The sequence below is a fragment of the Nocardiopsis algeriensis genome (assembly GCF_014203695.1).
Lineage (GTDB): Bacteria > Actinomycetota > Actinomycetes > Streptosporangiales > Streptosporangiaceae > Nocardiopsis > Nocardiopsis algeriensis.
In genome coordinates this window covers 228,479-283,944 of record NZ_JACHJO010000009.1, presented here as the reverse complement: position 1 = coordinate 283,944, position 55,466 = coordinate 228,479, and the positions used below count along the sequence as shown (strand labels likewise).

Here is a 55,466-nt window from a genome sequence, read left to right as displayed (position 1 = left end):
AGGGGCACTCTCAACCGAGGGCAGGCGGGGCTTCTGTCCCCTTGTTGACAGGAGAACGGTGTTCCTACGGCAAGGATCTGATTCATGCCTCAGCGATCGAGCTGGCTGCCCTTGCGCTGAAACGTGCAGTTCAGAGGGCCTACAAGCTGGGAGGCTCAGGCAGACTCACGGAGAACCAGGGTTAAGGGGGATGGAAGTTCGGGAGCTTCAGTGGGGTCGGGGCGCAGGGCCAGAGCAGCCAGGTGACGGCCCAGGGTGTCGCCGTCCAGGTACACCGTGGACAGGGACGGCACGAACAGCGAGGCGATGGGGCTGTCGTCGTGGCCGACGACGGCCAGGTCCTCGGGGACGCGCAGGCCGGTGCGCAGGGCCGTACCAACGGCGAGGGCGGCCGTGTCGTCGTTGTAGGCCACCACGCCGGTGACCCCCGCGCGGTGCCAGGCGCGCACGGTGTCGGCCGCATCCTCGATGCGAAGCGTGTGGACCTGGGGCGGTTCCAGGCCCAGGCGGGCGGCGTGCTCGCGGGTGGTGCGGGCGCGCTCCTCGGCGAGGGAGCGCACGCGCTCTTCTTCCGGGGTGGCGAAGGCCAGGCGCCGGTGGCCGCGGGCGGCCAGGTGTTCCACCTGGAGGCGGGGCCCTTCTGCCAGGCCCGTCAGGAAATCGGGCAGAGGCTCGCCGGGATCGGGCAGAACGCGGCGCACGCCGCTCGCGCGCAGGGAGCGCGCCTGCTCGTCGGTGAAGGGTACGAAGCCCAGCACGGCCTCCGGGTCGAGCACCTCCCACAGCGGCCGGGCCGCGGCGCGGTGGGGCGGGGTGTGGGTGATGAGGGTGCGGCCCTGCTCCTGCAGAGCGAGGGAAGCGGCTTCCAGGGTGGTGCGCATGCTGAAGCCCATGGGCCAGTCCGGCAGCACGGCCAGCACGATGCGGCTGCTGCCGCTGGCCAGGGCGCGTGCCGCGCTGTGGGGGCGGTAGCCCTGGCGTTCGGCCTCGGCCAGGACGCGGCGGCGGGTGTCCTGGGAGATGGTCTGGCCGGGGGTGTCGTTGAGGACGAAGCCCACTGTGGCGCGCGAGACCCCGGCGGCACGGGCGATGTCGGCCGCCGTCACGCGGCGTCCCGCACCTCCGGTCTGTTTCTCCACATTCCCCGCCATGTCGCTGCTTCCAGGACCTTGCCTGTCCGAACGTGGAGAACTTAGCATCGCACCCAGAACTAGCGCGCGCTAGTGGTCGGTGACACAGTCTCTGCACCAGGCGCGCGACCTCGGTGAAGGAGAGAGCATGCCCGAGTCCGTCGACCCCTGTTCCCTGCCCCTGGAGAGAAAAGCCGCCCTGCTGTCGGGCCGCGACTTCTGGTCCACCGAGGAGATCGAGGAAGCGGGGATCCCCTCGGTCGTCCTCACCGACGGCCCCCACGGTGTGCGCATGCAGACCGGTGGCTCCGACCACCTGGGGATCAACGACAGCGAGCCCGCCACCTGCTTCCCGCCCGCCGTCGCGGTCGGCTCCAGCTGGAACCCCGACGTCGCCGCCCGCATCGGCGCGGCCGTCGGCCGGGAGGGCCGCGCCCTCGGGGTCTCGGTCGTCCTGGGCCCCGGCGTGAACATCAAGCGTTCACCCCTGTGCGGCCGCAACTTCGAGTACTACTCCGAGGACCCGCTGCTGAGCGGGGTCCTGGGCGCCGCGCACGTGCGCGCCATGCAGGAGGAGGGCCCGGGTGCCTCGATCAAGCACTTCGCGGCCAACAACCAGGAGACCGACCGGATGCGCGTGAGCGCCGACGTCGACGAGCGCACCCTGCGGGAGATCTACCTGCCGGCCTTCGAGCGTGTGGTCAAGGAGGCGAACCCCGCCACGGTCATGTGCGCCTACAACAAGGTGAACGGCGTCTACGCCTCGCAGAACCGCTGGCTGCTCACCGAGGTGCTGCGCGAGGAGTGGGGTTTCGGGGGCCTGGTCGTCTCCGACTGGGGTGCGGTGTCCGACCGGGTGGCCGCGCTGGCGGCGGGTCTGGACCTGGAGATGCCGGGCAGCGGCGGTGTCAATGACCGCAAGGTGGTGGAGGCGGTCCGTTCCGGGGAGCTCGACGAGGAGTTCGTCGACCGGAGTGTGCGCCGGATCGCCGCGTTGGCGGGGCTGCCCGCCGGGGGAGAGGGCTTCGATGCCGACGCCCACCACCGGTTGGCGCGGGAGGTGGCCGCGGAGTGCGCGGTGCTGCTGCGCAACGAGAACGGAACCCTGCCCTTGGGCGGCGCGGGTTCGGTCGCTGTCGTCGGTGCGTTCGCCGCTGAACCCCGTTTCCAGGGCGGCGGCAGCTCCCACATCGCTCCGACCCGGGTGGACACCGCTCTGGAAGCCGTCCGCGAGGCCGCGGCCGAGCAGGGGCAGGAGGTGGTGTACGAGCCCGGGTTCACCCTCGACGGGTCCGGGGACGCGGCCGAGCTGCGCCGTGCCGCCGTGGATGCGGCTGCGGGTGCCGGGGTCGCCGTGGTCTTCGCGGGGCTCGCCGACAAGCAGGAGTCGGAGGGCTTCGACCGCCAGAGCCTGGCGCTGCCCGCCGAGCAGGTCGAGCTGATCCAGGCCGTGGCCGCTGCGGCCTCGCGCACGGTGGTGGTGCTCTCCAATGGCGGTGTGGTGTCGCTGGAGGGCTGGCACGACGACGTCGACGCGATCCTGGAGGGCTGGCTGCTGGGACAGGCCGGCGGCTCGGCGCTGGCCGACCTGCTCTACGGCAGGGCGAACCCGTCGGGGCGCCTGGCCGAGAGCATTCCGCTGCGCCTGGAGGACAACCCCAGCTACATCAACTTCCCGGGTGAGGCGGGGCATGTCCGCTACGGTGAGGGCGTCATGGTGGGCTATCGCTACTACGAGACGGTGGACAGGGCCGTGCGTTACCCGTTCGGGCACGGGCTGAGCTACACGACTTTCGCCACCCAGGACCTGGAGGTGGAGGCCACCGGCCCCGACACGGCACGCGTGCGCGTCACCGTGGCCAACACCGGGCAGCGGGCCGGCGCGCACGTGGTGCAGGTGTACGTCTCCACGGAGGCCGGGCCGGTGCGCCGCCCGCTGCGGGAGCTGCGCGCCTTCGCCAAGGTCCACCTCGAACCGGGGGAGTCCCGGCGGGTGGAGCTGGAGCTCGACCGCCGTGCCTTCGCCTACTACGACGTCGAGGCCGCCCGCTGGGTGGTCGCCCCCGGCGAGTACCTGGTGCAGGTGGGGGAGGACGCCTCCACGGTCGTCGCCGAGCAGGCCCTGGCCCTGGAGGGCGAGCGCCGGAACCTTCCGCTCACGCTCGACTCCACCCTCGGCGAGTGGTTCGCCCACCCGGAGGCGGGTCCGGTGCTGGTCGAGGCGATGGGCAGCGCGATGGGCGGGCAGGCCGCTGCTTTCGAGATGAACGAGGAGATGCTGATGATGGTCTCCTCGATGCCGCTGCGGCAGCTCCTGGCCTTCGCCGGCCCTGGTGTTCCGCAGGAGGACCTGGACCGCGTTCTGGCGCTGGGTAGCGGCGCCGCCGCCGTGTGAGTCGGGGGGCGCGTGGGGCGGAAGAAGCCCCGGTGCCCCTCCGTGGCGACCTTGTCGGCCGCCGCTTTCCGATCGCGTCGCGGCCGGGCCTCCCCGGGTGTTCCTGTCCGGGGAGGCCGTCTTGTTGTGCTGTCCCTGCCGTCCCTGTCGGCTCGCGGGGGACCGTCCGGCCTGCTCCGGGATGCCTTGCCCGTCTCGATGCTCATCACAGTCGGTGACGGCTTCGTGCTCATTCATGCCGGCCTGAGAAATAACGGCAATGTCACGAGTTTATTGAGCAATATTGCCAATTTGTGACTTTTGTGACGTTTAAAACGCTATGGGGCTACCTCCCGTTTAGAGTCTTTTGACCGTTTTGCTATGGTTCCTTCTGCCGGCGTTCCCCCCGCCGTGCCTGCCCCCAAGAAGGGCGACACGCTGTTCGACAGGGAATCCGGCCATGGCCCGTCCGGTCCGAACCGGGGGCCGCACGCGTCTGTGAAACCGCAGCCGGAGGCCCTGCGCACCTGGTGTGCCGGGGTGGTGCCTCGAAGGCCGACGCGTGCCGAGAAGCTGCACAGGCCGTCCGGCGCCTGTCCGAGGGAAGGAATTCAATGGGTACGGAGAGCATGGCCAGTCAACAGCTCAGCGCTCCCGTCATCATTTTTCTGCTCGTGCTGTTCTTCGGCGGCACCCTCTTCATGTCGGTCATGATCGGCAAGAAGAAGGAAAATGCCGACGGATACATGAACGCCGGGCAGAATATCGGCTTCGGTATCGCAGCCACCTCCATGACCGCGACGTGGATCTGGGCGTCCTCGATGTACGCCTCGGCCACAGCCGGTTACACCTACGGGATCTCGGGCCCCATCCACTACGGGCTCTGGGGCGCCCTGATGATCCTGTTCATCTACCCCTTCGGCCGCCGCATCCGCGCGGTCGCCCCGCGGGCGCACACGCTCGCCGAGGTCATGCACGCCCGGCACGGGCGCTCCAGCCAGCTCATGCTGGCCGGCTCCAACGTGCTCGGCAGCCTCATCTCGCTGACCTCCAACTTCATCGCCGGCGGCGCGCTGGTGGCGATGCTCTCGCCCTTCAACTTCACCCAGGGCATTCTCGTGATGGCCGCCGGTGTGCTGCTCTACACGCTCTGGTCGGGCTTCCGCGCCTCGGTGCTCACCGACTTCGCCCAGGCCGTGGCGATGCTCGGCGCCGTGGCCGTCATCATCCCCGTCGTCTTCTTCGCCGCGGGCGGCCCCGGCATGTTCGAGGCCGGCGCCCAGAACCTCACCCCGCAGCAGTCGAGCTTCTTCTCCTCCGACGCCTTCCTCAACCAGGGCGCGCCCTACATCGCCGCGGTACTGGCCTACGCGATCGGCAACCAGACCATCGCCCAGCGCCTCTTCGCCGTGCGTGAGGACCTGATCAAGCCCACGTTCATCACGGCCACCATCGGCTACGGCGCCACCGTCATCGGTATCGGCATGCTCGGCGTCATGGCGCTCTACCTGGGCATGGAGCCCATGGGCGGAGACGTCAACAACCTCATCCCGCAGATCGCCACCACCTTCCTGGGGCCGATCCTGCTGTGCGTCTTCTTCATCATGATCATCGGCGCACTGGCCTCGACGGCCGACTCCGACCTGTCCGCGCTGTCGTCGATCATGATGGCCGACGTCTACGGCCAGAACGTCGCCGGACGCAAGAAGGCCAACCCCAAGACGATGCTCTTCGTCGGACGCGTCACGATGGTCGTCGCCACCGGCGCCGCGCTGTACTTCGCCAGCGGCCAGATGAACATCCTCGACCTGCTCGTGTTCGTCGGTGCGATGTGGGGTGCGCTGGTCTTCCCGGTCATCGCCTCCTTCTACTGGGGCAAGGTCACCAACGCCGCCTTCACCGTGGCCACGCTGGCGGCCCTGGCGCTGTTCATCCCGGTGCGCTTCGAGATGCTGCCCGACAACATCGCCATCGACCTCGGTGTCGACGTGCTGTCGGTCCTCGGCATCGGCGTCGTCCTCGGCCTCATGGCCTTCGGCTTCTTCGGACTGAAGCCCGCCCTGTGGATCGGCTCGATCGCCGCGGTCGTCTCGGCGCCGTTCGCGATCGGCTTCCTGCACGACTACCACGTGCTCAGCGGCTCGCTCGTCGCCTACTCGGTGAGCACCGTGGTCTGCTACCTGATGTCCTTCCGCAACAAGAAGGACTTCGACTTCGCGCTCATCGACCAGCGCATCGGCGAGTTCGACCGCGAGGAGAGCTCCGACGAGGACCCCACCCCGGCTCACTGACATCCCTCTGCCCACTGAAAGGAGACGACCATGGGAACCCTGGCTCTGACCGCCTACGTGCTGGTCTGGCCCGCCATCGTGGCCGCCGTGCTGTTCTTCCTGGTGCGCGGCTTCGTCAAGGACTGGCGTGAGGCCCGCGAGGAAGGCCGCTCGATCATCTGACGGCTGCCACCGCCTGACCTGAATCCACCGAGCGCTGGGCGCCGGTCCCCCGGGACCGGCGCCCAGCGCTCTGCGGGTGCCCGCCGTCCTCTCACGCCGCAGGGGACGCGGTGCGTCGGCGATCGGCCGGAGACGTCGACGGGCCTTCCCGGCCATCGCGCCGACGTGGCCGGACCGGACCCGGCAGCGGAGGGTGTACGCCGCTGCGGCGCGGGTAGCGCACCCCACAAGACGAAACGGCAGGTCGTCCGCCGCACAGGGGAGGCACACGGAGCCGAGCGGAGGGGGCGGCCTGCGGCGAAGGCGGGACACGTGACCGCCGGAGCGGGGGAGGCGAGATGTTCCGAGACCGAGCCGAGGCAGGAGAGCGCCTGGCCCGGGCCGTGGACGACCTGGACCTGCCGAACCCGTTCGTGCTGGCGCTGCCGCGCGGCGGTGTTCCGGTGGCCGTACGGGTGGCCGAGGGGATCGGTGCTCCGCTGGACGTGCTGGTCGTGCGCAAGGTGGGCGTCCCCGGGAGCCCGGAGACGGCGATCGGCGCGGTCACCGCGGAGGGGCCGCCCCTGTTCGACCAGGAGGCGCTGCGTGTGCTGAGGCTGTCGGAGGCGGATCTGGCCGAGGCGGTCGAGGCCGAGAGGGCGGAGGCCCGGCGGCGCCTGGAGTCCTACCGGCGCGGGGCGTCCGATCCGGAGGTGGCCGGACACGACGCGGTGGTGGTGGACGACGGCCTGGCGACCGGGATGAGCGCGAGGGCCGCCCTGGGACTGGTACGCGAGCTGGGACCGGCCTCGATCACGCTGGCGGTCCCGGTGGGCGCGCCGTCGGCCGTGCGCTCGATGGCCGGGCTCTGCGACGGGATCGTCTGCCTGGAGCAGCCGGAGGTCTTCCGGGCGGTCAGCCTCTGGTACGAGAGCTTCCCGCAGGTCGGCGACCAGGAGGTGCACGACCTGCTCGGAGCCGGTCGGGGAGAGGGGGGAAGGGCATGATCACCCGCGAGGTGAAGGTGGAGACGCCGGACGCACGGCTCGAGGGGGAGCTGACCACGTTCCCCGGCGCGACCGGGGTGGTGGCGTTCGCACACGGGAGCGGGAGCTCCCGGCACAGCCCGCGCAACCGGGCGGTGGCCAGGGAACTGCACGGCTCGGGCATCGCGACGCTGCTCTTCGACCTGCTGACACCCGAGGAGGAGCGGATCGACGCGGACACCGCGCAGCAGCGCTTCGACATCGACCTGCTCACCGCGCGGCTCACGGGGGCGGTGGACTGGCTGGCCACGGACGAGGAGGCCGCGGGGCTGCCGGTGGGGCTGTTCGGAGCCAGTACGGGGGCGGCCGCGGCCCTGCGCACCGCTGCGGAGCGGCCCCGGCGCGTGCTGGCGGTGGTCTCGCGCGGAGGCCGGCCCGACCTGGCGGGCACGGAGGCACTGCAGACGGTGCGGGCGCCGGTGCTGCTCGTCGTGGGCGGCGCCGACCCCGAGGTCCTGCGCCTCAACGAGGACGCGGCCGACCGGCTGGGGGCACCGCACCGGATCCATGTCGTTCCGCGCGCCACGCACCTGTTCGAGGAGCCGGGAGCGCTGGAGGAGGTGGCCGATGCCGCTTCGGACTGGTTCGTCGACCGCATGGGCAAACCGGAGTAGGGCCCGGACGGGGAGGCCCCGATGACGGCAGGCCCCGAGGCGGGCCTGCTGCGGCCGCTGACCGGGCCGCAGTCCCTGGACCCGCTGCTGGAACGCATCGGCGACGCCCGCTACGTGCTGCTGGGGGAGGCCTCGCACGGCACGGCGGAGTTCTACCGGTGGCGTGCGGAGTTGACCCGGCGCCTGGTGGAGGAAGCAGGGTTCTCCTTCGTGGCGGTGGAGGGCGACTGGCCGGACTGCCAGGACCTGCACTGCTGCGTGGTCGGTGCGCCGGAGGCGCCGGAGGACCCGCGGGAGGTGCTGGAGGGTTTCCGGCGGTGGCCGCGGTGGATGTGGGCCAACACGGAGGTGCTGGAGTTCGCGCGGTGGCTGCGCCGGTACAACCTGGGTTCGCGGAGGCGGCCCGTGGGGTTCTTCGGGCTGGACGTCTACAGCCTCTGGGAGTCACTGGACTCCGTGCTCGACTGGCTACGCGAGCACGAGCCCGGGCACGTGGAGGCCGCGCTGCGTGCCTGCGAGTGCTTCGAGCCCTACGCGCAGGACCCGCAGGCCTACGCGCGTGCGACACGGATGGTCCCCCGGAGCTGTGAGGCGGAGGTCGTCGACCTGCTCGCGCAGGTGCGCCGGAGGATGCGGGAATCGGGCGGTGCCGACGGAGGGCTCGCGGAGTTGGCCGCGCACCAGAATGCCGAGGTGCTCGCCGGCGCCGAGCGGTACTACCGGGCGATGGTGCGCGGGGGGGCCGGAGTCGTGGAACATCCGCGACATCCACATGGCCGACACGCTCGACCGCCTGACGGAGCACCACGGGCCCGGCGCGAAGGCGGTCGTGTGGGCGCACAACACCCATGTGGGCGACGCCCGCGCCACGGACATGGCCGACGCCGGGATGGTCAACCTGGGGCAGCTGGTGCGCGAGCGCCACGGGGACGAGGGCGTGGTCGTCGTCGGCTTCGCCACCTACGAGGGACGGGTGACCGCCTCCCGCGCCTGGGGAGAGGCACCGGAGGTGATGGCGGTCCCGCCGGCCCGGGAGGGAAGCGTCGAGGACCTGCTGCACCGGAGGGTGGGGAACACTGCTGCGTTGGCCGTCCTCACCGGCGGAGAGGGAAGAGGGGTGCTGGGCGGGGGCGCCCCGCTCGCGCACCGCGCGATCGGTGTGGTCTACCGTCCGGCCCGGGACCGGTCGGGCAACTACGTGCCGACGGTCATGGAGCAGCGCTACGACGCCTTCGTCCACATCGGACGCACGGAGGCGCTCACGCCGCTCCACCCCGTCGAGGAGGACGCGGGGGAGAAGGAGACCTGGCCCAGTGGGCTGTGAGGGCATGTGCTGTGCGAGCACCGCAAAAAGTGCGATACAGTTTCACCTGTTGGCGGCGCGGGGCGCCGCGCAGCACACGGGACGTAGCGCAGTTTGGCAGCGCACTTGACTGGGGGTCAAGGGGTCGTGGGTTCAAATCCCGCCGTCCCGACAGAGAAGTAGCAGGTTGGTGAAGGGTTCGCCGTCAGGCGGGCCCTTTTCTGCGTCTCCGGTGGAGATCGGTCGGGGTGGGGCGGAGCCGGCGGCCCATGCCCGCATGCACTGGATGGCGGAGAACCGGGTGCACTACGCGCGGGGTGTGACCTTTTGCGAGGGCGCGTGCCGCACCCTCACCGGGGCGGCTCCGCGCGTGCCGGGGTGTGTGACCGGCATCGTTCGCCAGGCGCCGGCTGCCGCGGGGTGGAAGAGTCTCGAGTCAGGGCCCAGAACCCACACCGACCCGGGTAAAACTTTCAAGCTCCACGGCATCACCGGGGACCGTGCTGTAGAGAGCCAAGCACGAGAACTCCAGGGTCCGGCCCCCGGCTACGTTTCATTCCCCGTGATATTGCACCTGGAACCAAATCCACCCCACCTTCCTGCCGTCCCTTAGCCGGCCAAAGTGACCGCAGGTACAAGATCACGCGAAGAAATGCCGTTGGCCGGGGTGGGAGCGACGGGAAACCTTCGGCCACGCCTGCGCCTGCACTCACTCCTGCGTCCACATCATGACTGCATTCCAGGCAGTATGAGCACCACTGCGGTTCGGATCGAACATTGTCGTGGGCCCGGGGTGTTGCGGGGTTTTTGTTTGGGCTGGGTGCGAAGAGGCTTCTGTTTGTCACGGGGATGGTGCTGCAGACGTGCCCAGTGTGGTTGTTTTGCAGCACGGTCGAGGTGTGAGGCGTGTGCGGGCTTCCTCGTGGATTTTCGGTTCTCAGAGCAGGGTGATCGATCCGCCTCCTTGCTCCTCCGGGGTCGGGTTTCCCGGGAGGATGTCGTTTTATTGGAAGGCCGCTAAGCATATTTTTGGAGTACTTTCGCCTTGCGGCAAGGAAATATCCGCCGCATACTTGCCGCTGCGGTGTGCAAATCTCCTCGGCTTCTGATGGGAACATCTTGGCGCCATTGGCAGATGTGTTGAACGGTCTCGTCCAGACGACGAATGTGTCGGTCCGATCGAATTCGGAGCTGGTCGGAGAGGTGGAGTCGGCGGCAGCGAAGGACGACAGGAGACGAGAGGAGAAGCTGGGGAAGGCAGGACCGCTGCGGCGGAAGCCGAAGCTGTCCCCGATCCTCGAAGGGGCCGATGATCTGCAGCTGACCCCATGGGACATCCTGCACACGCTGGCCAGAGCACTCACGCTCACACGGCGCGGGTCGGCACGCGGCCTGGCCGAGCACTGGGGAAGCCTCAAGTACAGTCATGCCCTGACCGACGAGGGCAAGGGACTGCGAGGCCACATGAGGCTCTCGGCGGAGGCGCGGGGCATAGCTGCCGCGTCGTACAAGAGGATCCAGTCCGAAGAGCTGGGCATCGGATTCGGGCTCGCCCTGGCCGAGCACATCATGCGCCGGCGCAAGCCGGATCACATGGTGTCGATCGTCCATGCAGATACCGCGCTACGGGCGGGGTGGGCATTGACCAGTGGGGACAAGGGGCCCAGGTCGGGATACCAGCACCGCCCCCTGTACTTCGTCGAGGCCTGGAAGCCCGGGGAACCGTCTCTGGTCCTTCCGGTCGACTGCCGTGGCAACCACGGCAACGCCGCCCGGTCGCACCAGCAGCTGGCTGCCGGAACCGCTCGAGTGGAGTCGGTGCATATCGGACCGTGGAACCTGACGCCGTGTCTGATGTTCAGTACAGAGCTGAACACGAAGCGGCCGCTCACCGTCCACGCCGTGCAGGCTCCCGGCACGGGAGGCCGACTGGGCCCTCTGAGTGGGAACCTGGACCAGAGGGTCGAACAGCGCAACAACATTCCGTTCATCCACCCGCCGACCGCAGACGGCGAACCTGCGGAGAGTCTGCCCGGCTTCCACATCAGGCCGAAGGACACGGAATGGTTCCAGCGCGTGCTGGCGCACACGGCCGCAGCCGAGGCGGCGGCCTTCTCGGGCGACGGCAAGGCGGCCTCCCAGTATCTGACCGAGCGGCAGGGGAGCAGGTACTTCTCCGCCTTCGTCCACGCGGCCACGGGCAGCGTTCGAGATGTCGAGTGGAAGTTCCTCGGCACCAAGTTCGTCGGTACGGAGCACATCTTCCGCTCGAACAGAGAGCGGGTGGAAGTCTTCTCCGGAGTGGCAGAGAGCTTTTTCAACCTTGTGGGACAGGGCGAAGTCGAGCAGTACCGCAGAGAGGTCTACGCCCGAAGGTCGGAGTGGCCCGACAGGGTCTGGTGGGACGAGAAGTGGGGAGGTCCTGTCTCCCTGCGACGGGACGGCTCTGTACTGGCGATACGCCCGCTGGCCCTGTGCTCGTCCGACTGCCGGGACAGCTGATCTGCTGGAGCGCTGCGCGCGTGGTACAGGGGCGCCGGTGAGCGCAACCTTCTGCGCCTTTGCCGCTGACGGGGATGACCGCCCCGGCGGCGAGCAAGGTGGAGGCGCTGCTGGTGGTCAAGGGCATCGGTGCTGTCATGGCCCTGGCGCTTCCCGGGTACACCTCGGGCCCGCTCGGAACGTGGGCACTGATGTCCGGAGGGTTGCTGGTGACCGCCGTCGCGGTGGCCGCACTCCTGCGGCGCACCGCCGGCAGGATCGACAGGGGATGAGCCAGCCCGGTGCGGTCACCGGGCCGGTGGGAGGTCAGGGCTTGCGGGCGACCGCGCCGAACTCGTCCATCACCTGCGGCTCACCGACATCGACCGGGTCGGGCCGCCACAGCGGGATCGACACCAGGCCGGGGTCGACCAGCTCCAGTCCCTCGAAGAAGCGCTCGATCTGCTCGGGGGTACGCAGGTTGATGGGGACGGACGAGGCCGCGTTCCACTGGCGCACCGCTTCCTCCATGGCCTCGCCGGTGGCGGCGTTGGTGGAGTGCGTGATGACCACGTAGCTGCCGGAGGGGAGGGCGTCCACCAGGTTGCGGACGATGGTGTACACCTCGTCGTCGGGGAGGTGGAAGAGCACCCCGAGCAGGGTGAGGCCGACCGGCCGGGTGAGGTCGAGGGTTTCTCCGGCCTTGCGCAGGATGGTGTCGGGGTCGCGCAGGTCCGCGTCCACGTAGGCGGTCCTGCCCTCGGGGGTGCTGGTCAGCAGGGCCCGCGCGTGGGCCAGGACCAGCGGGTCGTGGTCGACGTAGACGATCCGGGAGTCGGGGGCCGTGGCCTGGGCCACCTCGTGGGTGTTGTCCGCGGTGGGCAGCCCGGTGCCGATGTCCAGGAACTGGCGGATGCCCCGCTCGCCGGCCAGGAAGCGCACCGTGCGCTTGAGGAAGGCGCGGTTCTGGACGGCCATCTCGCCGATCATCGGCAGTACGGACAGGATCTGGTCGCCCATCGCCCGGTCGGCGGGATAGTTGTCCTTGCCGCCGAGCCAGTAGTTGTAGATGCGCGCGGAGTGGGGTTCGGAGGTGTTGAGAGTGCCATGAGGGGGGTGCGACATGTGTGCCTTCCGTTGGTCGTGTGCACAGGATAGGGCGCACAATCCCTTACGGCGTAGGGCTTTCGGGCCTTCCTCCGAGGCCCGGGCGGGGCCGCCTCGGTGGCGGCCCCGCTGGGCTCAGTTGCTCAGTTCGGGTTTGCCGAACAGGGTGGCATAACCCGAGGGCAGCTGGCTCAGGACGTTGTTGAGCTCGCCGCCCGAGATGCGGTGGGCCACGGCGGTGAGCACCGAGCTGGCGTCCAGCTCCGCGGTGGTCGGCCGGCTCTCGGTGGCGGCGGCCACCCGTCGCAGGTACTCCTCGACCCCGAACGACTCGGGCTCCTCGATCTCGCTCTCCCGCACCGCGTCGGACAGCGGTTCGGGCAGCTGCGCGGCCAGGTGCTCGGCGTTCTCGGGTGTCATCCGCGGGGTCAGCGTCGCCAGGACCGCACGGCTCACCTGGTCGGCCGTGTCCCGGTCGGCGTACTGCCCCAGTTCCTGGACGTCCTTCAGGAACTCGTCGTACTTCATGCCGTCCTCCTTCCGGAGAGAAACCCGTCCACCGGTCCCTGCCCGCCCGGACGGAAGGCGATTCCCACGGCACGGGAAAACCGGGCTCCTTCCTGCGGCCGGGCGGGGGTCAGCCGCCGAGGAGTGCGCGCATGGTGCTCAGGCGGGGGCCGAAGGCGATCCGGATCGCGGTGGCCGCGGCGAGGTCGCCCGCGGGCCCCAGCCCCGTGGAGAACTCCAGGTGGTCGCTGTAGCGGGTGCCTCCGCTCTCGGGCTCGCACAGGTGGGTGTGCCTGAAGTAGCGGAACGGCCCGCGTGTCTGCAGATCCGTGAAGGAGCGCCCCTCCTCGTAGGCGTCGATGAGCGCCTCCCAGGGCAGCCCCGCCAGGCTGAAGGACATGGCGGCCCCCTCCCGGAAGGGAGCCGGCCAGGAGTGGACGCGCACCCCCGGCGGCATGGCCGCCTCGAACCCCGAGCGGCTGACGCACAGGGCGAAGACCTCTTCCGGCGGTGCCGCGAAGCGGGTCGTGTACCGCAGCTTGGTGGTGCGCCGGGGACGCACTGTTCGGCTGCGTTGGGGTCCTTGTGGTGAAAAGAGGCTTATGAGTGGATTGTTTTTCTGTGTGCTTGTCTGTTCATTTCTCAAGGCACTTATCCTTCCCCCTCGACATGGGATGTATGCGCTCCCTCTTTGCATCCTCTGCAACTCTTGCATAACGCACTTCGGAGTGCCCGGTGCGCGGGGCCATGAGGCCGCGAACATGAATCCATGGTGATGAATGCACCCGTCAACGGGAAAAAGGGTGTCCGCGGAGGTGCGGAAGCGGTGCGACTGGGCTTCGGCGGTCTCCTGAGCGACGAGCAGTGGCAGCGGCTGCTCCAGGCCGGTACCCGCCGGGGCTTCCGGGGATCGGAGCGGATCATCCGGCAGGGCGACGAGGACGACACGGTCTACCTCCTCGCCCACGGGACGGTCAAGGTGTCCCTGCTGCGCAGCGACGGCATCGAGTCGCTCGTGGCCGTCCGGGGGCCGGGCGAGGCGCTGGGGGAGATGGCCGCCCTGTCGGGCCTGCCGCGCACGGTCACGGTCAGTGTGCTGACGGGGCCCTGCCACACCCGCGCGCTGTCGGGGGAGCGGTTCCGCCGGATCGTGCACGACATGGGGCTGGACCGCGTCCTGTGGGAGCACGTCGTGCGCCGGCAGCAGGAGAGCGAGGCGGTGCGCACCGAGACGGCCTCGCTGACCTCGCGCGAGCGCCTGGGGGAGGCCATGATCCGGCTCTCCTTCCCGCTGCACGGTGTCTCCGCCGGGGCCCCCGACGCACGGGAGCTGCTGGTGACGCAGCGCGAGCTGGGGGTGGCCGTGGGCCGTTCGCTCTCGTGGGTTCAGGGGGAGATCAGGAAGCTGCGTGACGAAGGTGTCATCGCGACGAAGCGTGGGTCCATAGTGATCCACAGTGAAGAGAGGTTGCGGAAAGCGGTGGAGTCGAGCACGAACAGTGACAATCGGCGGATAGTCGAATAAAAAGAATTCTCCAAGCCACAGTTCTGGGCAAAGGGCCGGGCCGAAACGGATGAAGGTGGTGCTGTGCGGCGGAGAGAGCCGCACATCCCTCATCTGCTTCAGGAGCCTGAACAGAACAATGTCGGACATTTCACGCCATGCGCGGCGCGCCAGCATCCTCATGGCGCCCTTTCGCGCTCTGATGGCGCTCGACGTGGAGGGGTTCTCCCGCACCTCCTCCCGTCACCAGAAGTTTCTCAACACCCTCGTCAAGGACGTGCTCGCCGAGGCCTTCGCCCGCAGCGGCCTCGCACGGGTGTGGGAGGGCGCCTCGTTCCCCCAGCACACCGGCGACGGCTACGTGGTCGGGGTCCCCTCCGAGTACCTGCCCCTGCTCGTCCACCCCCTGCTGGACCGGCTCCAGGAGGCGGTCGCCGACGTGCAGCCGGAGGTCGCCTACCGGGACCGCTCCCTGCACCTGCGCGTACGCGCGGCGATCGGGGTGGGGCCCCTGCCCGACACCGGCGGCGCCGAGTTCGGTGACGGGGTCGGTACGGCCATGACCGAGACCCACCGCCTGCTGGACGCACCCTCCCTCAAGAAGGCACTGGCCGCGAGCGACCCCGAGATCACGTTCGTGGTGGCCGGACTGACCGCCCGGGCCTACGAGGACGCGGTGCTCGGCGGCTACACCCCCCTCACCCCCCGCCACTTCCGCGAGATCGAGGTCAGCCACCCGGCGAAGGGCTACCGGGCCTCCGCCCGCCTGTACGTCCCCCGCCCCTCGGCCGGGCCCGTGCCGCCGACCGCTCCCGCCGCCCGTCGCGGGGCCGTCGTCTTCGAGGCGGTGCGGGATGTCTGACGCCCCGACCACGGGCGCGGCCTTCGCCGCGGCCCCGGCCCGGGGCACCTCTCCGGAGGTGACCCGGCAGATGTGCGTCAGCGCCTACCTCGATTCGGCCTTCCGCGCCTTGGTGATCGCCCTCCTGGTCGACGGACGCGAGCGGTTCGTCGCGCCCTCGCTGGGTTTCGACGCCGTCCCGGTGGTCGCCCACTGCCTGCGCGCCCGGAAGCTCGAACGCAAGTACGCGGCCCGGGCCCTGCTCGCCTGGGTGCTCGGCGCTCTCACGGGCGTGCTGATCCTGTTCCTCCTCGTCTCGGCCGTGTCCTCCTTCGCGAACGGCGAGAGCGCCGGGCTTCAGACCGTCCTGCTGTGCCTGGCCGCCGCGGCGGCGCTGGGTGCCTGCGCCGCTCCCCATGTCGTGGGGCAGGACCGGCGGGAGAACACCGTGCTGTTCCTCCAGAACGCCATGTCGTTCCTGTGGCCGCCGATGAGCGCGGTGGCCCACCGGGAGGAGGTCAAGCGCATCCTGGCCGACGAGCTCAGCGAGACGAGCTTCACCGGGATCGTCCCGGACGGCGTTCCCGAGGCCTGGTCCCCGCTCCTGTACAGGATCGGGCGGGAGCAGTACTCGCAGGTCGTCGTCTACGACCCGGACGTCCCCTTCGCCGGCGCGGGAACGGCGCTGAGGACCCAGGTCATCGCCCAGGAGCTCGTCCCCGACAAGAAGAGGGGCAAGGAGCCCGAGCCCCTCACCGAGCGCCGGATCCTCGAACTCGTACGGCCGCGCCTGGAGGCGCTGGCCGAGCCGCCCGAGGCACACAGCCTCGACCGGCTGCGGAAGCTGGAGCTCTGCGAGTGCGTCTTCCTGCCGGGGCCCCTGCCCTTCGGCTTCGACCGCGACGACGCCCCGCTGGGCAACGCCGGCGACCGCGGTGTGGCCGAGCACCTCCGGCGGTCCACCGGCGAAGGGGGCGAACTGCGGCGCCACTTCCTGCGCATCCGGGTGGGCGGCTGGGAGGAGCAGGTGGTGCTCACCTTCTTCGTCCGCGTCCACACCCAGGGAGGGGTGTTCCTCCTGGAGATCTCCCCCTACCTGCTGTCCCCGCTGCACGAGGGCTTCCGCCGCGACAGCCGGACCGTGGAGAAGCTGGTCGCGGGCAAGGACGTGGACCGGGAGATCTCCTCCCGGCTGGCCACCTACAGCAGGTTCGGTGCGCTCCTGAGGCCCGTGCCGGAGGAGGCGGAGGAGGGCTTCGACCCGGACAGCTGGGCCTTTCCGCCGTGGACCGGCATCCGCGAGCTCTCCGCGTCGGGCACCCTGTCCGACTTCCAGACCACGGACGTCGTCCGCTACGTCAGGACGATCCTCTCCCGCGTCAACAGGGGCGTGGAGGAGGCCCTGCGGGAGGCGGGCTACGCGACCGAGGACTTCAAGCAGCAGACCATCAACATGGGCGCCGGAGCGGTCTTCGTGGACGGTTCGATGTCCGGAGGGGCCCTCGCCACCGCGCCAGGAGCCAGCGCCCGGGACAACTCTGTCAACAGCGATCCGGGAGGGAAGCGATGAACGACGACAGCAGGGACGGGACGGAGACCGAGGACACCCCCCAGGGCCTCTACATCGCGAATTCGATGACCGGCGGGGCCGTCGCGCTCGGCGAGGGGAGCAGGGCCGAGGACCGGAGCCGGAGGGTGGGGTCCCCCGACCCGGCGGAGGCCGCGCCTCCCGCCTCCCGGGTCGCCTCGGCCCCGCCCGGCCAGATCGTCATCGGGGGGGACCTGGGCGGCGGGGCCATCGCCGCGGCCCGGAAGGCGGTGGCGGTGGACTCCTCGGTGCGCATCAGCGGGTCGGGGATCCGCGTCCTCGACGATCTCGGCCGGGTGCGGGAGCTGCTGGCCGAGCTCGACCGGACCTTCGAGGTCGAGGCAGTCGACCGGGAGCTGGAGGCCGCCGAGGAGGAGATCACCCGCGAGGGCGGGCTGCGGCCAGGGATGCTCCGCCGGCTGCTGTCCCTGCTCCGGGGCGGGAGCACCGTGCTGAGCGGGCTCTCCGACTCGGCCGGCGTGCTGGATTCCCTGCGCGCCGGGCTGGGGCTGCTGGAGGCACGGCAGGACGACAGTTGAGAGGGGAACCAGGAGTGACAGGCACGAGCACCGCGCAGTGGGACGAGAGCGGTCAGCGCTGGAAGGGATATCCCGAGAAGCCGCTGCCCGAGCCCAAGAAGTGGCGGGCCCCGTGGACCCCGGCGACGTTCCTGGCCCTGGCGGCGGTCTTCCTGGGGGCCGGCCCCACGGTCGCGGGCAGCTTCGAGCCGGACCAGGGGATCTCCGTGACCAGCGGCCCGGGGGCGGAATCCGGGGGCGGAGGGGGCGGCGCCTCCGAGGCCGGGGACGGACAGGAGGACGGTGACCCCGGGACGGTCCGGGCGGAAGACGGCCCCGAGCCGAACAGCGGCGGCTCCGGAGGCGGAGACGGCAGCGGCTCCGACCCCGGAGGACAGGGCGGGGGCACCGGGAGCCGAGCCGGGGAGGAATCCGGGCCGGAGCGCACCCCGCGCGGACCGGAGGAGGGCGACACCCCCGAGGGCGATGCTCCCGAGGGCGAGGAGCCCGACGGGCCCTCCTCCCCCCAGGAGTCGCCCTCGGAGGAGCCGGGACCCGACCCGCTCGGCTTCACCCTCTTCGCCGACGGGGACCCCGGCTGGGAACAGGTCGTGGACAGCAGCGAGCAGGCGGAGGTCCGCTACACCTCCACCGAGGACGAGACCCTCCTGCTGCGCGTCATGTGGGCCGAGGCGGACGGCACGTCCCCCGAGGACGCGGTCGAGGACCTCGTGGCGGTTCCCGCCCGGGAGCTGGAGGGCTACGAGGAGGTCGTCCCCGAGGACGGGGAGGAGGAAGGCCGGGAGGAGGTCCTCCTGGAGTACCTGTCCGGAACCGGGGAGGAGGACGCGCGCCGGACCATGGCCGGTGCGTTGGCCCCCGGGAACGGCCTGGTGTACGTCCTCGTCTTCTCCGGCCCCGCGCCGGAGGAGGACCGCCAGGTGGTGGAGGACCACCTGGTCGAGGCGGTGGAGACCTTCGAGCTGTCGCCCGGCGGGGCGCAGGCCGACTGACCGCCGCGAGGACACTGCCGGGTGGGCGAGGACGGCGCCTGCCCGGCAGTACCTCTTCCGGGGAAGATTCCGGCCCCGGCGCTGTTGCCCTGGGGGAGAGGCGTCGAGGAAGGGACGGTCGATGGCGGAGTCGCGGGAGAGGGCGCGGGGCGGCGCCCCGAAGCTGTCGGAACTGCCGGAACTGCCGGAGCGGACCGACGTGGTCGTGGTGGGCGCCGGGCAGGCAGGGCTGTCGGTGGCCTGGCACCTCAAGCGCCTGGGCCTGGAGCCGGGCACCGGCTTCGCGGTGCTCGACCGGGGCCCCGAGGCGGGAGGCGCCTGGCAGTTCCGCTGGGAGTCGCTGCGCCTGGGCACCGCACACAAGGTGGACGACCTGCCCGGGATGAACAGGATCGGGCTCAGCTTCGCCACCGCCGACCGGACCCGGCCCGCCCGCGACGTGGTGCGCGAGTACTACGAGCGCTACGAGCAGGCCTTCGGCCTGCGGGTGCTGCGCCCGGTGGAGGTCGAACGGGTCACCGAGGACGGGCACGGGTTCACCGTGGCCACCGACCGGGGCGACATCGCGACCCGCGTCCTGGTCAGCGCCGGCGGCACCTGGACCCGGCCGTTCGTCCCCCACTACGCCGGTGCCGCGGACTTTCGCGGCGTGCAGATCGCCACACCTCAGTACCGCTCCGCGGACGACTTCGCCGGAATGCGCGTCCTCGTCGTGGGCGGGGGCACCTCCGCGGTCGGATTCCTCAAGGAACTGGAGGGCGTGGCCGCGAGCACGCTCTGGACGACCCGCCGCCCCGTGGAGTTCGTCGAGGAGGTCCGGGGCACCGAGGCGGTGCGCCGGGCGGACGAGGCCGCCCGCGCCGGGCGGCCGCTGCCCAGCATCGTCAGCGGCACCGGGTTGCCCGCCACCCCCGAGAACCTGGCCGCGGCCGAACGCGGCCTGCTGGTGGCCCGGCCGATGTTCGCCTCGATGGAACCCGACGGGGTGCGCTGGGCCGACGGCTCCTTCGCGCCGGTGGACGCCGTCATCTGGGCCACGGGCTTCCGCGCCGAGCTCACCCACCTGGCGCCGCTGGGCCTGCGCGAACCCGGCGGCGGAGTCCGGGTCGAGGGCGGCCGCTCCCTGCGCCACCCGCGTCTCTTCCTCGCCGGGTACGGGCCCCAGGCCAGCACCATCGGGGCCAACCGCGCCGGGCGCACCGTCGCCCGCCAGGTCGTGGCCGAACTCGGGCAGCCGGTGCGGTGACCGGGCGGGGCCGGCGCGCGCCCGCCGCGACACCGGTGCCTTTCGTGGGACCGCCGGTGAGGCCTCCCCGCCCCCGAGGACGGGGCCGGTAGCATGCCGAGCGTCGACGGAACGCCGGAGAAGGGATGCGCATGCGGGCCAACAAGCTCCCCACCGAAGAGATCAAGCGGGACCCGGCGGCCTTCACCGACAGGGTGACCGCCGACGGGCGCTTCGGGCGCACCGCCGAGGCCGGGCGGTACCGGCTGGTGATCAGCCGGGCCTGCCCCTGGGCGCACCGGGTGGTCATGACGCGCAGGCTCATGGGCCTGGAGCGGGCCGTGTCCCTGGCGGTCACCGACCCGCGCCAGGAGATCATCGAGGGCGACCCCCACTGGGTGTTCACCGAGGAGACCGGCAGCCCCGGCGGTGTGGACCCGGTGCTGGGCATCCACGCGCTGCGCGAGGCCTACCTGGCGCGCGACCCCGGCTACGACGGGGGTGTGAGCGTGCCCGGTCTGGTCGACACGCAGAGCGGGCACCTGGTCACCAACGACTTCGACCGCCTGTCCCTGGACCTGGCGACCGAGTGGGAGGGCCTGGTGCGCGAGGGCGCCCCCGACCTGTACCCCGAGGCGCTGCGCGAGGAGATCGAGGAGATCGGGGCGCGCGTCTACCGGGACCTCAACAACGGCGTCTACCGGGCCGGGTTCGCCCCCGACCAGAGGCGCTACGACGACGCCGTCGCCGCGGTGTTCGCGTGCCTGGACGACCTGGAGGAGCGCCTGACCGACCGCCGCTACCTGGTGGGCGACTCCGTGACCATGGCCGACATCCGGCTGTTCGCCACGCTGGTGCGCTTCGACGCCGCCTACCACGGCCACTTCAAGTGCAACATCCGCAAGCTGACCGAGTACCCGGCGCTGTGGGCCTACGCCCGCGACCTCTTCCAGACGCCCGGGTTCGGCGACACCACCGACCTCGACCACGTCCGGATCCACTACTACTGGGTCCACGAGGGGATCAACCCCACGCGGATCGTCGCCGCCGGACCCGATCCGCGGGGCTGGCTCACCCCCCACCACCGCGAGGAGCTGGGCGGTTCGCCGTTTGGTGAGGGCACCGCCCCCGGCCCGGTCCCCGAGGAGGAGCGGGTTCCCGCCATCGGCTGAGCGCCCGGGGCACAGGGCACTCAGATCGCGGAGGCGGGACGGCGGGCGAAGGGCGGGGCGTGCTCGGGGCGCAGCCCCACCCCGAGGAGGCGTGCGGGGACGCGGGCCAGCGCGGGGACGCGTTCGGCCAGGAACAGCACGGGCCGGGGCGGACCGCCGCGCCTGCCCTGCAGGATGGGCAGGGCCACCGCCCGCTCCATCGCCCGCTGCAGGAGCTGGACCGCGACGGTCGGCAGGATCCGGCGCCGCCGTACCCGGGCCAGGGCGCGCGGCCCCGCCGTTCCCTCCAGCAGGGGCCGGGCCAGCAGGGCGGCGGCGGCCACGGCGTCCTGCACGGCCAGGTTGATGCCCACCCCGCCGATGGGCGACATCGCGTGGGCGGCGTCGCCGATGCACAGCAGCCCGTCGGTGTGCCAGCGGCGCAGCCGGTCGATCCGCACGTCCAGGTGTTTGACCTCCTCCATCGACGACAGCGCGCCGACCTGGTCGGCGACCTCCGGCACGAGTGCGGCGACGTCGGCGCGGAAGGCCTCGATCCCGCGGGCGCGCAGCTGCGCGTCGGTTCCCTTGCGGCCGACGTAGGCCATCTGGAGGTAGCCCTCGCGAGGGATCGCCACCACGAACCGCCCCTGGCCGGCGCGGGGGGTCAGGGCCATGTCCACCCGGGAGCGGCCCGGGAGGCGGAACCACCACACGTCGATCCCGACCGGGAAACGGCGCGGCACCAGGCCCGCCTCGCGGCGTACGAGGGACCGGCGCCCGTCGCAGCCCACGGTGAGGTCGGCGCGGATCTCGCCCTCCCCGTCGGGGCCGCGGTAGCGCACCCCCGCGACGCGGCCGGAGTCGCGGACCAGGCCGGTCACCTCGGTCCCCATCCGCAGGGTGAAGGACTCCTCCTCGCGGCCGGCCTCGGCGAGCAGGTTCAGCAGGTCCCACTGCGGAACCATCGCGATGTAGGGGTGGGGGACCCGCAGCTTCCGGAAGTCCGCCAGGGTCACCGAGCTGCCGTCCCCGGTCGGGAAGACGGCCCTGTCGAGGCGGCTCTGGGGCAGGGCGGCGAACCGCTCGCCCAGGCCGAGCTCGTCCAGCAGGGTAAGGGTGGAGGGGTGGACGGTGTCCCCGCGGAAGTCGCGCAGGAAGTCGGTGTGCTTCTCCAGCACGGTCACCGCCACACCGGCGCGGGCCAGGAGCAGGCCCAGCACCATTCCAGCGGGCCCGCCGCCGGCGATCACACAGGTCGTACGTTCACTCATGGGGACTCCCGTGGGTCCGGCCGTCTCCCGCTTCCGGTCGCGCGCGGACGGCCACGGCGCGCAGGAAGTTGTCGGCGAGCACCGCGCAGCTGTCCTCGGTGGAGGGGAGGTCCACCTCGGGGACGCTCTCCAGCACGGGGCGCATGAGGACGTGGAGGGCGACCGGACCGAGTAGCTGCTGGACGACCAGGGGCAGCGGCAGGTCGCGGATCCGCCCGGCGGCGATCTGCTTCCTCAGCCAGTCGCCCAGCCCGGCCAGGACGCGCGGGACGACCAGGCGGCGCAGGGTGTGCGCCGTCGGCCCCTGGGGGCGGGCGAAGACGTCGGCGAGGAGTGCGGGCAGGATTCTCGGCTCCCGGCCCAGGGCCTGGAGGGAGGCCCGGTACAGGGCGTGGACGGTGGTCTCCAGGTCGTCGCCCCTCTCCAGGATCCGGTCCAGGTCGGGGAAGGGGCTGTGCCGCTCGAAGACGGCGCCCAGGAGCCCGTCGCGGCCGCCGAAGGCGGCGTAGAGGCTGTGCACCGAGCAGCCGGCGGCGGCCGCCACGGACTCCAGGGTGGCGGCGGCCAGGCCGTGCTCGCCGATCAGCCGTGCCGCGGCGACGACCGCGCGCTCCCTCACCGGGGGGCGCCCGCCCGGGTCCACGCCCCGGGCGCGGACCGCATCGTCGAGCGGGCCGCGCGTGCCGCCCAGGCGCCGCAGCAGGGTGCTGCGGGAGATGCCCGCCTCCTGCGCGATCGCCACCAGGGGCACATCGGCCACGTCCTTGCCCAGGCGCTCGGCGGTCCGCAGTGCCGCCTGCGCGATCTCGTCGGGAACGCCGACCTCGTCTGGTTCTGACATCATCTTCAAGGTAACCCGTATCTGGGTTCCAGGCAAGGCGTCCGCTCCTGATGGGGCAAAATGTCCATTTGGGAAAAAGGGGATGTACCTCTCGTATTAGCGGTGCTTTGGCGTGGAAAGGTATGACCTGACCGTTTCCTGCGGTGCGGTGTGCCCTAGGGTGGGCCGCTGGAGGGGGAGGGGCCTTGGACGACAACTGGTTTGAACGCCGTACCTATCGGTCCGACGATTGGCCGCTGGAGCGACTCCTCGAACTCAAACGGCGGCGGGGGACGTCCGTCAGCCTGGTGATACCGGCCAAGAACGAGGCCGAGACCGTCGGGGGCATCGTCTCCCGGGTCCTGGCCGAACTCGTGGAGAAGGTGCCGCTGCTCGACGAGGTCGTCGTCATCGACTCCGACTCCACCGACGACACCGGTGCCGTCGCCCGCGCGGCGGGCGCCGCCGTCCACCGGGCCGCCGACATCCGGCCCGACCTCGGCCGACGCCGAGGCAAGGGCGAGGCGATGTGGAAGTCGCAGTTCGTGACGTCGGGCGACGTCATCGCCTTCCTGGACGCCGACCTCGTCGAATGGGGCACCCACTTCGTCTCGGGTCTGCTCGGCCCTCTGCTCTCCGAACCCGGAATCGCCCTGGTCAAGGGCTTCTACGACCGGGTCCTCGACACACCCGGCGGCAGCCGCAGGAGCTACGAGGGCGGGCGGGTCACCGAGCTCGTCGCCCGGCCCACCATCGCGCTGCGCTGGCCCGCGCTCTCGGGCGTGGTCCAGCCCCTGTCGGGGGAGTGGGCGATCCGGCGCGAGCTGTTCGCGGAACTGTCGGTACCCACCGGATACGGCGTCGAACTCGCCGTCCTGGTCGACACCCACCTGCGGTGCGGTGTGGACGCCGTCGCCCAGGTGGACCTGGGACAGCGCGCCCACCGCCACCAGTCCCTGCGCGGGCTGGGCGCCATGGCGGCCGAACTGCTGGCGGTCGCCGACCGGCGCACGGGCATCGAGCACGGCACCGACAGCGTGGAGATCCGCCAGTTCGACTCGGGAAAGCGCCGCGGTCGGCAGCTCACCAGCGAAGTCAGTATCGTGGAGCGGCCCCCGGCCGTCACCGTGGGGCGCATGAAGGTCCTGGGAGGGGTGGGATAGGCCGGTGCTGAGACTGCGCGGCCGGGAGTACGGACCGGACGAGAGCCTCGTGATGGCGATCGTCAACCGGACCCCCGACTCGTTCTACGACAGAGGAGCCACCTGGGACGACGCACCCGCTTTCGAGCGGGTGCGTCGGGTTGTCGCCGAGGGTGCCGACATCGTCGACATCGGCGGCATCAAGGCGGCTCCGGGCGCCGAGATCGACGCCGACGAGGAGAAGCGCCGCGTCGTGGACTTCGTGGCCGCCGTGCGCGAGGAGTTCCCCGACCTGGTCATCAGCGTCGACACCTGGCGCGCCTCCGTGGGGCGCGCGGTGTGCGAGGCCGGCGCCGACCTGCTCAACGACGCCTGGGGCGGCCACGATCCCGGACTGGCCGAGGTCGCGGCCGAGTACGGGGCCGCGCTGGTGTGCACCCACACCGGCGGGGTCACCCCCCGCACCCGGCCGCACCGCGTGCACTACGACGACGTGGTGCGCGACGCGATCGACGCCACGGTCGCCCTCGCCGAGCGCGCCGTCGCGCTGGGCGTGGACCCCGCGTCGGCGATCATCGACCCCGCGCACGACTTCGGCAAGAACACCTGGCACTCCCTGGAGCTCACCCGCCGCCTGGACGAGATGACCGCCACCGGGTGGCCGGTGCTGGTGTCGCTGTCCAACAAGGACTTCGTCGGCGAGACCCTCGGCCTGCCCGTGGGCGAGCGCCTGACCGGAACCCTGGCGGCCACCGCCGTGTGCGCCTGGCACGGGGCGCAGATCCACCGCGTCCACGAGGTGGCCCGGACCAGGCAGGTCCTGGACATGGTCGCCTCCATCCGCGGTGTCCGTCCCCCCGCCCGGACCGTGCGAGGTCTGGCATGAGGAGGCACCGTTGATCGTCGCGACCGCCGTCTGCCCGCACCCCCCGCTGCTCCTGCGCGAGCTCACCGGGAGCCGGGACGCGGCCGCCGACCTGCGCGCGGCCTGCGAGAAGGCCGTGGCGGAACTGCTGGCGGCCGACCCCGACACGGTCGTGGTCGTGGGCGGGGCCGACACCTCGGCCGAGGACGTGCGCGGCCGTGTCCCGGTGCGCTCCTTCGGCGGCACGGGAGAACGCGTTCCGCCGCGGGAGGCGCTCCCGCTGAGCCTGGCCGTCGCCCGCCGCCTGCTGGACTCGGCCGGCTGCCGCGCCCCGGTGGAGATGACCGCCGTCGCCTGGGACGCCGGCGCCGAGGAGACCGCCGCCCTCGGCAGGAGGATCGCCGCGCGGCCCGGACGCGTGGCCCTGCTCGTCATGGGCGACGGCGGTGCCTGTCGCGGGGAGAAGGCCCCCGGCCACCTGGACGAGCGCACCTTCGAGGTCGACGGGGCCGTGCGCACCGCCCTGGAGACGGGAGATCCCGCCGCCCTCACCGGCCTGGACCCCGACCTGGCCGCCGAACTGCTCATCGCCGGGCGCGCCGCCTTCCAGGTGATGGCGCACGCCGCCGGCCCCGGTCAGCGGGCCCGCCTGCTCTACGACGACGACCCCTTCGGCGTCCTGTACCTGGTGGCCCTGTGGCGGCCCGGGCACACCCCGGAGGCGTGAGGTGCGCGTACTGCTCAACGACGTCCTGCCCGAGGTCGCGGCCCCGGGCGGAGAGGTCGATGACGCCGGCCTGGAAGCCCTCTACGCCTACCCCGGCACCGGCCGGCCGTGGGTGCGCGCCAACATGGTCGCCACCCTGGACGGCGCGGCGACCGGCGGAGACGGCCGCACCGGCTCCATCAACACCCCGGCCGACAACAGGGTCTACCGCCTCCTGCGCGACCTGAGCGACGTCGTCCTGGTCGGCGCCGGCACCGCGCGCGAGGAGTCCTACCGCCGCCCCCGGCCCCGCAGCGGACCCCCGGCAGAGCGTGCCGCCGCCGAGGGCCGCGCCCCCTGGCCCGAACTGGCGCTGGTGAGCCGTACGGCCGCCGTCCCCCGGCTGCTGGCCGCTCCCGAGAGCGACCGGGGAGGCGTGCTGATGGTGACCTGCGCGAGCGCCGGCGAGGAGGCGCTCGACCGGGCCCGCGCCCTCCTGGGTCCCGAGCGCGTCCTGGTCAGCGGCGGCGACACCGTGGACCTGCCCGCCGCGGTCGCCGCCCTGGCCGACCGCGGCCTGCCCCGCGTCCTGTGCGAGGGCGGCCCCCGCCTCCTCGCCGACCTGGCCGCCTGCGGTGCCCTCGACGAGCTGTGCCTGACCCTCGTGCCCCTCCTGTCGGGCGGCGGCGGCCCCCGCATCGCCGTCGGGGCCCCCGTCGGCCGGCAGTACCTGCCCCGCCTCGTCCTGGAGTCGGAGGGCACCCTCCTGCACCGACTGCTGCGCACCGAGCCCTGAGAGGCGCCGGCGGACGTCCGGAGCGGGCGGCCCGTTCCCTGCCCGGAAACCCGGACACCGGCCGCGGCGGCCCCGGGACTCAGGAGGCGGAGCCGGCGGCGTGGTCCTCGGCGGTCGCGAGCATCGCGCCCTGCCGCTCCTGCACGGCGGGGCGCTCGGGGCGGGCGATCCGGCGCAGGGCGCTGCGCCGGCCGCGGCGGGTGGCCAGGGCCTCGGCGTCCGACCGCCGCATGCCCAGGTCCTCGCCCTGGGCGGCCAGGGACGCGCGCACCCGCCGGCGGTGGGTGTGCCGGACCACGAGGTACACCGCCGCCGCGGTCAGGAAGTTCACCGCGATCTTGACCGCCGTTCCCGCGGCGCCGCCCGGCAGCGGGGAGTCCAGCAGCCCGTGCATCGCCATCGCGAGCAGGACCAGGCCCGCCGCCCCTGCGGCGCGGCGGGCGCCCGGGCGCCAGGCCGACGCCGCCAGCAGGCCCACCGCGGTGCCCGCCACCGCCGACATCGTCCAGTGCGAGGCCAGACCGGTCAGGGCGACGCGCACCGCGGCCGAGCGCACCACCGCGGCGGCGCCGTCCACACCGCCCGCCTCCACCACGGCGTTCATCGCGGAGACGGCGTTCTCGGTCACCTCGAAGCCCAGACCGACCAGGGCGCCCAGGACGAACCCGTCGACCGGAACCCGCAACGCGTACGGGAAGGCGACCGCGACGAGCACGATCCCCGCCAGCTTGAGCAGTTCCTCGTTCAGCGGCGCGGTCAGGGACGGGCCCCACACCCCCGCGAGGTCCAGCCCGAGGACCGCGGCCCACAGCGAGCCGAGCGCACCGTTGGCGACGACCGCCGCGCCGGCCGCCGCGGTCAGGCCGAAGGCCGCCGCGGTGAGGGAGGCGGCGGTGTCGGGCTCGCGCACCGGACGGATCTGCCGCAGGACCCAGTATCCGAGGACCAGTGTCGCCGCGGCGAGGACCAGGGCCAGGGCGGCCTCGCCGAAGAAGGCCCGCACGGTGCCCGCGAACCGCGCCGCCAGGAAGACCAGCCCGAGCAGGCACAGCGCGGCGACGGCCGCCAGAGCCACCAGGGAGGGCAGGAGCGGCCGACCGGTGCCGGCCGTGCGGCCGCGGGCGCGGCCCGGCGCCGAGGTGCGCGAGGAACGCGGGCGGGGCACCGCGCCGAGGGTCCGCTCGCGGGGTTCACCGGGTGTGCGGCTCATCGCGCCTCCTCCCGGGTGAAGGAGACCGACTGCAGCACGTCGGCGACGGCGGTCAGGTCCGCGGTCGTGGCGTGCTCCCCGGCGAGCGTCATCTCCACGGCGAACACCCCGTCGGGGGAGGGGTAGACCACCGCGGCGCCCTGCTCGGTACGGCTGTGGAAGTTTCCCGAGAGCCCCTCCACACCCTCCTCGGTGGAGATCACCTCGGGGTCGTCGAGGCGGGCCGTGTGGTCGCCCGCCCGGGCGATGCGCCGCATCCCCTCCCACATCGCCATCAGGTCGGAGGCGGGTGTGGACACGGGGGCGACCGGGAGCAGGGTCAGCTCGACCGGGCCGCGGTGGAAGCGGTAGATCCGCCCCGCCCGGCTGGTGTCGGTGTCGAGCAGCCAGCCCTCCTGGGGCAGGCTCAGGGAGGCGCGGTAGTCACCCCGGCCGCCGACGGTGATCGGCTCGCCGGCCCGGACCTGCTGCAGACCCGGCAGGAGCGCGCCGATCAGCGGCCAGGCGGCGAGAAGGAGCGCGACGACGGCTCCGGCCGCGATCAGAGGGGCCCACAGGTCCCGTGCCCGGGTCCCCGGCCCGGTCGTCCTCGCCATGGTGCCCCCTTCGCCGCCCACCGGGATGAAGCCGTCACGGCAAGCGAAGCATCCACAGGTGCGGGTGCCGCGGCGAAGAGGAGGAAATGGCGCACGTTTACGGTTATTTGGCTGATTCGGGAGGTGCGGCCGCCGTGGCGGGGGACGCGTCCCCGTCGAGGTGGCCCCTGGTCTCGGCCCTGAGGATGCGCGCGCTGCGCCCGAGGGACCGGGCCAGGTCGGGAAGCCTCTTGGCCCCGAACAGCAGCAGGGCGATGACCAGCAGTACGAGGATCTCGCGGGTGCCGATACCCATGTCCCCGTTCCTTTCTCGAGCCGGCGGGGGCCGACTGCCGCCCGCGGGAGGTGGGGGATCGCGCACCCGGCGGGTGCGCCTGTCGATGGTACGCCTGCCGGTCCCGCGGCGGGGCCGGCCCCGGGTCAGAGCGTGGTGGGCATCGGGCCGCCGTTCCAGGCGACGGCGTCGGCGACGGCCGCCGCCAGGTCCATGGGGGTTCCGGTGAGGTCGGCGTGGGCGCGGTGCAGGTTGAGGACGATGCGCTCGGCGTCGTCCCAGCGGGCGAACTCGCCCAGATCGCACTCGCGCGCGCTCTCCAGGGGCGTGCGCCCCCGCGCGACGCCGGCGCGGGCGGTCTCCAGGACGAACCGGTAGTAGCGCTCGTGGGCGGCCAGGACCTCCTCCAGGTCCGCGGCCCCCAGCAGCGGCCCGTGCCCCGGTACGACGTGCTCGGGCCCGAAGCCGCGCACCCACTCCAGCGAGCGCAGCGCGCCCTCCAGCGACCCCATGAACACCAGCGGGGTGAGCCCGTGGAACAGCAGGTCCCCGGTGAACAGCACCCGCTCCTCGGGCAGCCACGCCACCACGTCGCCCGGCGTGTGCGCCGTGTACCCCGGGTGGCGCAGGTCCACCCTGCGGCCGCCCGCGTACACGGTCAGCTCCCGCTCCAGCACGACCGACGGGACCCGGCGCGTGACGCCGCCCCAGTCGGGGACCGGGGTCCACGCCGGAGGGCAGGCGTCGAGGATCGGGTCGTGCAGCAGGGCCTCGCGCATGGCGGAGTGGCCGATGAGCACCGCGGAGTCGGGCAGGAGGCTGTTGCCGTAGGAGTGGTCGCCGTGCTGGTGGGTGTTGACCGCCCAGCGCACCGGCGCTCCGCCGCAGGCCCTGTCCAGGGCGGAGAGGAAGCGCCGGGTCCGCTCCTCGGTCGCGCACGTGTCCACGACCAGCACGCCGTCGTCGCCCAGCACGGCGCCGGCGTTGTTGACCCACCAGGTCCCGTCGGGCTGCACCCACGCGTACACGCCCTCGACGACCTGTACCAGGGCCGCCGCCTGCGGCCCGGTCGCCCCTGTTCCACCCACGGTGTCTCCTCGCTCTCGGGGCCTGCGGGGGCAGGCCGGTGCTCAGGTGCGGGGAGGAACGAACACCCGCAGTGCCGCGGGCCTCTTGGCGAAGCGGACCGTGCGCGATCCCTCCACCACCTCCCCGTCCACCGCCAGCCGGCGCGGAAGGTCGGGGATCGTCAGCGTCAGCTCCGTCGCGGTGCGCTCGGAGTAGCCCTCCCCGTGCCAGTGCCGGCCCAGCAGGACGTCGATCCCGGCGCGCAGCCGGGGGAAGGGGCTGCGCGCGCCCAGGACGCGCACGTCCAGCATCCCGTCGACCAGGCTCTCACGCAATGCCGGGACACGGGCGTGGGTGCGGTAGCGGCAGTTGCCCACGAACGCCCACCACACCCGGGTCGGGCTGCCGTCGACCACCGCCGGGGTGGGGGAGAGCTCCCACAGGTCGCGGCACAGGGCCAGGACGAACGCCGGCCACTTGCCGATCTTGGGGGCCCACCGGTCGCGGCGCTCCACCATGCGCGGGTAGGAGCCGAACGAGGAGGTGTTGAGGAAGATCCGGCCGTCCACCTCGCCCACGTCCACCCGGGCCAGGCGGCCGTTGGCGAACGCCAGCAGGCCCTCGTCCACCGACGACAGGCCCAGGGTGCGGGCGAAGTTGTTGAGGGTGCCGTCGGGCAGCACGAGGAGGGGCCGGTCGTGGTCCAGGGCGGCCCGGGCAGCGGTGTTCACCGTGCCGTCCCCTCCGGCCACCGCGAGGATCTCGCCGGTGCGCGCGGCCTCGTCCATCACCTGGCCGATGTCGTCGTCCTCGGCCAGGACGAGCACGCGCGCCCGCGGCAGGGCCTTCTTGATCTTGGCGGCGGTGTCGAACGAGGCCGGGGCCGGCGCGTTCGCCGACACCAGGGCCGGCAGGCCCTCGGCCGAGCGCGGGTTGACCACGGCGGTCACCCCCTCGCCCTCCAGGGCCCTGCCGGGGTCCTCCACGTGGCCGGGATGGGCGCCGGCGGGCTCGGTCAGCGCGCCGGTCGCCAGCTCCGGACGGGGCGGCAGGGCGGCGCGGGCCAGGAACGCCGCACCCAGGCCGATGGCGGCGCCGCCCAGGACGTCGCCCGGGTAGTGGACCCCGCTGTGCACGCGGGAGAGCGCCACCGTTCCGGCGAGGGCGGAGACCATCGCGGTCAGGGGGCGCGGCGCGTCGGAGGCCAGGGCGGCGGCGAAGGCGGCGGCGGCCGCGGTGTGCCCCGAGGGGAAGGAGCTGCTCGGGTAGTTGCGGTAGGGGAAGCGCGCGGGTGGAATTCCCGTGCTGTCCGGCCGGGTGCGTCCGGTCGCCCTCTTGACCGACGCGGAGAGGGCGTTGGCGGCTCCGGCAGCGAGGATGGCGCGCAGCGCGGTGCGCCGCAGCGGCTTGCCTCCGGTGGCGGCGAGGGTGGCCGACACCAGGAACCAGGGCGCCATGTTGTCGGTGGCCTGCACCAGCTTGGGGGTGAAGGGGTCGAGGGCGGGTAAGCCCACCCGGGTGACCGCGCGGTAGACGCGTTGATCGATCTTCTGCAGACTGTCGAGGACTCTCATTCCCGTGGCACTACCCCGGCCCGGCGGCATGTCACCGGGTCCGCGTTGTCGGGGAGGCCACAGGCCCGGCGCGTTTGCCGGGCCCGGGCCCCGGCTCAGGCCCCGTGGGGCACCACCACGGCGCGGCCGAAGATCTCGCCCGCCTCGAGCTTGCGGTAGGCCTCCAGGGCGTCGTCCATCGAGAACCGCTCCACCTCGGGACGGATCTGCCCCGCGCGGTACATGTCCACCAGCTCCCACAGCTCCGCCACACTGCCCCAGTAGGTGTTGGTCACGTACGCCTCGTACGGGTTGGTGAAGAACGAGAATTCGTGCGTACCGCCCGCGATACCCACGACGTTCAGCCGTCCGCCCTGTGCCAGGCAGGCGGCCGCGGTCGCGACGGTCGGGGCCGCCCCCACGAAGTCGAACGCCGCGTCCACGCCCTTGCCGCCGGTGATCTCGCGGATCTCCTCCACCTGGTGCTCGCCGCCTCCGACGGTGACGGCCCCGTGCCGCTCCGCGTACTCGCGGGCCTCGGCCTTGAGGTCGGTGGCGATGACGGTCGCGCCGGTCAGGGCGCGCAGGATCTGCACACCGATCTGGCCCAGCCCGCCCAGGCCGATGACCAGCGCGTGGCGCCCGCCGCCCGCCAGGTGCGGAAGCGTCGCCTTGATCGCGTGGTAGGGGGTCAGTCCGGCGTCGGACAGCGGCGCGGCGTCGATCGGGTCGGCGTCGCCGAGCGGGACGAGGTGGTGGGCGGGAACCGACACGTACTCGGCCATGCCGCCGTCGCGGCCCAGCCCCACCGCCAGGTAGGGCAGGGAGTCGGCGTTCTCGCAGTAGGTCTCCACGCCCTGCACGCACTTGCGGCACAGGCCGCAGCCGATCGGCCCGTAGACCAGGCAGGACTCACCCACCTTGATCCGGTCGCTGACGCCCTCGCCGAGCTCCTCGACCCACCCCGAGTTCTCGTGCCCGAGCACGAACGGGGGCTTCTGGGCGCCCGGCTGGCCCTCCTTGAAGTGGCGGTACACGCTGATGTCGGAATGGCACGCGCCGGCCCCCGCCACCCGGAGCAGGACCTCCCCGGGGCCCGGCCGGGGGCGGGGGACGTCGGTGAGGGACGGGAACTGCTCGTAGTTCTCGAAGAGCACTGCTCGCATGGGTCGCTCCCCACTCAGCTTCTGCTGCATGCGGTTGTCCGTACACGGTCCGACATCCGACGCTAACAACGCGTGCGGCGGCATGTCTGCCAACGGACCGTCCGGAAAACGTCCGCATACCTTTGCCCGGTCCGACGGGTCCGGGGCAGGTGCGTGCCCCGTCGAGGAGGAGGCGTAGTGTGCCGACCGTGGCAGAACACGCCTTCTCGGGTGCCCGGCCCGGTCCCGGCGCGGTGAGGACCGCGGCGGCGGGGGCCGCGCTCGCCCTGGCCCTGGCGGGGTGCGCCGCGGCCTCCCCGGGGCCTCTGCCGGCGGGCGGCTTCGACTACCAGCTCGGCGGCGCCTACGACCCGGCGGAGGGCGTCGCGATCGTCGTGCGCGACTCCGAGGAACGGCCCGAACCGGGCCTGTTCTCCGTCTGCTACGTCAATGCCTTCCAGACCCAGCCGGCGGACCTCGGCCTGTGGGAGCGGGAGCACCCCGACCTGCTCCTGCGGGACGCAGGAGGCCGACCGGTCGCCGATCCGGACTGGCCCGACGAGCGCCTTCTGGACACCTCCACCGCCGACCGGAGGGAGCGCATCGCCGGCGTCGTGGGCCGTGCGGTCGCACGGTGCGCCGACAGCGGGTTCGACGCCGTGGAGTTCGACAACCTGGACTCCCATGTGCGGTCGCAGGGGCTGCTCACACTCGACGGCAACCTGGACCTGGCCGGCCTGCTCGTGGACACCGCCCACGGGCACGGTCTGCTCGCGGCGCAGAAGAACGCCGCCGAGGCCGCGCGGCGCGGCCGGGACGAGGCCGGGTTCGACTTCGCCGTCGCCGAGTCCTGCGCGGCCTGGGGCGAGTGCGGTGCCTACACGCGGGTCTACGGGGCCGACGGGGTTCTGGCCGTGGAGTATCCGGGGGCGTTGGCCGAGGCCGGCCTGGCCTTCGCGGAGGCGTGCGGTTCCGCCGGCGTTCCGACGAGGACGGTGCTGCGCGACAGGGAACTGGTGCCCGCCGGCCACCGGGACCACGTCTTCGCGTCCTGCTGAGCCGAAGCGGTACCGCCTTCCCCTCTGTGCGGAGAGCGACGGTCCGTGTACCCTGCCAGCGTTTGGGAGCGCTCCCAGCCTGAGAGAAGGAGCATCGCATGTTCAACGTCCTCCTCCGGACGGCCGCCGGCCTGGGCATCGCGGCGGCCCTCGTCGCGGCCCCCGTCCCCGCTGCCGCCGCCGACGCCGCCTGCACCGCCGAGTACACCGTCACCAACGACTGGGGCAGCGGCTTCACGGCCGAGGTCTCGGTCACCAACGAAGGCTCCGCCCCCGCCGACGGGTGGAGCGTCACCTGGACCTATCCCTCCGGCCAGAGCGTGACCAACGCGTGGAACGCGGAGATCGCGCAGACGGGCGCCACCGTCACGGCGACCAACGCCGTCTGGAACGGCGCCCTGTCCCCCGGCGCCTCGGCCGGCTTCGGCCTCCAGGGCACCGCCCCGGCGGGCAACGCCGCTCCCGTCGACCTCGCCTGCACCCTCACCGGCGGCGACGGCGGCGGCGACGGCGGGGACGGCGGCGGAGAAGACGGAGGAGAGGACGACGGCACCGTGCGGATCATGGCCCTGGGCGACTCGATCACCGGTTCACCGGGCTGCTGGCGCGCCTTGTTGTGGCGCGACCTCGTGGACGCGGGCCACGACGGCGTGGACTTCGTCGGGACCCTCCCCGGCGACGGCTGCGGCTTCGCCTACGACGGCGAGCACGAGGGGCACGGCGGCTACCTCGTCACCGACGTCGCGCGGCAGGGCCTGCTCGACGGCTGGCTCGACCGCTCCGACCCCGATGTCGTCCTCATGCACTTCGGAACCAACGACGTCTGGAACCAGATCCCCGCCCCGGTGATCCTGGACGCCTACACCGTCCTGCTCGACCGGATGAGGGCGCACAACCCCGACATCCGCGTCCTCGTCGCACAGATCATCCCCATGGACCCCGCGCGCAGCTGCGCCTCCTGCGGACAGGGCGTGCGGGACCTCAACGCCGCCATTCCGGCCTGGGCCGCCGAGCACGGCACCGCCGCGTCGCCGGTCACGGTGGTCGACCAGTGGACGGGCTTCGACACCGGCACCGACACCTACGACGGCGTCCACCCCTCCGCCTCCGGCGACCGCAAGATCGCCGATCGCTGGTTCGCGGCCCTGTCCGCCGACCTCGGCTGACGGTTCCTTCCCAGGTGGGGTGTGGTTCTCAGGGGGTGGGGTAGGGGCGCCTCCAGACAGATGCCGAGGAGGAGGTCCGCACATGACCGTGCCCGAGGAGTCCCAGCCCAAGACCACGGACACCGACCAGGTGGTCGAGACCGACCACAGCGATGATCCCCGTGGCGGGCCGGACGTCCGCAACGAGCTGGAGGCCGAACTCCAGGACCGGATGGAGGAGAAGGACCTCAGCCGGGAGGACTTCGGAAAGGAATGACGCACGACGGGAAGGAGCGCCGGGCGAACCCGGCGCTCCTTCCCCGTTTTCCTGTCCTCCGTGGCCGGCGTCACTGCCTCGGCGGATCGCCGCCCTCGGGCGGCGGAAGCCCGTCGTCCCCCTGGGACCGGCCTTCGTCGTCGGGGCGGGCGCTGCCCGCTCCGGGACTCTGGTCCCACCCCGTGGGGTAGGTCCGGCCGTCGGGCCGCTCCTTCCAGTAGTCCGGGGAGCGCACGGCCTTCTGCTTGCGGAGCACGTCCCCGCGCAGCACCCACACCACGAAGAGGATCACCAGGACCGGCAGGGTGATGCCCGCGAGCATCCCGATCAGCCAGGATGCGTCCATCGTCCTCCTCCTTCCCAGGTCGGCGGCCCTCACAGGGCCGCGAGGAGCTCCCTGCACGCCTTCTCGCAGCGCCGGCACGCCTCGGCGCACAGGCGGCAGTGCTCGTGCTCGTGCTTCTCGCACTCGTCGGCGCACCGGGCGCAGGCCTCGGCGCAGGCCTGGAGCACCGCCTTGACGAAGCCGTCGTCGTCCTTGCCGCGGCGCACGAGCACGCCCTGGGTGGCCTCGCACAGGTCCGCGCAGTCCAGGTCGGTGCGGATGCACCGGACGAGGTCGGCCACCATCTCCTCGCCCAGGCAGGCGTCCGCGCAGATCCGGCACACCTGGGCGCACTCCCCGCAGGCCTCGATGCAGGCCCGGATCTTCTCGCCCACACCCTCGGGGTCGCGGGGGTGGGCGTACAGCATCTGTCCGACAGCACTCATGACTTTCCTCCATCGATCGTGAACTTCAGTGCCAGGTGGTCCAGGGACGCGGGCAGGCCCGACGCGGGCAGCGGTGAGGCGTCGGTGCGCCTCGGTGTTCCCTCCCTGAGCAGGGCGCGCAGGAACAGGGACGTGGCCAACCGGACCACGTCCTGTGCGGGGCACACGGCGGGTCCCGCGCTGAACGGGACGAGCCCGGGGTCGGCGGCAGCCCGGCCGTCGAGCCAGGCCTCGGGTTCGAAGGAGTCGGCGTAGGACAGCCGGGAGGAATCGCGGTGGAAGAAGGAACTGAAGATCAGAAAGCCCGTCCCCGCCTCGAACTCCGCGCTCTCCCACGCGATCGGCCCGGTGCTCTCGCGCACCACCACGAACGTGGTCGGCCACAGGCGCACCGACTCCTGCACGGTGGCCCGCAGCATCGGCAGGTCCAGGCCCTCCCGGGTGGCGGCCTCCTCACGGGCCGCCCACGCGCCCGGGCTGAGCGAGGTGAGCAGCGCCAGGGCGCGGTAGGAGGCGATGGCCGCCGCGTCGAACGCGAACAGCCAGTGCGCCACCTGGTCGGGCGCGTCCTCGCGGTCGGGCAGCCCGGCGGCGAGGCTGCCCGGTTCGGCGCTCGCGATGTTCGCGCGCAGCCGCTCCAGGAGCTCGGCCCGGGCGGAGCGGTCGACGGGAGCCAGGTAGGACCAGTTCGCCCGCGAGCGCAGGTGCCGCAGCAGGGAGTCGGTGCGCCGGTCCTGCGCGGCCCCGGCGCCGAAGACCAGCCTGCGGGCCAGCGCGTTGTACGACGCCGTGTACCGCTTCCAGGTCAGATCCACGCCCTCACGGCGCAGGGCCAGGGCGAGGGCGGACGCCTCCTGGTCGGCCTGGGCGGCGATCACGTCCCCGTGCGGGTGGATGGCCTGGCCCGGGACCAGCGCCCTCTCGTTGGCCTCCCGGCGCCCGGCGCGGTCCTTCGGATCCGAGGGCAGGAGCCCGTGCGGCTGGAAGTGCGCCAGCGCGCCCCGCTTCTCCGTCCCCGCGGCGGAGAAGGGCTCGGGGGTCTGCTCCAGGATCCGTCCCACGTCCTGGGCGGAGAGCACGACGGCGAAGCGGCGCCCCGGCAGGTCGACCGGAAGCGGGTCGGGGCCGTGGCGTTCGCGCAGGTTCCGCAGGGTGGAGACGAGGAGGCCGTCCGTGTCGGCCCAGGCGGTGAGCCGCGTCGGCAGCGGGCGCCGCAGGATGACCCCGCGGGCGAGGACGGGTGCCACCACGGTACCCAGGAGGCGGGCGGTGTCCGCCGCGCCCGCGCGGCGCGTCCGGTGCTCGGTGCGCATGGTTCCTTCCGCTCTCGTCCGGCTCACAGCAGGTCCCGGGGCAGCGATTCCCGCCACTGGCGCGAGAAGATCCGCTCCTCGCCCTCGTAGGCGTCCAGGGTCGCGTAGACCCGGAACTCGTCCTCGGTGCACTCCATCGACGTGTGGGTCTCGGTCCGGGTGCTCCAGTCGCCCCGGGCGAAGCGCATCGTCCACGTGGAGCGCCCGCGCGGGGAGGTGAAGTCGGCCGCCACGGAGTCGTAGTACTCGTAGGCGCGCCGCCCCACGTCCAGGTCGATGTCCTCGAAGTGCAGGATGCCGCCGTCCTTGACGATCTCCAGCGACGAGCGGGTGTCCACCAGGTCCCTGTGCACCGTCCACCGGTGCTCGGGCATCTCCCGGCGGGAGGTGGCGATCTCCTGGGTGGCCTCGGGCCCGCCGAACGGCTCCGGATCGGACCCCTCGTCCTCGCGGGCGGGCCGCACCGGCAGCAGCAGGCTGCTCCCCTCCGGGTGGACGGTCAGCAGCACGGGCCGGGGCGGCGGCCAGGCCAGCGGCCAGTAGGAGGTGGACAGCGACAGCCGGATGCGGTGCCCGGCGGGGAAGGCCTGCGCGACACCGTTGAGGGTGACGCGCACCCGGTAGCGCTCGCCCGGCACCAGCGGCCGCGGGTCCTCGTCCCCGTCGCGGTGGGTCAGGTTGAGCAGGCCGTAGGTGACGCGGGTGGCCGCCCCGTCGGGCCTGACGTCGCTGAGCCGGGCGGCGATCATCGCCACCGGCTGGTCGACGCTCACCTCCAGCTCGGCCACCGCGGCACCGAGGATCTCCACGGGCTCGGACAGCGTCTCGCTGTCGAAGACCATGGAGCCGCCGTCCTCCTCCCTCTGGTCGTAGGGAAGATCCGGCGGGGCGTTGTAGGAGGCCCACTTCCCCGCGAACTGGCCCACCGTCAGCGGAGACTGGAGGGACAGCGCCTGCGATCCCGGCTGCTCGCCGGGTGCGGCGATGCGGTGCGCCGCCAGAGGGAACGCCGTCTCCTCGATCCTCGGCGAGGGCCAGGAGTCCTCGCGCACCCACCGCCCGGGGCGCTCCTCGTAGGAGGTGGACGGCGGCACGCTGTCCTGCATCCACGCCCACAGCACGGCCTCGTCGTCGACGCCGTTGTCGACGCCCTTGAGCCAGTGGTCGAACCAGCGCACGACCTCCTGGAGGTAGCCGATGGCCGGCCCCGGGTAGCCCATGTGCGGATACCGGTGCGACCAGGGCCCCACGAGCCCCTTGCGGGGCACGTCCAGGTGCTCCAGGACGCGGAAGACGGCGTTGGAGTAGCCGTCGGCCCAGCCGCTGGAGGCCAGGACGGGGCAGGCCACCGACGCGTAGTCCTCGCACACCGACGCGTGCCGCCAGTAGGAGTCGCGGCGCTGGTGGCGCAGCCATTCCAGGACCCACGGCTCGGTGGCCTCCAGCCGCTCCAGCCACATCTGCCGCCAGCCGTCACCCACCACGGCCGGGTCCGGGGGACAGGTGCCGTAGGCGAACATCGTCCCCGCCTCGGCGAGGTTGTCCGACAGCAGGCAGCCGCCCATGTAGTGGAAGTCGTCCCCGTAGCGGTCGTCGGTGAAGGAGCTGATGGCGATCGCGCCCAGGCTGGGCGGCCGTCGCGCCGCCACCTGCAGGGCGGCGAAGGCGCCCCAGGACAGGCCGAGCATCCCCGTGCGGCCGTCGCACCAGGGCTGCTCGGCCAGCCAGGCCAGGACCTCCTCGGCATCCTGCTGCTCGCGTTCGAGGTACTCGTCGACGAGCACCCCCTCGGAGTCGCCGGTCCCCCGGAGGTCGACGCGGACGCAGGCGTAGCCGTGCCCGGCGATGTAGGGATGGTGCATCGAGTCGCGCACCGCGGTGAGGTCGCGCCTGCGATAGGGGATGTACTCGAGCACCGCCGGAACCGGGGACCTCTCGGAGGACAGGGGCCGCCACACCCGGGCGGCCAGCCGCACCCCGTCCGACATGGGTATCCAGAAGTGCTCGTCAGCCCGGGTCTCGTAGGGCAGTGACGTGACCACGTGCATCGGAGACGCTCCTCTCAGAGTCCGCCGGTCTCGGCGAGCGGGTCCTCGTCCTCGAACTCGAACTTGAGCTCCTCCACGCACCGCTCGTACTTGGCGGTCATCTCGGTCTCGTCGCTCGCGCCGATGGTGATCAGGGCGAGTTCGTAGCTGTAGCTGTCCTGCGCGGGCAGTTCCGAGAGCCGCTGCCCCTCCTGGGGCACCACCTTGACCGTCACCCCGGGCAGCGAGGCCTCCAGCTCGGCGACCTCCTCCTCGGTGGGGACACGCGTGGTGACGCCGTCGTCGAAGCGGCGCAGGTACCACTCCGCGGCCACCTCGTAGCCGGTCGGGGTGCCGTTCGCGGGCAGGGCCGGGTCCTGGCCGAGCGCGAGCCTGAGCATGCGCTCGTGGTTGGCCACACCGTCCACCAGCTCGAACAGCTCGGCGTGCGCCTGGGAGTGGCGCGGGTTGACCTCCACGATGCCCAGTTCGTCCTCCAGCGGGTCGTAGAAGAACTCGACGCTGAAGGTGGAGTTGTCCAGTCCCAGCTTGCGCACGGTCCGCTTGGCCGTGTCGGACAGCCGCCGGCAGACGTCGTCGGACAGACCCGAGGGGTACTGGTGGCGCAGGAAGGTGGAGCTGCCGGGGTAGTCGACCGAGTCGAGGACGCCGTGGACGACCGGCTCGCCCTGGTACACGTAGCCCTCGACGGCGACCTGGAGCCCCTTGAGCGAGCCCTCGGCCAGGGCGGTGCGCCCACCGGCGGCCGCGATCTCCGGGGGGAGGTCGATGCGCTTGAGGATCTGCTCGAAGGGAAGGCCGATACGGTCCACGCCCTCGCGCAGGCGCTCGGCGGCGGCGCGGAAGGCCTCCTCGTCCTCGATCCGGTAGGCGAGCTCGGAGGAGGCCGACTTCACCGGCTTGAACCAGAAGGGGTAGGAGAGGTTCTCGGGAGGGGTGGGGTCGTCCAGCTCGACGAGGGCGAAGGGCGGATGGGCGTCGACGACCTCGCTCTGCAGGAGCCGGCTCCAGTACTTGTGCTCGCAGCGGACGACCGATTCCAGGCTGGGGGAGGGCAGCCCGCGGGGAGCGCACAGGATCGGCACGAGAAGGGTCACGGGGAAGTCCCAGTAGCCGACGATGGCGTCGACGCTTCCCTCGAACTCGTCGAGGACGCGCTCGGCCTTGGCCAGCAGCTCCTCGATGTCCACCTGCCCGAACTGCAGTTCCTCCTGGGTGAGGAGCTGGTGGAACTCGCAGTCCCGGGCGCTCGGCGTCCGCTCGAGGATCTTGCGGTTTTCCTCGTCCATTCCCAGTACAAAGACGTTCTTCACAGCTGTACGCACCGCTTTCTCTCGGCGTGGTGTGTACCGGTGCGACTACCCGCGATCGTGTTGCCAAACCGAGACCTGGTCCACAGGCCGACCTGGCAGGGGGCACGTCCGCGCCGCCGGCCCGGGCACGGTGGGGAGGCCGCCCGCCAGGGCTCCTCCCCATCTCCCCGGGAAGCGGTGGCCGCCACGCCGGTCCGGCCCCTGACGTGGGGCGTTCCCGCGCCCTCGCGGGGAAGGGGCCCGTTTCGCCCCGGGCCCCCCGGGTAGCGGGGCCCGTATCCGACGAGAGGTAGTGAATGCCGATGAACAGGGACACACCCCCGATCGAGGGCTACGAGGGACTTCCCGTCGCGACCCTGCAGCACCGCGTCCGCTCGCTCGACGCCGAGCAGATGCGCCGGCTGATCGCCTACGAGAAGAGCCACGCCGACCGCACCGCGGTCCTGGAGATCCTCCAGAACCGGCTCCGCGCGCTGGAGGAGGGGGCGGAGCCCTCGGGCGGCTCCCAGCAGTTCCAGCCCGAGCGGCCGGGGCCGGCCGAGGGGGGCTCTCCGGTGAGCGGCGAGACCGCCGCGCCGAAGTTCAACCCGCCGCCCCAGGGAGTGCCCAACCAGCCGGCCAAGCCCAAGGGTGACAGCAGGGCCTGAGCGGGGCCGGGGTCTCCAGAACCGACCACCACGACGGACGGAGTGCGCAGTGAGCCGCTGGAAGATGTCATCCGCACCGACCGGAGCACGCCGGGCGCGCTCCCGGGCCCGGGTGGAGCCCGGGGCCGGAAAAGGGCGCCGGGTCCCGGCGTTGCCGGGAACGGCGGTCGCGGTCCGGGCCGCGACCGGGGCCGCGGTCGCGGCCGCGGTCGGCACCGGGCTGATGGCGGCGGCCGGCGTCGCCGTCGGGGCCGGGGCGGTCGCCCTGGCCCTGCGGAGCGCACCCGCCCGCCTGACGGGCCGGGTCGCGCTCGTCACCGGCGGCTCACGCGGGCTCGGGCTCCAGATGGCCCGCGAGCTCGGCGACCGCGGGGCCCGCGTGGCCGTCTGCGCGCGCGACACCGCCGAACTCGACCAGGCCGTGGCCGACCTGCGCTCACGCGGGGTGGACGCGCTGGGCATCCGGTGCGACCTGCGCGACCCCGGTCAGATCGAGGACATGGTGGCGCAGGCCGTCGCGCACTTCGGCCACCTCGACATCGTCGTCAACAACGCGGGCATCATCCAGGTGGGGCCGCAGGAGGTCTTCGACGAGAGCCACTTCCAGGACGCGATGGACACGATGTTCTGGGCGCCCCTGCGCGTCTCCCGGGCCGCGCTCGGCCACCTGGAGGCCACCGGCGGGACCCTGGTCAACATCACCTCCATCGGCGGCCACCTGAGCGTGCCGCACCTGCTGCCGTACTCGTGCGCCAAGTTCGCCGAGACCGCCCTCTCCGAGGGGCTGGCGGCGGAGGTCGCCCGCACCGGGGTGAAGGTCACCACCGTGGTCCCGGGCCTGATGCGCACCGGTTCCCACCGGGCCGCGGTGTTCTCCGGGCGCGCCGAGTACGAGCACGCCTGGTTCTCCCTGTTCGCGGGGCTGCCGCTGGTCTCGACGAGTGCCGAGCGCGCGGCCCGGCGCATCGTCGAGGCGGCCGCCCGCGGGCGCTCCTACGTGATCCTCACACCTCTGGCGAGGGCGGTCGTCCTGGCGCGGGGGGTGTCGCCCGCCCTGGTCCAGACGACCACGCGGGTCATGGGCAGGATGCTGCCGTCCGCTCCCGAGGAGGTCGAGGAGCAGGCCGGGAAGGAGGCCGGGCGCGGAGTCGTCAACCGCGTGCTGCGGCTGCCCACCGCGCTCAACGAACGTGCCGCCGGGCGCCTGAACCAGCAGCCGCGGACGAACCCGGGGTGAGGGTCGTTCCGCGGAGCCGGCCACCGGCGCGAGAGAAGCGAGAGAGGAGAACAGATGTCCACTCCGACCCGCGGCGGCCTCCTGCGCCGCCCCGATCCCATGCCGCCCGACCCGTTTCCCCCGGCGCCCATGCCGCCCGGACCGGTGCCGCCCGAGCCCAGCCCCGAACCGGTGCCTCCGGGCCCGCTGCCCGAGCCGCCCGGGCCCGAGCCCGAACCCGAACCGGCCTGAGCGCGGTCCGGCGGGGGAGGCCCGCAAGGGGTGTTGACCCGGGAGCGGACGGCGTCTAGGTTTCCGGTAACAGTAAGGATTCCTTCCGGTTCGGTGCGGGTCCGGTCCGCACCGGATCGCTCCCCGCTGGAGGACGCACCGTGGCACACCCCCCGACCGGCCGGTCCCGATCACTCCGAGGAGCGCTCCTGGGAGCGCTCCTGCTCCCCCTCTCCCTCACCGCGCCCGCCGAGGCCTCCGCCACTCCCGCGGGCACCCACGGGCAGCTGCAGGTGTGCGGGCTCAAGCTCTGCGACGAGGGCGGGAACACCGTCCAGCTCCGCGGCATGAGCTCCCACGGGCTGCAGTGGTACGACCACTGCCTCACCGACGGTTCGCTGGACGCCCTCGCCACCGACTGGAAGGCCGACGTGCTCCGGGTGTCCATGTACATCCAGGAGGGCGGCTACGAGACCGACCCGCGCGGCTTCACCGACCGGGTCCACGAGCTCGTCGAGGAGGCCACCGAGCGCGGCCTGTACGTCATCGTCGACTGGCACATGCTCACCCCCGGCGACCCCATGTACAACCTCGACCGGGCCCTGGCCTTCTTCTCCGAGATGGCGCAGGTCCACGCCGGCAAGGACAACGTCCTGTACGAGATCGCCAACGAGCCCAGCTACGTCGACTGGGGCACGATCAAGGGCTATGCCGAACAGGTCATCCCGGTGATCCGCGACCGGGACCCCGAGGCGGTCGTCCTCGTCGGCACCCGCGGCTGGTCCTCGCTGGGGCTGTCCCAGGGAGGGGACCACACCGAGATCACCGCCGACCCGGTCGACGCCGACAACATCATGTACACCTTCCACTTCTACGCGGCCACCCACGGGAACTACCACCGCGAGGGGTTCCGCGCCGCCGCCCGCGAGCTGCCCCTGTTCGTCACCGAGTTCGGCACCCAGGAGGCCACGGGGGACGGGCCCGACGACTTCGCCTCCGCCCAGGCCTACCTCGACCTGATGGAGGAGGAGCAGATCAGCTGGGTCAACTGGAACTTCTCCGACGACTTCCGCTCCGGTGCCGTCTTCGAACCGGGTACCTGCCACGCCGGCGGCCCCTGGACCGGGGAGGACGTGCTCAAGCCGGCGGGGGAGTGGGTCCGCGACCGCATCCGCGAGGCCGGCGCCGCCTGACCACTCCTCCGGCCGCGCCTCCCGGAGCGGGCCGCCCCGCTCCGGGAGGAGGCCGCTCAGCCCGGGACGGAGAAGTCCAGCCTCCCCGACCCGTCCGCGTCCACCACGACGCGGTCGCCCTCGCCGATCCGGCCGTCGAGCATCATCCGCGACAGGCGGTTGCCCACCTCGCGCTGGATCGTGCGCGCCAGCGGCCGCGCCCCGTACGCGGGCTGGTGGCCGATCTCCGACAGCCGGCGCACCGCCTCGTCGGTGAACCGCACCGAGACGCCCCGCGCCCGGAGGCGCTCCTCCGTCTTCTTCAGCATGAGGCGCGTGATCTCGTCCAGCTCCTCGCGCCCCAGCTGCTGGAAGACCACGATCTCGTCGATCCTGTTGACGAACTCGGGCCGGAACTCCTCCTTCAGCCGCGCCATCACCCGCCGCTCGGTGTCGGGGTCCATGGCCCCGTCTGCCGTGAAGCCCATCGGGGCGCCGCCGGTGATCGCCTCCGAGCCCAGGTTGCTCGTCATGACGACCACCGTGTTGCGAAAGTCCACGGTCCGGCCCTGGCCGTCGGTCAGGCGCCCGTCGTCCAGCAGCTGCAGCAGCAGGTTGAACACGTCGGGGTGGGCCTTCTCCACCTCGTCGAGCAGCAGCACCGAGTACGGGTGGCGGCGCACCGCCTCGGTGAGCTGTCCCGCCTCCTCGTAGCCGACGAAGCCGGGCGGCGCTCCGGTCAGGCGGCTGGTGGTGTGGCGCTCCTGGAACTCGCTCATGTCGACGCGCACCAGGGCGTCCTCGGAACCGAACAGGGCCTCGGCCAGCGCCCGCGCCAGCTCCGTCTTGCCCACACCGGTCGGCCCCAGGAACAGGAAGCTGCCCACCGGCCGGCCAGGGTCGCCCAGCCCCGCGCGGGAGCGGCGGATCGCCTCGGCCACCGCCGTGACCGCCTCGTCCTGGCCGACCACCCGCTCGTGCAGCACCTGCTCCAGGTTGACCAGGCGCTCGCGCTCCTCCTGGGTGAGCTGGGCGACGGGGATGCCGGTGCTGCGCGAGACCACCTCGGCGATGTCGGCCCCGGTCACCTCGGGCACCTCCGAACCGGTGCCGCGCGCCCGGTGGACGGAGCCGCGGGCGGAGGAGATCTCGTCGCGCAGCTCCGAGGCCCGCTCGTACTCCTCCTGCTGGACCGCCCTCTCCTTCTGCTCCTCCAGTTCGCGCAGGCGCTCCTCCAGTTCCCGGAGGTCGGTGCCGGACGCCTTCAGCCGCAGCCGCACCCGCGCCCCGGCCTGGTCCACCAGGTCGATGGCCTTGTCGGGCAGGAAGCGGTCGGTGACGTAGCGGTCGGACAGCTCGGCCGCCGCGACCAGGCTCTCGTCGGTGAAGCGCACCTGGTGGTGGGCCTCGTAGCGGTCCCGCAGCCCGCGCAGGATCTCGATGGTGTCGGACACCGACGGCTCGGGCACCTGGATGGGCTGGAACCGGCGCTCCAGGGCGGCGTCCTTCTCGATGTGGCGGCGGTACTCGTCGACCGTGGTGGCGCCGATGACGTGCAGCTCGCCGCGGGCCAGCGCGGGCTTGAGCAGGTTCCCGGCGTCCACGGACCCCTCGGCCGCCCCCGCCCCGACGATGGTGTGGATCTCGTCGATGAAGACGAGCAGCTGGTCGGACCGGGAGCGGATCTCGTCGACGATCGTGGTGAGGCGCTCCTCGAAGTCGCCGCGGTAGCGGGTCCCCGCCACGATCCCCGACAGGTCGAGCTGCACCAGGCGCCGGCCGCGCAGGGTCTCGGGAACGTCGTCGTCGTAGATGCGCTGGGCGATGCCCTCCACGATCGCGGTCTTGCCCACGCCGGGGTCCCCGATGAGGACCGGGTTGTTCTTGCGGCGCCGCGCCAGGACCTCGATGCACTGCTCGACCTCCTCGTCGCGCCCCACGACCGGGTCGAGCCGGCCCTCGCGGGCCAGAGCGGTCATGTCGGTGCCGAACTCGTCCAGGGCGGGCGTGGGCGAGGGCCCCTCCTCGCCCTGCTCGGCGGCGCGGGAGGGAGCGGCCGTCTCCTGGAGGGCCTGGGGCGTGACCCCCGAGTCGCGCAGGAGCCGGCCCACGGGGCTGTCGGGGTTGACCGCCAGGGCGAAGAGCAGGTGCGCGGGCCCGATGGCGGGGCTGCCGGTGGCGCGGGCGATCTGGAGGGAGTCCAGGAAGGCGCGCTTGGCGGAAGGGGTGAGCCGGGCGGAGCCGTGTACGCTCCGGGGAGCCCGCGCCACCGCCTCCTCGACCACCTCCGCCAGCCGCCGTGCCTCGGGGCCGGTGCGCTCCACCAGTTCGCGGGCGGAGGCGTCGCGCAGCAGGGCCCACAGCAGGTGGACGGTGTCGACGTCGGCGCTGCCGCTCTCCACCGCGCGCCGGACCGCGGCGTCGGCCACCTGGCGCGCCTCCGGGCTCATCAGCCGGGACAGGTCCACCCGGCGGATCGGCCCGCGGGCACCGAAGAAGCGGGCCAGGAACTCGTCGAACGAGCCCGGCTCGCCGCCGCTGTCAGGGATGTCGTGGGTCATGTCGCGTCGCGCCCCCCGTACTTGATGTACTGACACCGACACCCTAAGTGATGGGCCGTGCCGGGCCCGGGAGGCGGTCGCGGCGCGCACGGCCCCGTGCGGCAAAGCGCCTGGTCGACGCGGGGCGACCGCGTGAAACCGCTGGTACTTCCGGCGTTTCGGGTGTTAGGCTGCGATCAATCCCTACTTTCCCTACCGAATTGAAGAAGAAGGGTGCGCCGTGGCCGCCGAACAGTCCTGGTCCTTCGAGACACAGCAGATCCACGCCGGAGCACAGCCGGACCCGGCGACCAATGCACGGGCCACTCCTATCTACCAGACGACCTCCTACGTCTTCCGCGACACCCAGCACGGGGCCGACCTCTTCAGCCTGGCCGAGCCGGGCAACATCTACACCCGGATCACGAACCCCACCCAGGACGTCCTGGAGCAGCGGGTGGCGGCGCTGGAGGGCGGCGTGGCCGCGGTCGCCTTCGCCTCCGGGTCGGCGGCCCTCACCGCCACGATCCTCAACCTCGCGGGCGCCGGCGACCACGTGGTGACCAGCGCCTACCTCTACGGCGGAACCCACAACCTCTTCCGCTACACCCTGCCCAAGCTCGGCATCGAGGTCTCCTTCGTCGAGGACCAGAACGACCTCCAGGCCTGGCGGGACGCCACCCGGCCCGAGACCAAGCTCTACTTCGGCGAGGCCCTGGCCAACCCCGGCGGCAACGTCCTGGACATCCGCGCCATCGCCGACCTCGCCCACGAGCAGGGCATCCCGCTGGCCGTCGACAACACGGTTCCCAGCCCCTACCTGCTGCGTCCCATCGAGCACGGCGCCGACATCGTCGTGCACTCGGCCACCAAGTACCTCGGCGGGCACGGCACCAGCGTGGCGGGTGTGGCCGTCGACGCCGGCACCTTCGACTTCGGGGCCCACGGCGACCGCTTCCCCGGCTTCACCGAGCCCGACCCCAGCTACAACGGCCTGCGCTACTGGGAGGCCCTGGGCCCGGGTGCCTTCGCCGCCAAGATGCGCGTGCAGGTCCTGCGCGACACCGGTGCCGCCATCGCGCCCCTCAACAGCTTCCTCATCCTCCAGGGCATCGAGACGCTGTCCCTGCGCATGGAGCGCCACGTCGCCAACACCCAGGCCCTGGCCGAGTGGCTGGAGTCGCGCGAGGAGGTGGAGAAGGTCTACTACGCGGGCCTGGCCTCCAGCCCCCACAAGGCGCTGGCCGACACGTACCTGCCGCGCGGCGCGGGCGCCGTGGTCTCCTTCGACCTGCACGGCGGGGTCGAGGCCGGCCGTGCCTTCGTCGACGGCACCGAGCTGTTCAGCCAGCTGGTCAACATCGGCGACGTGCGCAGCCTCATCGTGCACCCGGCCAGCACCACGCACAGCCAGCTCTCCCCCCAGGAGCAGCTGGCCGCGGGGGTCACCCCCGGGCTGGTGCGCCTGGCGGTCGGCCTGGAGCACCTCGACGACCTCAAGGCCGACCTCGAGCTGGGCTTCCGGGCGGTCAAGGCGCAGCAGTGAACGACACGACCGGCCGGCGTTCCACCGGTGGGTGGCGGGAGGGGGACCCCGTCGGGGGACGCCGGTGGATCAGCCTCGACAAGCCCCTGGAACTGGAATCGGGGCGCCTCCTGCCCGGAGTGCGCCTGGCCTATCAGACCTGGGGGGAGCTCGCCCCGCGCCGCGACAACGCGGTCCTGGTCCTGCACGCGCTGACCGGTGACTCGCACGTCACCGGTCCGTCCGGCCCCGGACATCCCAGCCCCGGCTGGTGGGAGGGGCTGGTCGGCCCCGGCCTGGCCCTGGACACCGACCGCTTCTTCGTGGTGGCTCCCAACGTGCTCGGCGGCTGCCAGGGCAGCACGGGGCCCTCCTCCCCGGCGGAGGACGGCCGGGCCTGGGGGAGCCGCTTCCCCCGCATCACCATCCGCGACACGGTCCGGGCCGAGGAGGCGCTCGCCGACGCGCTGGGCGTGGAGGCCTGGGCCGCGGTCGTGGGCGGCTCGATGGGCGGGATGCGCGCCTTGGAATGGGCCCTCACCTTCCCCGACAGGGTGGAGCGCGCACTGGTGCTGGCCTGCCCGGCCGCCACCAGCGCGTGGCAGATCGCGTGGGCCGCGCCGCAGCTGCACGCCATCCGGGCCGACCCCCACTGGCTCGGCGGCGACTACCACGGCACCGGCCGGATCCCCGCGGAGGGGCTGGGGGTGGCGCGGCGGATCGCGCACGTCACCTACCGGGGCACGGGCGAGTTCGACTCCCGGTTCGGCCGCAGCCCCCAGGCCGGGGAGGACCCCGACCGGGGCGGCCGGTTCGCGGTGGAGTCCTACCTCGACCACCAGGCGGCCAAGCTGGCCCGGCGCTTCGACCCGGCCAGTTACGTGGTGCTCACCGAGGCGATGAACACCCACGACGTGGGCCGGGGCCGGGGCGGGATCGAGCGGGCCCTCAAGGAGATGCCCGAACGGACCCTCGTGGCGGGGGTCGACAGCGACCACCTGTACCCGATGGCACAGCAGGACGAGATCGCCCGGCACCTGCCGGTGCCGGACCGGGCGCGGGTGATCTCCACCCCGCACGGGCACGACGGGTTCCTCGTCGCCGTGGACCAGGTGGCGGAACTGGTGCGCGAGCTGCTCGGAGACGCGCCCTGAGGAGCCGGTGCCGCGGCGTACCGCGGCACCGGCCGTGCCTCATCCGGCCGTGAAGGCCCCGGTCAGCAGTGCGGCCGACTCCTCGTCCAGGACCAGGCCGGCGGCGGGCATCAGTTCGGCCAGCTGCTCGGTGCTGCGCGCGCTGGCCAGCACCGACACCACGCCGGGGCGGGCCGCCGGCCAGGCCAGGGCCACGGCGGCGACGGAGGTGCCCAGCCGCTTCGCGACGGCGTCCAGCGCCTCCAGGACCCGGACGGCGCGCGGGTCCTCCAGGTAGGCGCGGGCGCCGCTCGCGCGGGGGCTGTCCACCTCGGGGCCGCCCGGCCGGTACTTGCCGGTGAGGAAACCGCGGGCCAGCCCGAAGTAGGGCAGCAGCGCCAGGCCGCGCTCGACCGCCAGCGGCACCAGGTCGGCCTCGATGCCGCGTTCGACCAGGTTGTAGTGCGGCTGGACGCACACCGGGGCGTGCAGGCCCTCCTCCTCGCACACCTCCAGCCACTCGCGGATCCGCTCGGGGGAGTGGTTGGACAGGCCGACGGCGCGGACCCTGCCCTCGTCCACGAGCCGGGAGAAGGCGCGGGCGCTCTCGGCGATCGGGGTGTCGGGGTCGTCGAAGTGGGCGTAGTACAGGTCGATCGCCTCCACGCCCAGCCGTGCGAGGGAGGCCTCGGCGGCGGCGCGGACGTTGGCGGCGGACAGGCCGGGGAACCGCGGGTGCTTGCCGACCTTGGTCGCCACGACCAGGTTCTCGGGGCGGCCCCGGTCGGCCAGCCAGCGGCCGATGACGGTCTCGGACTCGCCGCCGCTGTGGCCCTCGGCCCAGGCGGAGTAGGAGTCGGCGGTGTCGACGAAGTTGCCCCCGCCCGCGACGTAGTCGTCGAGGACGCGGAAGGACGTGGCCTCGTCGGCGGTCCACCCGAAGACGTTCCCGCCCAGGCACAGGCGCGAGACGTACAGGTCGGAGCCGCCGATCCGGCGGAGTTCTGTGTCGCTCATGCCCACCATGTTCGCCTGTGCCGGGTGCGGGCCCTGCGGCGGCCTCCGGAGAAGGGGTCGGCGGCCATGTGTCCCACGACACCCTGCTCAGGAGGATTTCCTACTTGGGGGGTGGGTTACTCTCGGAAAAGCGCATTCGTTTACAAAAAGGATGAACGGCGCTTGCACCGACCTGCCCCCCTCTCCGACCCACGACCCTGAAGGAGTGCTCATGCGCACGACCTCTGCCGTCATCGGCGCCGCCGCCGTCACCCTGGCGCTCGCCGCCTGCGGGGCCCCCAGCGAGCAGCAGGCCGCCTCGGGCGGGGGCGACGGGGACGTGCTCCGCGTGGGCGTCAACCCCGTACCGCACGGCGACATCCTCGAGTTCATCGACGAGAACCTCGCCGAGGAGGCCGGCCTGGAGCTGGAGATCGTGGAGATCTCCGACTACAACACGCCCAACTCCGCCCTGGTCGAGGGCGAGCTCGACGCCAACTACTTCCAGCACCGCTCCTTCCTGAACGAGTGGGTGTCCAACGCCCCCGACGCCGATCTCACCTACGTCACGGACGTGCACATCGAGCGCCTCGGCCTGTACTCCGACACCGTGGAGAGCCTCGAGGACCTGCCCGAGGGTGCCGAGATCGCGGTCCCCAACGACCCGGCCAACCTCAACCGCGCCCTGCGCATCCTGGAGACCGAGGGCCTGGTGGAGATCGACCCGGAGGCGGGGGAGAGCGCCACGGAGAAGGACATCACCGGCAACCCCCAGGACATCACCGTCACCCCGCTGGAGGCCGCGCAGCTGCCGCGCTCCATCGCCGACGTGGACGCCGCGGTCGTCAACGGCAACTACGCCATCGAGGCGGAGCTGCCGACGGAGAGCAACGTCCTGGCCTGGGAGCCCGAGGGCGACGACTACGTCGAGGCCTACGCCAACGGCCTGGTGGCCCTGGACGAGAACGCCGAGGACGAGCGCGTCCTGCTGCTGGCCGAGCTGCTGCACGACGAGCGCGTCCTGGAGTTCGTGAGGGACTCCTGGAAGGGCGTCGTCCTGGCGGTGGACGCCGACGGCAACGTCGTGGAGACCTCCGGGGAGTAGTCCCCGGACGCACCGGAACGGGGCGGCGGAGCCGACGGCTCTGCCGCCCCTCGCGTTCTCCTCCCCGTGCCGGGAGCTCCACCCGGCGCGGGAATGTGACTCACGACACTCTCGCCTGGCCTCGATATCCCTACTTATTGGGTAGGTTTAATTCGGAGTCGCCGCTCCGGCCGGTCCGGACGTGTCCGGGGGTGCGGCTCCGCGGGCCGCCGTCCGGATCTCGGCCGGAGCTGATGCCCCGACATGCCGGAGGCCCGCTTCAACAAAACCTACTCATTAAGTAGAGTTTCCCTGTCCGGAGCCGATCCGAAGGAACACCCGCATGCGCGCCGCACCACCGCCCAGAGCCCTCGCCGCGGCCCTGGCCCTCGGCCTGGCCGCGACCGGCTGCACCGCGGCCGGGGCGGGGGAGGACGGCGGCCTGACCCTCGGCTACTTCCCCAACGTCACCCACGCCCCCGCGCTGGTCGGCGTCAAGAACGGGATCTTCGAGGAGGCCCTCGGCGGCATCCGCCTCGACACCCGCACCTTCAACAGCGGCCCCGACGCGGTCAACGCGCTCTTCTCCGGAGAGATCGACGCCGCCTACCTCGGTCCCAGCCCCGCGGTCAACGGCTGGTACCAGTCCGAGGGAGAGGCGCTGCGCATCGTCGCCGGGGCCGCCACGCAGGGCACCGGCCTGGTCGTGGACGAGGAGATCCGGGAGGTCGCCGACCTGCGCGGCGCGCGCCTGGCCACCCCCCAGCTCGGCGGCACCCAGGACGTGGCACTGCGGTGGTTCGTCCGCGAACAGGGCTGGGACGCCGACACCGCCGGAGGCGGCGACGTGTCGATCCTGCCCCAGACCAACCACGAGGCCGTCAACGCCTTCGCCGCCGGAGAGATCGACGGCGCCTGGCTCCCCGAGCCCTACCTCGGCCGCCTCCTGGAGAAGGAGGGCGCCCACCAGCTCGTCGACGAGGCCGACCGGTGGCCGGGCGGACACTTCGTCACCACCCACCTGGTCGTCGGCGCGGACCTCCTGGAGGAGCGGCCCGAGGCGGTCGAGGCCCTGCTGCGCGGACACATCGAGGCCGTCGACCTGCTCGGCGAGGACCCCGGGGCCGCCCGGAGGGCGGTCTCGGACCACCTGGAGGCCCTCACCGGCAGCGCGGTCGATCCCGTCCTCACCGAGGCCGCCCTCGACAACGTCACCTTCACCGTCGACCCCGCGGCGGACTCGCTGCGCACGGGTGCCGAGCGGGCCGCGGCCCTCGGACTGCTCGACCCCGTCGACCTGACCGGAATCTACGCCCTCGACCCGCTCAACAGCCTCCTCGCCGAGGACGGCCGCGAACGGGTCACCGGGTTGGAAGGCAAGGCCACGCCATGACCACCACCGCGACCCCGGCACGCGTCCCGGCCGTGGAGATCAGCGGCATCTCCAAGGTGTTCGGCCACGGAACCGGAGCCGTGACCGCCATCGACGGAATGTCCATCACCGTCGCCCCGGGGGAGTTCGTGTCCCTCGTGGGTGCCTCCGGTTGCGGCAAGAGCACCCTGCTCTCCCTCGTCGCCGGCCTGGAGAGCCCCACCACCGGAAGCGTGGACGCCTCCGGCCACCGGGTCGCCATGATGTTCCAGGAAGCCGCCCTGTTCCCCTGGCTCACCGTCGGCGGCAACATCGAGGTCCCCATGAAGGCCGACCGGGTGCCCCGCGCCGAGCGCCGCAGGCGCGTGGCCGACCTCCTGGACCTGGTGCGCCTCTCCGGCTTCGACCGCAAACGCCCCCACGAGCTCTCGGGCGGCATGCGCATGCGCGTCGCCCTGGCCAGGGCCCTGGCCCAGGACGCCGACGTCCTGCTCATGGACGAACCCTTCGGAGCCCTGGACGCCATGACCCGCGACATCCTCCACGACGAGCTGGAGCGCATCTGGCAGGAGCGCGGCCTGACCGTCCTCTTCGTCACCCACAACGTCCGCGAGGCCGTGCGGCTGGGTGACCGGGTCGTCCTCCTGTCCAGCCGCCCGGGCCGCGTGATCGAGGAGTTCGAGGTCGAGGGCGAGCGCCCCCGGCGCATCGACTCCGCCCTGATCGCCGGGCAGGCCGCGGCCATCACCGACCGGCTCCGCGAGGAGGTCTCCCGCCATGCCTGACACCTCGGCCCGCGGCCGCGAGGTCCGGGGACTCGACGCCCTCGAGCTCCGGCCGCAGGAGGGGAGAGGCGAGCGCGGGGCCGCCGAGGCCCTCAAGGGGTTCTGGGCGGCCACCTGGCCCAAACTGGCGGCCGTCGCCCTGGTCCTGGCCGCCTGGCAGGCGGTGGTCTGGTCCGGCTGGCGCCCCGAGTACGTGCTGCCCGGCCCCGACCGGGTGCTGCCCGCACTGGTCGCGGAGGTGAGCACCCCCGAGTTCTGGACGGCCGTCGCGGTCACCGTGCGGCGCGCCCTCACCGGGTTCGCACTCGCCCTGGCGGTCGGCGTGGCCGTCGGACTGGCGGTGTCGCGCTTCCGGCCGCTGCGGGTGGCCATCGGCTCGCTCATCACCGGCCTGCAGACGATGCCCTCCATCGTCTGGTTCCCCTTCGCGATGCTGCTGTACGGCATCAGCGAGTCGGCGATCATGTTCGTGATCGTCCTGGGCGCCGCCCCTTCCATCGCCGGCGGCCTGACCTCGGGCATCGACTACGTCTCACCGACCCTGCTGCGCGCGGGCAGGGTGATGGGACTGAGCGGGGTGCGGCACTACTCGATGCTCGTCGTCCCGGCCGCGCTGCCGATGTTCGTCTCCGGGCTCAAACAGGGCTGGGCGTTCGCATGGCGCTCGCTCATGGCCGGCGAACTGCTCGTGGTCATCAACCAGCAGGACTCGATCGGCTGGGCGCTGAGCCAGGCGCGCCAGCTCAACGACGCCGACCGCCTGCTGGCCTACATCATCGTCGTGCTGGCCGTCGGCATCGTCGTCGACGTGTTCTTCACCTGGGCCGACCGCGCCCTGCGCCGCCGCTGGGGCATCGCCGCCTGAGAAGGGCGCACACGCGGTGGGGCCGGCGGAGGAATCTCCGCCGGCCCCGCCGCGCGCATCGCCCTGCGCCACCGGTCAGTGCACGAGCGGGGTGTCGACCAGGTGCTCGGCGACGAACCACGCCTGGAGCTCGTTGGTGCGCACGACCTCCGAGATCAGCAGGTCGTCGGTGCCGTCGTCACCCATCTCCTGGGCCTGCGAGGCCGCGTCCCGGGCGTCCTTCAGGATGGTCTCGTGCGCCTCCAGGAGCCGGGAGAGCATCGCGGGAACCTCCTCGACGCCGTTGGGCGGGCGCGGGATGGAGGTGATCTCCGCGACGTGGCGCGGGTCGCCCACGGCCACACCGCCCAGGTTCTGCACACGCTCGGCGAGGCTGTCGATGAGCTTGGCCTGCTCCTCGGCGTGCTTGTCCATGAGCAGGTGCAGCTGGTAGAAGGTGCGGCCGCGCATCAGCCAGTGGTGCTTCTTGTACAGGTCGTGCAGGATACGCGTGTCGCACAGCACCTGGTTGAGCCGACGGCACGAGTGCGCGCGCGTGTCCTCGGAGAGTCCCACCGGAATCTGGCGGACGGTGCCGAACTCCTGGATCTCCTCCCCCCTCTGGTGCAGTCGCGGTTGGCTGTCGGACGTGCTCTGCGTCTTCGCCACTTCTGATCCCCCTCCGTTCGGGCGGCCCCGCGGCGCGGGCGGGCGCGCCGCGCGGCCGTTCTCGAGACCTCCTGTGACCACCGGAGGCGTTCTCAAACCAAGGGCGGGCATTTCTCACCTTCCGGGCGCCGTCGCACGCCCTCAGGAGGCGATGGCGCAGGCAGTCTCCAGGACGAAGCGCGGCCACGGGCGGTACGGGTCGTGACCGGTCAGCTCGCGCACCCGCCGCAGGCGGTAGCGCAGGGTCTGGGCGTGGACGTGCAGGGAAGCCGCGGCCGCCGTCGCCGCCCCCTCGCGGAAGAAGGCCCGCAGCGTCTCCAGCAGGTGGGCGTGGGAGGTGTCCAGCAGCGGCCCGAGGACGGCGCGGCGGACCGCGGCGGGGGTGACCGGGCCGCCGTTGAGCAGGGCGAGCACGCACGCGTCGGCCTCGCCCAGCAGCCCGTCGGCGCCGAAGGCATGCGGCGGGGCGGTCTCCAGCGCGCCGTCGGCCAGCCGGTGGGCCGCCGACATGTCGGCCAGCGGGCGCGGCCCCAGCACGCACGCGCGCCGGCGCTCCCCGGCGAGGGCGGCGCGCAGCCGTCCCGCGTCCTCGGGGGACACCAGCAGCACCGCGCGCCCCGAGCGGACGGTCCGCAGCGGGCCCGGGAGCGCGAGGCCGGCCCGGTCGAGCAGCTCCGTACCCGCCGGCGCCGCGGCCGCGGGGGGTTCGGTGCCCTGCTGCACCCTCCCCGCCTCGGCCACCACCAGCACCCCCGGGTCGGGCGGGTCGATGCCGAGGGTCCGCGACCGGTCCCGGATCGCGCCCTGCGAGGACTGCCGGCCGACCAGGAGGTCGTCCAGGAAGGCGCGCCGGGCCTGCTCCAGATCGGCGTCGAGCCGGCGCGCGGTCTCGGCGTGCCCGGCGGTGAGGCTCTCCGAGATCTGGTCGATCGAGGTCAGCCACAGTTCGCCCAGGGCGAACGCGTCGGCGGGGTCGAGGACGTCGGAGCCGTACTCGGCCACGATCCGGGCCGCGGCCACCGAGCCGACGCGGTGCGCCCGCAC

Annotated in this window: 51 protein-coding genes, 1 tRNA gene and 2 pseudogenes (1 of these 54 cut by a window edge); 33 read left to right on the top strand and 21 right to left on the bottom strand. The window is 72.5% G+C overall.

The window, feature by feature from the left end; genetic code table 11:
• Positions 1-155 precede the first annotated feature (155 nt).
• Positions 156-1,106, bottom strand: coding sequence for a substrate-binding domain-containing protein (locus FHS13_RS16340; protein WP_221443019.1), 951 nt, complete (start codon positions 1,104-1,106; stop codon positions 156-158).
• Between the two features lie 172 nt (positions 1,107-1,278).
• On the opposite strand from FHS13_RS16340, the gene FHS13_RS16335 reads away from it, so the two are divergent.
• The 9 genes and pseudogenes from FHS13_RS16335 to FHS13_RS16300 all read left to right on the top strand — a co-directional run bounded on the left by FHS13_RS16335 (position 1,279) and on the right by FHS13_RS16300 (position 11,673).
• Positions 1,279-3,525, top strand: coding sequence for a glycoside hydrolase family 3 C-terminal domain-containing protein (locus FHS13_RS16335; protein WP_184292775.1), 2,247 nt, complete (start codon positions 1,279-1,281; stop codon positions 3,523-3,525).
• Positions 3,526-4,118: 593 nt separating this feature from the next.
• Positions 4,119-5,795, top strand: a complete 1,677-nt coding sequence (locus FHS13_RS16330) for a sodium:solute symporter family protein (RefSeq protein WP_184292774.1) — start codon at positions 4,119-4,121, stop codon at positions 5,793-5,795.
• A gap of 30 nt (positions 5,796-5,825) precedes the next feature.
• The gene (locus FHS13_RS21200) at positions 5,826-5,957 is read left to right on the top strand and encodes a putative transporter small subunit (protein WP_221443018.1); all 132 of its coding nucleotides are present in this window, start codon (positions 5,826-5,828) and stop codon (positions 5,955-5,957) included.
• 338 nt (positions 5,958-6,295) lie between these two features.
• Complete coding sequence (locus FHS13_RS16325; protein WP_184292773.1) at positions 6,296-6,943, top strand: phosphoribosyltransferase; 648 nt, start codon at positions 6,296-6,298, stop codon at positions 6,941-6,943.
• A complete protein-coding gene (locus tag FHS13_RS16320) occupies positions 6,940-7,596 on the top strand; it encodes a dienelactone hydrolase family protein (protein ID WP_184292772.1) in 657 nt (218 codons plus the stop codon). The genes FHS13_RS16325 and FHS13_RS16320 overlap by 4 nt, the downstream gene beginning before the upstream one ends.
• Before the next feature lie 21 nt (positions 7,597-7,617).
• Positions 7,618-8,920, top strand: a pseudogene (locus FHS13_RS21975) (erythromycin esterase family protein).
• Positions 8,921-8,997: 77 nt separating this feature from the next.
• Positions 8,998-9,071 (top strand) — tRNA-Pro (locus FHS13_RS16310).
• Positions 9,072-10,027: 956 nt separating this feature from the next.
• Positions 10,028-11,401, top strand: coding sequence for a hypothetical protein (locus FHS13_RS16305; RefSeq protein ID WP_221443017.1), 1,374 nt, complete (start codon positions 10,028-10,030; stop codon positions 11,399-11,401).
• A 74-nt stretch (positions 11,402-11,475) separates the two neighbouring features.
• A complete protein-coding gene (locus FHS13_RS16300) occupies positions 11,476-11,673 on the top strand; it encodes a hypothetical protein (RefSeq protein WP_184292771.1) in 198 nt (65 codons plus the stop codon).
• Between the two features lie 34 nt (positions 11,674-11,707).
• On the opposite strand, the gene FHS13_RS16295 is transcribed toward FHS13_RS16300, so the two are convergent.
• The 3 genes from FHS13_RS16295 to FHS13_RS16285 form a co-directional block, all read right to left on the bottom strand.
• Positions 11,708-12,505, bottom strand: coding sequence for an SAM-dependent methyltransferase (locus FHS13_RS16295; protein ID WP_184292770.1), 798 nt, complete (start codon positions 12,503-12,505; stop codon positions 11,708-11,710).
• A gap of 117 nt (positions 12,506-12,622) precedes the next feature.
• Positions 12,623-13,015, bottom strand: a complete 393-nt coding sequence (locus FHS13_RS16290; RefSeq protein ID WP_184292769.1) for a DUF2267 domain-containing protein — start codon at positions 13,013-13,015, stop codon at positions 12,623-12,625.
• A 109-nt stretch (positions 13,016-13,124) separates the two neighbouring features.
• Positions 13,125-13,556 (bottom strand): polyketide cyclase / dehydrase and lipid transport family protein, encoded by a 432-nt coding sequence (locus FHS13_RS16285; protein WP_184292768.1) that lies wholly within the window; start codon positions 13,554-13,556, stop codon positions 13,125-13,127.
• Between the two features lie 264 nt (positions 13,557-13,820).
• Between FHS13_RS16285 and FHS13_RS16280 the strand changes: the two genes are divergently transcribed.
• The 7 genes from FHS13_RS16280 to FHS13_RS16250 all read left to right on the top strand — a co-directional run bounded on the left by FHS13_RS16280 (position 13,821) and on the right by FHS13_RS16250 (position 20,855).
• Positions 13,821-14,519: a Crp/Fnr family transcriptional regulator gene (locus FHS13_RS16280; protein ID WP_343065055.1), complete on the top strand. Its 699-nt coding sequence runs from the start codon at positions 13,821-13,823 to the stop codon at positions 14,517-14,519.
• A gap of 160 nt (positions 14,520-14,679) precedes the next feature.
• Positions 14,680-15,360 carry a hypothetical protein gene (locus FHS13_RS16275; protein WP_184292767.1) on the top strand — a complete coding sequence of 227 codons (681 nt, stop codon included), beginning with the start codon at positions 14,680-14,682 and terminating at the stop codon, positions 15,358-15,360.
• The gene (locus FHS13_RS16270; RefSeq protein WP_184292766.1) at positions 15,353-16,909 is read left to right on the top strand and encodes a hypothetical protein; all 1,557 of its coding nucleotides are present in this window, start codon (positions 15,353-15,355) and stop codon (positions 16,907-16,909) included. The genes FHS13_RS16275 and FHS13_RS16270 overlap by 8 nt, the downstream gene beginning before the upstream one ends.
• Positions 16,906-17,466 carry a hypothetical protein gene (locus tag FHS13_RS16265; protein WP_184292765.1) on the top strand — a complete coding sequence of 187 codons (561 nt, stop codon included), beginning with the start codon at positions 16,906-16,908 and terminating at the stop codon, positions 17,464-17,466. The genes FHS13_RS16270 and FHS13_RS16265 overlap by 4 nt, the downstream gene beginning before the upstream one ends.
• A gap of 14 nt (positions 17,467-17,480) precedes the next feature.
• Positions 17,481-18,458 carry a prolipoprotein diacylglyceryl transferase gene (locus tag FHS13_RS16260; RefSeq protein WP_184292764.1) on the top strand — a complete coding sequence of 326 codons (978 nt, stop codon included), beginning with the start codon at positions 17,481-17,483 and terminating at the stop codon, positions 18,456-18,458.
• A 121-nt stretch (positions 18,459-18,579) separates the two neighbouring features.
• Positions 18,580-19,704, top strand: coding sequence for an NAD(P)-binding domain-containing protein (locus tag FHS13_RS16255; protein WP_184292763.1), 1,125 nt, complete (start codon positions 18,580-18,582; stop codon positions 19,702-19,704).
• A gap of 131 nt (positions 19,705-19,835) precedes the next feature.
• Positions 19,836-20,855: a glutathione S-transferase family protein gene (locus tag FHS13_RS16250; RefSeq protein ID WP_184292762.1), complete on the top strand. Its 1,020-nt coding sequence runs from the start codon at positions 19,836-19,838 to the stop codon at positions 20,853-20,855.
• Between the two features lie 20 nt (positions 20,856-20,875).
• Here FHS13_RS16250 and FHS13_RS16245 read toward each other — a convergent pair whose 3' ends face one another.
• Together FHS13_RS16245 and FHS13_RS16240 are read right to left on the bottom strand one after the other, a co-directional pair.
• Positions 20,876-22,108 carry an FAD-dependent oxidoreductase gene (locus FHS13_RS16245; protein ID WP_184292761.1) on the bottom strand — a complete coding sequence of 411 codons (1,233 nt, stop codon included), beginning with the start codon at positions 22,106-22,108 and terminating at the stop codon, positions 20,876-20,878.
• The gene (locus FHS13_RS16240; RefSeq protein WP_184292760.1) at positions 22,101-22,949 is read right to left on the bottom strand and encodes a TetR/AcrR family transcriptional regulator; all 849 of its coding nucleotides are present in this window, start codon (positions 22,947-22,949) and stop codon (positions 22,101-22,103) included. Before FHS13_RS16240 ends, FHS13_RS16245 begins: the two co-directional genes overlap by 8 nt.
• 185 nt (positions 22,950-23,134) lie before the next feature.
• Between FHS13_RS16240 and FHS13_RS16235 the strand changes: the two genes are divergently transcribed.
• From FHS13_RS16235 to FHS13_RS16220, 4 genes are read left to right on the top strand one after another with little or no spacing between them, the layout of a single operon-like run.
• Entirely contained in the window at positions 23,135-24,091 is a 957-nt protein-coding gene (locus FHS13_RS16235) for a glucosyl-3-phosphoglycerate synthase (protein WP_184292759.1), read from the top strand.
• A gap of 4 nt (positions 24,092-24,095) precedes the next feature.
• The gene (folP, locus tag FHS13_RS16230; RefSeq protein ID WP_184292758.1) at positions 24,096-24,956 is read left to right on the top strand and encodes a dihydropteroate synthase; all 861 of its coding nucleotides are present in this window, start codon (positions 24,096-24,098) and stop codon (positions 24,954-24,956) included.
• A gap of 10 nt (positions 24,957-24,966) precedes the next feature.
• Positions 24,967-25,662, top strand: coding sequence for a class III extradiol ring-cleavage dioxygenase family protein (locus FHS13_RS16225; RefSeq protein ID WP_184292757.1), 696 nt, complete (start codon positions 24,967-24,969; stop codon positions 25,660-25,662).
• 1 nt (position 25,663) lies between these two features.
• The gene (locus FHS13_RS16220) at positions 25,664-26,437 is read left to right on the top strand and encodes a dihydrofolate reductase family protein (protein ID WP_184292756.1); all 774 of its coding nucleotides are present in this window, start codon (positions 25,664-25,666) and stop codon (positions 26,435-26,437) included.
• 79 nt (positions 26,438-26,516) lie between these two features.
• On the opposite strand, the gene FHS13_RS16215 is transcribed toward FHS13_RS16220, so the two are convergent.
• The 6 genes and pseudogenes from FHS13_RS16215 to FHS13_RS16190 form a co-directional block, all read right to left on the bottom strand.
• Positions 26,517-27,647 carry a PrsW family glutamic-type intramembrane protease gene (locus tag FHS13_RS16215; RefSeq protein WP_184292755.1) on the bottom strand — a complete coding sequence of 377 codons (1,131 nt, stop codon included), beginning with the start codon at positions 27,645-27,647 and terminating at the stop codon, positions 26,517-26,519.
• The gene (locus FHS13_RS16210) at positions 27,644-28,243 is read right to left on the bottom strand and encodes a hypothetical protein (protein ID WP_184292754.1); all 600 of its coding nucleotides are present in this window, start codon (positions 28,241-28,243) and stop codon (positions 27,644-27,646) included. Before FHS13_RS16210 ends, FHS13_RS16215 begins: the two co-directional genes overlap by 4 nt.
• Before the next feature lie 115 nt (positions 28,244-28,358).
• A pseudogene (locus tag FHS13_RS16205) lies at positions 28,359-28,538 on the bottom strand (twin-arginine translocase TatA/TatE family subunit); the annotation flags it as partial.
• Between the two features lie 125 nt (positions 28,539-28,663).
• Positions 28,664-29,605, bottom strand: coding sequence for an MBL fold metallo-hydrolase (locus tag FHS13_RS16200; RefSeq protein ID WP_184292752.1), 942 nt, complete (start codon positions 29,603-29,605; stop codon positions 28,664-28,666).
• Between the two features lie 42 nt (positions 29,606-29,647).
• Positions 29,648-31,159, bottom strand: coding sequence for a bifunctional phosphatase PAP2/diacylglycerol kinase family protein (locus FHS13_RS16195; RefSeq protein ID WP_184292751.1), 1,512 nt, complete (start codon positions 31,157-31,159; stop codon positions 29,648-29,650).
• Between the two features lie 95 nt (positions 31,160-31,254).
• Positions 31,255-32,304 (bottom strand): NAD(P)-dependent alcohol dehydrogenase, encoded by a 1,050-nt coding sequence (locus FHS13_RS16190; RefSeq protein WP_184292750.1) that lies wholly within the window; start codon positions 32,302-32,304, stop codon positions 31,255-31,257.
• A 188-nt stretch (positions 32,305-32,492) separates the two neighbouring features.
• On the opposite strand from FHS13_RS16190, the gene FHS13_RS16185 reads away from it, so the two are divergent.
• The 3 genes from FHS13_RS16185 (at position 32,493) to FHS13_RS16175 (ending at position 34,763) form a co-directional block, all read left to right on the top strand.
• Positions 32,493-33,341, top strand: a complete 849-nt coding sequence (locus tag FHS13_RS16185; protein ID WP_420221341.1) for an endo alpha-1,4 polygalactosaminidase — start codon at positions 32,493-32,495, stop codon at positions 33,339-33,341.
• A 98-nt stretch (positions 33,342-33,439) separates the two neighbouring features.
• The gene (locus tag FHS13_RS21770) at positions 33,440-34,507 is read left to right on the top strand and encodes a cellulose binding domain-containing protein (RefSeq protein WP_184292749.1); all 1,068 of its coding nucleotides are present in this window, start codon (positions 33,440-33,442) and stop codon (positions 34,505-34,507) included.
• A gap of 82 nt (positions 34,508-34,589) precedes the next feature.
• Complete coding sequence (locus FHS13_RS16175) at positions 34,590-34,763, top strand: hypothetical protein (RefSeq protein ID WP_184292748.1); 174 nt, start codon at positions 34,590-34,592, stop codon at positions 34,761-34,763.
• A 70-nt stretch (positions 34,764-34,833) separates the two neighbouring features.
• On the opposite strand, the gene FHS13_RS16170 is transcribed toward FHS13_RS16175, so the two are convergent.
• Genes FHS13_RS16170 through FHS13_RS16150 form a run of 5 tightly spaced genes read right to left on the bottom strand, consistent with a single transcriptional unit; the run spans position 34,834 to position 40,184 of the window.
• Positions 34,834-35,109, bottom strand: a complete 276-nt coding sequence (locus FHS13_RS16170; RefSeq protein WP_184292747.1) for a hypothetical protein — start codon at positions 35,107-35,109, stop codon at positions 34,834-34,836.
• Between the two features lie 29 nt (positions 35,110-35,138).
• Positions 35,139-35,534: a four-helix bundle copper-binding protein gene (locus FHS13_RS16165; RefSeq protein WP_184292746.1), complete on the bottom strand. Its 396-nt coding sequence runs from the start codon at positions 35,532-35,534 to the stop codon at positions 35,139-35,141.
• Positions 35,531-36,847: a cytochrome P450 gene (locus FHS13_RS16160; protein ID WP_184292745.1), complete on the bottom strand. Its 1,317-nt coding sequence runs from the start codon at positions 36,845-36,847 to the stop codon at positions 35,531-35,533. The genes FHS13_RS16165 and FHS13_RS16160 overlap by 4 nt, the downstream gene beginning before the upstream one ends.
• Positions 36,848-36,870: 23 nt before the next feature.
• The gene (locus tag FHS13_RS16155; protein WP_184292744.1) at positions 36,871-38,895 is read right to left on the bottom strand and encodes a CocE/NonD family hydrolase; all 2,025 of its coding nucleotides are present in this window, start codon (positions 38,893-38,895) and stop codon (positions 36,871-36,873) included.
• Between the two features lie 14 nt (positions 38,896-38,909).
• Positions 38,910-40,184 carry an ATP-grasp domain-containing protein gene (locus FHS13_RS16150; protein WP_221443016.1) on the bottom strand — a complete coding sequence of 425 codons (1,275 nt, stop codon included), beginning with the start codon at positions 40,182-40,184 and terminating at the stop codon, positions 38,910-38,912.
• Positions 40,185-40,510: 326 nt separating this feature from the next.
• Between FHS13_RS16150 and FHS13_RS16145 the strand changes: the two genes are divergently transcribed.
• The 4 genes from FHS13_RS16145 to FHS13_RS16130 all read left to right on the top strand — a co-directional run bounded on the left by FHS13_RS16145 (position 40,511) and on the right by FHS13_RS16130 (position 43,495).
• Positions 40,511-40,855 carry a DUF8129 domain-containing protein gene (locus tag FHS13_RS16145; RefSeq protein WP_184292742.1) on the top strand — a complete coding sequence of 115 codons (345 nt, stop codon included), beginning with the start codon at positions 40,511-40,513 and terminating at the stop codon, positions 40,853-40,855.
• 151 nt (positions 40,856-41,006) lie between these two features.
• Complete coding sequence (locus FHS13_RS16140) at positions 41,007-42,092, top strand: SDR family NAD(P)-dependent oxidoreductase (protein ID WP_246405336.1); 1,086 nt, start codon at positions 41,007-41,009, stop codon at positions 42,090-42,092.
• A gap of 54 nt (positions 42,093-42,146) precedes the next feature.
• Positions 42,147-42,323: a hypothetical protein gene (locus FHS13_RS16135; protein ID WP_184292741.1), complete on the top strand. Its 177-nt coding sequence runs from the start codon at positions 42,147-42,149 to the stop codon at positions 42,321-42,323.
• A 140-nt stretch (positions 42,324-42,463) separates the two neighbouring features.
• Positions 42,464-43,495 carry a glycoside hydrolase family 5 protein gene (locus FHS13_RS16130; RefSeq protein WP_184292740.1) on the top strand — a complete coding sequence of 344 codons (1,032 nt, stop codon included), beginning with the start codon at positions 42,464-42,466 and terminating at the stop codon, positions 43,493-43,495.
• Positions 43,496-43,551: 56 nt separating this feature from the next.
• Here FHS13_RS16130 and FHS13_RS16125 read toward each other — a convergent pair whose 3' ends face one another.
• Positions 43,552-46,035, bottom strand: a complete 2,484-nt coding sequence (locus tag FHS13_RS16125) for an ATP-dependent Clp protease ATP-binding subunit (RefSeq protein ID WP_184292739.1) — start codon at positions 46,033-46,035, stop codon at positions 43,552-43,554.
• Between the two features lie 220 nt (positions 46,036-46,255).
• On the opposite strand from FHS13_RS16125, the gene FHS13_RS16120 reads away from it, so the two are divergent.
• On the top strand, positions 46,256-47,560 hold the full coding sequence (locus tag FHS13_RS16120) for a bifunctional o-acetylhomoserine/o-acetylserine sulfhydrylase (RefSeq protein WP_184292738.1): 1,305 nt from the start codon (positions 46,256-46,258) through the stop codon (positions 47,558-47,560).
• On the top strand, positions 47,557-48,693 hold the full coding sequence (gene metX / locus FHS13_RS16115; protein ID WP_184292737.1) for a homoserine O-acetyltransferase MetX: 1,137 nt from the start codon (positions 47,557-47,559) through the stop codon (positions 48,691-48,693). The genes FHS13_RS16120 and metX overlap by 4 nt, the downstream gene beginning before the upstream one ends.
• A 39-nt stretch (positions 48,694-48,732) precedes the next feature.
• On the opposite strand, the gene FHS13_RS16110 is transcribed toward metX, so the two are convergent.
• Positions 48,733-49,689 (bottom strand): aldo/keto reductase, encoded by a 957-nt coding sequence (locus tag FHS13_RS16110; protein WP_184292736.1) that lies wholly within the window; start codon positions 49,687-49,689, stop codon positions 48,733-48,735.
• A gap of 211 nt (positions 49,690-49,900) precedes the next feature.
• Between FHS13_RS16110 and FHS13_RS16105 the strand changes: the two genes are divergently transcribed.
• From FHS13_RS16105 to FHS13_RS16090, 4 genes are all read left to right on the top strand, one after another.
• On the top strand, positions 49,901-50,773 hold the full coding sequence (locus tag FHS13_RS16105) for a MetQ/NlpA family ABC transporter substrate-binding protein (RefSeq protein ID WP_184292735.1): 873 nt from the start codon (positions 49,901-49,903) through the stop codon (positions 50,771-50,773).
• Between the two features lie 322 nt (positions 50,774-51,095).
• The gene (locus FHS13_RS16100) at positions 51,096-52,145 is read left to right on the top strand and encodes an ABC transporter substrate-binding protein (protein ID WP_184292734.1); all 1,050 of its coding nucleotides are present in this window, start codon (positions 51,096-51,098) and stop codon (positions 52,143-52,145) included.
• Entirely contained in the window at positions 52,142-52,909 is a 768-nt protein-coding gene (locus FHS13_RS16095) for an ABC transporter ATP-binding protein (protein ID WP_184292733.1), read from the top strand. Before FHS13_RS16100 ends, FHS13_RS16095 begins: the two co-directional genes overlap by 4 nt.
• A complete protein-coding gene (locus FHS13_RS16090; protein WP_184292732.1) occupies positions 52,902-53,774 on the top strand; it encodes an ABC transporter permease in 873 nt (290 codons plus the stop codon). The genes FHS13_RS16095 and FHS13_RS16090 overlap by 8 nt, the downstream gene beginning before the upstream one ends.
• Positions 53,775-53,849: 75 nt before the next feature.
• Here FHS13_RS16090 and FHS13_RS16085 read toward each other — a convergent pair whose 3' ends face one another.
• Positions 53,850-54,422 (bottom strand): Dps family protein, encoded by a 573-nt coding sequence (locus FHS13_RS16085; protein ID WP_343065054.1) that lies wholly within the window; start codon positions 54,420-54,422, stop codon positions 53,850-53,852.
• A 141-nt stretch (positions 54,423-54,563) separates the two neighbouring features.
• Positions 54,564-55,466, bottom strand: partial view of an RsbRD N-terminal domain-containing protein gene (locus FHS13_RS16080; RefSeq protein WP_184292730.1) — the 3' portion only. The gene runs 279 nt beyond the window's last position; 903 of the gene's 1,182 nt are visible here — the last part of the coding sequence; its start codon lies beyond the right edge, outside the window; it ends in the stop codon at positions 54,564-54,566.

What these genes read in the sequence shown, in the direction of transcription:
- FHS13_RS16335 (WP_184292775.1), top strand. Translation starts at nt 1,279, where the DNA reads ATGCCCGAGTCCGTCGACCCCTGTTCCCTGCCCCTGGAGAGAAAAGCC.
- FHS13_RS16330 (WP_184292774.1), top strand. Translation starts at nt 4,119, where the DNA reads ATGGGTACGGAGAGCATGGCCAGTCAACAGCTCAGCGCTCCCGTCATC.
- FHS13_RS21200 (WP_221443018.1), top strand. Translation starts at nt 5,826, where the DNA reads ATGGGAACCCTGGCTCTGACCGCCTACGTGCTGGTCTGGCCCGCCATC.
- FHS13_RS16325 (WP_184292773.1), top strand. Translation starts at nt 6,296, where the DNA reads ATGTTCCGAGACCGAGCCGAGGCAGGAGAGCGCCTGGCCCGGGCCGTG.
- FHS13_RS16320 (WP_184292772.1), top strand. Translation starts at nt 6,940, where the DNA reads ATGATCACCCGCGAGGTGAAGGTGGAGACGCCGGACGCACGGCTCGAG.
- FHS13_RS16300 (WP_184292771.1), top strand. Translation starts at nt 11,476, where the DNA reads ATGACCGCCCCGGCGGCGAGCAAGGTGGAGGCGCTGCTGGTGGTCAAG.
- FHS13_RS16295 (WP_184292770.1), bottom strand. Translation starts at nt 12,505, where the DNA reads ATGTCGCACCCCCCTCATGGCACTCTCAACACCTCCGAACCCCACTCC.
- FHS13_RS16290 (WP_184292769.1), bottom strand. Translation starts at nt 13,015, where the DNA reads ATGAAGTACGACGAGTTCCTGAAGGACGTCCAGGAACTGGGGCAGTAC.
- FHS13_RS16275 (WP_184292767.1), top strand. Translation starts at nt 14,680, where the DNA reads ATGGCGCCCTTTCGCGCTCTGATGGCGCTCGACGTGGAGGGGTTCTCC.
- FHS13_RS16270 (WP_184292766.1), top strand. Translation starts at nt 15,353, where the DNA reads ATGTCTGACGCCCCGACCACGGGCGCGGCCTTCGCCGCGGCCCCGGCC.
- FHS13_RS16265 (WP_184292765.1), top strand. Translation starts at nt 16,906, where the DNA reads ATGAACGACGACAGCAGGGACGGGACGGAGACCGAGGACACCCCCCAG.
- FHS13_RS16255 (WP_184292763.1), top strand. Translation starts at nt 18,580, where the DNA reads ATGGCGGAGTCGCGGGAGAGGGCGCGGGGCGGCGCCCCGAAGCTGTCG.
- FHS13_RS16250 (WP_184292762.1), top strand. Translation starts at nt 19,836, where the DNA reads ATGCGGGCCAACAAGCTCCCCACCGAAGAGATCAAGCGGGACCCGGCG.
- FHS13_RS16245 (WP_184292761.1), bottom strand. Translation starts at nt 22,108, where the DNA reads ATGAGTGAACGTACGACCTGTGTGATCGCCGGCGGCGGGCCCGCTGGA.
- FHS13_RS16240 (WP_184292760.1), bottom strand. Translation starts at nt 22,949, where the DNA reads ATGTCAGAACCAGACGAGGTCGGCGTTCCCGACGAGATCGCGCAGGCG.
- FHS13_RS16215 (WP_184292755.1), bottom strand. Translation starts at nt 27,647, where the DNA reads ATGAGCCGCACACCCGGTGAACCCCGCGAGCGGACCCTCGGCGCGGTG.
- FHS13_RS16210 (WP_184292754.1), bottom strand. Translation starts at nt 28,243, where the DNA reads ATGGCGAGGACGACCGGGCCGGGGACCCGGGCACGGGACCTGTGGGCC.
- FHS13_RS16195 (WP_184292751.1), bottom strand. Translation starts at nt 31,159, where the DNA reads ATGAGAGTCCTCGACAGTCTGCAGAAGATCGATCAACGCGTCTACCGC.
- FHS13_RS16190 (WP_184292750.1), bottom strand. Translation starts at nt 32,304, where the DNA reads ATGCGAGCAGTGCTCTTCGAGAACTACGAGCAGTTCCCGTCCCTCACC.
- FHS13_RS21770 (WP_184292749.1), top strand. Translation starts at nt 33,440, where the DNA reads ATGTTCAACGTCCTCCTCCGGACGGCCGCCGGCCTGGGCATCGCGGCG.
- FHS13_RS16175 (WP_184292748.1), top strand. Translation starts at nt 34,590, where the DNA reads ATGACCGTGCCCGAGGAGTCCCAGCCCAAGACCACGGACACCGACCAG.
- FHS13_RS16170 (WP_184292747.1), bottom strand. Translation starts at nt 35,109, where the DNA reads ATGGACGCATCCTGGCTGATCGGGATGCTCGCGGGCATCACCCTGCCG.
- FHS13_RS16165 (WP_184292746.1), bottom strand. Translation starts at nt 35,534, where the DNA reads ATGAGTGCTGTCGGACAGATGCTGTACGCCCACCCCCGCGACCCCGAG.
- FHS13_RS16160 (WP_184292745.1), bottom strand. Translation starts at nt 36,847, where the DNA reads ATGCGCACCGAGCACCGGACGCGCCGCGCGGGCGCGGCGGACACCGCC.
- FHS13_RS16155 (WP_184292744.1), bottom strand. Translation starts at nt 38,895, where the DNA reads ATGCACGTGGTCACGTCACTGCCCTACGAGACCCGGGCTGACGAGCAC.
- FHS13_RS16150 (WP_221443016.1), bottom strand. Translation starts at nt 40,184, where the DNA reads ATGGACGAGGAAAACCGCAAGATCCTCGAGCGGACGCCGAGCGCCCGG.
- FHS13_RS16145 (WP_184292742.1), top strand. Translation starts at nt 40,511, where the DNA reads ATGAACAGGGACACACCCCCGATCGAGGGCTACGAGGGACTTCCCGTC.
- FHS13_RS16135 (WP_184292741.1), top strand. Translation starts at nt 42,147, where the DNA reads ATGTCCACTCCGACCCGCGGCGGCCTCCTGCGCCGCCCCGATCCCATG.
- FHS13_RS16125 (WP_184292739.1), bottom strand. Translation starts at nt 46,035, where the DNA reads ATGACCCACGACATCCCTGACAGCGGCGGCGAGCCGGGCTCGTTCGAC.
- FHS13_RS16110 (WP_184292736.1), bottom strand. Translation starts at nt 49,689, where the DNA reads ATGAGCGACACAGAACTCCGCCGGATCGGCGGCTCCGACCTGTACGTC.
- FHS13_RS16105 (WP_184292735.1), top strand. Translation starts at nt 49,901, where the DNA reads ATGCGCACGACCTCTGCCGTCATCGGCGCCGCCGCCGTCACCCTGGCG.
- FHS13_RS16100 (WP_184292734.1), top strand. Translation starts at nt 51,096, where the DNA reads ATGCGCGCCGCACCACCGCCCAGAGCCCTCGCCGCGGCCCTGGCCCTC.
- FHS13_RS16095 (WP_184292733.1), top strand. Translation starts at nt 52,142, where the DNA reads ATGACCACCACCGCGACCCCGGCACGCGTCCCGGCCGTGGAGATCAGC.
- FHS13_RS16090 (WP_184292732.1), top strand. Translation starts at nt 52,902, where the DNA reads ATGCCTGACACCTCGGCCCGCGGCCGCGAGGTCCGGGGACTCGACGCC.